Below are 57,671 nucleotides of genomic sequence, written 5' to 3'. Positions count from 1 at the left end.
CGATCGTTGCCGGACAAAGCTATGGGGGATCGGTGTCGCTTGCCTGGGCAGTTACACGTCCCGACAACATTTCGGCTCTGGTCCTGATTGCACCCGCTGCGGTGCCTTGGGAAACACCCCTGGATTCATTCAATACGATCGCGTCCACATCGGCTGGGAACACGCTCGCCCTGCCCCTGATCACGGCGTTCACACCTGATTGGTATGTCTCGCAGGCTTTGGACTCTGTGTTTGCCCCTCAAAAAGCGCCCGAGGGCTACGCGCAGCACTTTGGTCCCAGCCTAACCATGCGTCGTGCGTCGATGCATTCGAATGCTAAGCAACGTGCCAATCTGTTGGATGAGATCACGCAACTACAGCCCCGCTACGGCGACATCTCAGTACCCACTGAAATCGTCCATGGAACTGCCGATACGACAGTGGAGCTGGATCTTCATTCCGAGCGCTTGGTCGAGCAGATACCGGGCGCTGAGTTGATAGAGCTGGAAGGCGTAGGCCACATGCCTCAGGTTGTCGCCGCCGATGAAGTTGCTGCGGCGATAGATCGTGCAGCTCAAAGGGCAGGTTTGCGTTAGAGCCACGCGTAATCCATAGTAAGTTATGGATTTTATGGCGAGGCTCACATGACCCGATCAGAAAAAGGTTCCATCCAAAAGTACTTTAAGAACAGCGCCCCCAAAGAGGTTCGACAGGCCATCGAAAAGTCGAAGAAGAATGACATTCTAAATCCTACTTATCCCTACCCTGAACGAATGAAGGGTAAGGATTATGATGAACAAATGGACGCCCTACAGATTGAGCTGGTCAAGATGCAGTCTTGGGTCAAGGAAACCGGACAGCGGATTGCCATCATATTTGAAGGTCGCGATGCCGCTGGCAAGGGTGGCACAATCAAACGGTTCAGGGAAAATCTGAACCCTCGCGGTGCTAGGAACGTAGCGCTCGGAAAACCCTCGGATTCAGAGCGCAGCCAATGGTACTTTCAACGCTATATCCCGCACCTGCCGTCTGCCGGAGAAATCGTGTTCTTCGACCGCAGCTGGTACAATCGCGGCGTTGTTGAAAACGTGTTCGGTTTCTGCACGAATGAAGAACGCGAGCGTTTTTTTCGCCAGGTCCGACCGCTGGAAACAGGCCTCGTGAATGACGGCATTCAACTTTTCAAATTCTGGCTGAACGTGGGACGTGCAGAACAGCTCAACCGCTTTTTGTCGCGCGAGACTGACCCCCTGAAACAATGGAAACTCAGTCCCATTGATGTTGCTGGCCTGGATAAGTGGGAAGAATACACACAGTCGATTGCGGAAACTCTGACGCGATCACATGCGGAACACTGCCCCTGGACCATCGTTCGATCGGATGACAAGAAACGAGCCCGTCTGGAGGCAATCAAAACCGTTTTGAGCGCGCTGGACTATGACGAGAAGAAACCAAAGGCCATTGGCCCCATAGATTCAAAAATATGCGGCGGACCCGAGGTCTGGGACGCCTAGTGCACCGATTGTTCGCATTTCGTGGAACTGAGAAAACTGCTAAATTCACGGTGCAATAGTTGGACGATTGCACCGGGTTACTCTATGTATCTACTTCTAAAAACACTAAAACCAAGAGGCACCTGAAGCCGGGATGACCAAACGCGGCTATCACCACGGAAATCTCAAGCAAGCCCTGATCGAAGCGGCCTTGTCGTTGATCGAGGAAAAGGGGCCGACGGGCTTTACTCTGTCTGAGGCGGCGAAGACTGCTGGTGTTACCCCTGCGGCTGTGTACCGTCACTACCATGGTCGCGAAGACCTGATCGCCGAGGCTGCACGACAGGGCTTCGAAATGTTTGCGAACCTGATGCAATTTGCCTACGACAAAGGTCAGCCATCAGCCTTGGCCGCTTTCGAGGCAACAGGACGCGCTTATCTGGCGTTTGCCCGTAAACATCCCGGCCACTATATCGCGATGTTCGAAAGCGGTATTTCGGTTAATCGTACGCCCGAACTGGCAATGGCTGCAAACCGGGCCAAAGACGTCCTGGAAAAGGCGGCCTCGGACCTGTCGCAGCATATCCCACCGGAGAAACGACCACCCGCCTCGATGTTCAGTGCCCACATTTGGGCCATGAGCCATGGCGTCGTGGAACTATACGCCCGAAACACTGGCGCAAGTTCTCCATTTTCACCCGAAGATTTGCTCGAGTCCGGGATAGGAATTTATCTCAGAGGGCTCGGTCTGGTGCCACCAGACGAATAGCACTGCTCAGAAATGTCTGCTTGGTTGTGGGACCGAAAGACCAGACGTAACGTTGATTAGGTTCATCTCACCCATGCCCTTGATGTCGACTGGCCCAAGGTCAGACACCTGAAACTCATCAATCAGAGCGTACTTCATCTCTTCTGGTGCAACGATGTTCATTGGGTTGGCAAACACCTGCAGGCGAGACGCGATGTTCACAGCCGGGCCAAAGACATCATAGACATATTTCTGAATGCCCACGACAGACCCTACAGCGGCCCCCATACCTAAGCCGACCCTTGCCTGCCATTTATGTGGATGACTCTCGTTGCGCCGCTCGAGGTAACGCAGGAACCGGACCGCGCAGTGGGCTACGGCGGTCGCATGATCAGGAGTCGCGTCCGGCATACCCGATACCGCGAGGTAGGCGTCACCGATTGTCTTGATCCGCTCGCAACCGAACTGCTCGACGATGCGATCAAATGCGGTGAAGATATCGTTCAATTCACTCAACGTAACGGTTGGATCGGTTTGGGACGCAAAATCGGTGAAGCCGACAAAGTCCAGCATGACCACTGAAACCTGCTCGTACAGCTGCGGTGTGACAACGCCGAATGTTTTGAATTCCTCATAGACTGCACGAGGCATCAGATTCAGCAACAACCGCTCGACCCGCTCCTTTTCCCGCTCCAACTCGCGCGTATTGCGCTCAACCATGGTCGAATAACTGTCGATCATGCTTTCGAGTTCACGGATGCGGGTAATGTTCTGACACTCGACAACCAGAACCTGCTCCTCAAGACCATTGGCGAGAGAGATTGTCGTGGCAAATATCAGCGTTCGGCGTTTGGGCTTGATCTGCAACTCGGCCGAGTAACGCAAACCGGATTGCTTAACATCGTCCAGTTCGCGCTGATCAAGATCGGGCAGTAGATCCAAGAGCGTCTGCCCTTCGGCCGGAGTTCCAAACCATTCTGCAAACGGCCCATTGTGAAAGACAAAGGTCAGGTCCGAAGCACGCAAGACAGCCACGCCGACCCCAATCGCCCGCAGCAGATGCTCATTGATGGCAAGAATGCTCATGCGGCATCCCGGGCGACGATGATCGCGCGCTTTCCCTCGATAGCAGACAAAGCGATCTGAATATCGGCCTCTGACATGCCATGCATGGCCAGAGCTTCGCCAAACAACTCAGCCATCTCATCAAAGTCGTCGTGGCTTATCTTCAGATGACGATGAACGGCTTCGATCCTTTCATCGCTGAACGATGCCGGTCCCCCCACCAGAGACGATACGAATTTTGTCTGATGGTCGATCAATCGAGGCATGTCGATGTCTTCGAAATGCACTCCGATCCCATCCGAATCCAGTGCCATTTCGTAGAATGACATCACGATACGGCTGATGGTTTTGAACCCGCCGTACTTTTCATAGATCGTTTGACTCACAACACTAAACCAAATGCCGTTCAGCAATAACACTACAAGGTTATATCAAATAGATAGTTTTGTTAATGTTTATGATGATCAAGATGTCGAGGTCGAAGTAAATGGTCGATTACAGTCGGCCCGTTCCTCACTAAGGCAAACACTTGCGATCAAACATTTAGCTAAATCTGCATGTACTCAGATTTGTGCACTAACTTTGCGATTTCCAGCAAAATGAGATGCCCGAGAATGATCTCATGAGCGGTGCATTTGTTTAGATACATCGCGACTTTGAAAAGCCTTAGGATGCTATGCCAAATTTTGGTGATATGGCGGAGAGACAGGGATTCGAACCCTGGAGACGGTTTCCCGCCTACACACTTTCCAGGCGTGCGCCTTCGACCACTCGGCCACCTCTCCGTGCCGGCGATATGTGAACCATCGAAACCAGATTTGCAAGGCCCGAAATCAGCGAAATTGCTCTGTTTCTGCGCAAATCTATCTGACGAGTATGAAAGCCCGACGGCACTAGATTTGCGCTGACTGAAAGGTCTTCACCAACATGCCTATCAGACCTCATCTCCGTTATCAGGAGACAGGTCAGTTTCGGTCATTTCGATCGGATCAGAGCTTTCTAAAGTTGCTTTTGGCGACGGATTGTCGGCATCAGGCTTGGTTGATTTAGGCTTATCACTACCCGGTGCCTGCAACGTTTCGGGGTTTCTCAACCACACATCACGCTGAGCGAACGGAATCTCGATACCTTCTTCGACGAAACGGCGATTGATTTCATGGTTCATGTCAGATTTGACTGACAACACCCAATTCACATCCCGCAGGATGGCTCGGATTTCAAAATCCAGTGAATCAGCGCCAAAACCCTGGAACACCACGCTGGGCGCTGGGTTTGCCAAAACCATTGGATGTCCGTTTGCAATATCACCCAGAATAGTCTCGACCTTGCGCGTATCCGTACCATAGGCCACGCCGACGGGGACAATCACCCGCCCAACTGTGTTGCCACGTGTATAGTTCGTTACCACGCCGCTGATCAGATCTGAGTTCGGAACAATCACATCCGTTCGGTCAAACGTCTCAATCCGTGTTGAACGCACCGAGATGTCACGGACATACCCCATCATCCCGTTCACATCGATCCAGTCACCTTTGGAAATCGGGCGTTCGACCAGCAGGATGATGCCCGAGACAAAGTTGGAAACGATAGTCTGCAGACCAAAACCGATGCCGACCGACAGAGCGCCCGCAACAATCGCCAGTGAAGACAGATCGAACCCTGCCACCGTGATGGCAACCAGCGCAGCCAGGAAAATTCCAACATAGCCAGTACCAGCGGCAATCGCGTTCTGCCCTCCCGGATCAATGCTGGTCTTAGGAAGCAGCGAATTTCGAAGGCCACTCTGCAACAGACGCGTCAGCATATAGCCGATTGCGAATATTGCGACGAATGTCAGGAAATTGCTGGGAGAGATTGTAACTCCACCAATATCGAAGCCAAGCAAAAGCCTTGACCAAGCTTCGCTCAGATCAGATTCACGTGCACCCCAGTAAATTGCCAACACCGGCAAGGACAGGATCGCGAGAACGAACCCTACAAGAACCGAAAAGAGTGAATCACGGGCTGCATCACCCTGCCCTGTAATCCATCCGTAAATCAGACTGATAAAACGCTGAACGATCACCAACGCTGCGATCAGAACAAGTGTCTTTACTGCTGGAAAGACGATTGCTTCGGCTGCGTTTGTATACCCAAAGATCGCAAGGATCGGGCTCGCGATGCCGAGAAAGAACAGAGCTTTACGCAGAACATCTATGAGTTGGCTAAAGCCCGCAGCACGCGTTGTGCTGGCTTCTGCCTTTTCCCCATCGGGTTCTATGCGTCGGATCTGGCGAACTCGCAAAAGAAGGAGCGATGTTGCCACAATGACCGGGAAGCTTACCACAGCTTGCGTTGCGTCTGAGATGTTCTCTATCTGCTCGAACAAATTCGCCAGCTCGTGCAGGATCAGCATAACGGCCAGCAGATCAATGTAGACACGCAGTTCTTTGATCTTGTTCGATGAGATACTTGTGAAGTTCTGAGCCGCTCCCATCAGGAAAATCTGACGGCCAATCCAATCATAATAGAAGATAATCGCGGCCCAGTATGGGATCTCCTGAAACAGCAGAGCGCCACGTAACCCCAGCACGCCCGTCAGTACGACTGCCTGAACCAAAAGTGTAACGCCAAGCCAGGGAAGAATGATCCGAAACAGCGAGATTATGAAGGTCCAAACACCGCTGCCACTTCCTCCGAGGCTACGTAGATAGTCTCCGCCCTTCTCGGACCATTGTCTGCCGTAAATCAGCAAGACCAGCGCGATGGCGACCAACACGAAGATGGCTAAGCCGCGATCGCGCAACTCTTCCCGAACAACATCCGATCGCAAATTCTGCAAGGTTTCGTTGGCAAGACTGCGCGCGGCCTCGGTCAAATCGACCCATGCTGGCGCCCAATAGACCGGGTTTATGGGGGAAGGTCCGCGCTCTAGAAACTCTTTCTTCTGACGATCCCGGATAAGCTGATCGATTTCACTAATCAGACCATTTGCCCGGCTATACGCCTCTTGGGAAATGATACGAGGGACCCGTAAACTGTTCAGTTGGGTCTCCAGATGAGCGCGAAGATTAGCGATATCTTCAGGCTCGCTCGATCCTTCTTCGGGCTTTGGACCTAGCGCTTTGATCTGGGCTTCGAGGGTTTGGATCCGCTCGGTATTAGCGCCCCTGGCCTTATTGAAGTCCTCTCTGTAACCATTTATTTCTTCGCGTAAATTTTCCAGAGAAGCGTTCGAAGCACGGTTGGCTTCGATGACTGCTTCGGCGCGGTTCGCCGTGCTTACCCACCCTTTGTAGTATTCGCTTTGACGATCTGTCAGCTGAGCTGATGCGACGCCAGCAAAACCGATCACGAGAACCGCGATCAGGGTAAGGAACAGGCGAACCTGCTGCAGCATCATACGTCCTCGAATACGCCAGGAATGCTGCGCGGCGCTTCGGTCATCCAATCAGGAACCGGCAGCTCTTTTTCGCGCAGGAAATCGGGGTTGAACAGTTTAGACTGATAGCGGGTCCCGAAGTCACACAGAACGGTCACAATCGTGTGGCCTGGCCCCATTTCCTTGGCCAGTCGCACAGCACCAGCCATATTGATCGCCGTAGATCCACCCATAACCAGCCCCTCTTCGCGCAACAGGTTGAAGATGTATGGAAGCGCCTCGTTATCGGTAATCTGATACGAGTGATCGGGCGTGAATCCTTCGAGGTTCTTAGTAATCCGGACTTGGCCGATGCCTTCTGCGATCGAGCCACCCTCCATCGCGATTTCACCGGTGGTGTAGTAGGAAAACAGCCCGGCCCCCATTGGGTCAGCCAGGCCAATCTTCACACCTTTGGGTTGCAGTGCCTCGGCAACACCAGCAAGCGTCCCACCAGAACCGACAGCACAAATGAATCCGTCGACTTTGCCATTGGTCTGTTCCCAAATTTCCGGGCCAGTTGTCTCAACATGTGCCTGACGGTTTGCAACGTTATCGAACTGGTTGGCCCAAATCGCACCGTTGGGTTCGCTCTGTGAAAGCTCCTCGGCCAGACGGCGAGAGTAGTGAACAAAGTTGTTGGGATTACGATAAGGCGCTGCGGGTACCTGAACCAGTTGTGCACCTGCAAGGCGCAGCATGTCCTTCTTTTCTTCGGACTGGGTTTCCGGAATGACGATGACAGTCTTGAAACCCATCGATGCACCAACCAGCGCCAGACCAATGCCTGTGTTGCCCGCTGTGCCCTCAACGATAGTGCCACCAGGCTTTAGATCGCCGCGCGCAATCGCATCACGAATTATGTACAGCGCCGCCCGATCCTTGACCGATTGGCCCGGGTTCATGAACTCGGCCTTGCCAAGAATTTCGCACCCTGTCTCTTCACTGATGCGGCGCAGCCGGATCAACGGTGTTTTACCTACTGCGTCGGCCAGATCTCGTGCAATGCGCATAGCACCCTCATCTCATTGGTATTATCGCAGATGTACAGGCGCTCAGCCCTGACCACAAGCAGGGATAGCTATCCCCGCAGGCGTTCGCGATGCCTTGCAAGCCAATGCGCCAGCGACAAAAGCGGCAAATCCTTGAAGGTGTGGTTATCCACCATCTCCATGAATTCCTCGTAAGGCAGGATTCTGCTGCGGATATCTTCGCCTTCGGATGCAAGCCCACCGTTTTCCGTTGTTTCAATCAGATCGCCAAGCCCAACGTAGAGATAAACATATTCGGTCGAAGACCCACTCGATGAATATGCACCACCCGCGTACTCCAGTGCCGTCAGTTCGATCTGCGCCTCTTCCACTGCTTCGCGCCGGGCTGCCTGCTCGGGTGTCTCACCCGGATCAATCATGCCGGCTACGGGCTCCCACATCCACGGCTCGGGGTCATCTATCAGGTACACCGGGGTCCGGAACTGCTCGACCAGCAGGACACAATCGCGGACGGGATCATAGGGCAATACAATCACAGCGCTTCCTTGCAGAAGCGCACTGCGATTCAGCACCGGCCCCATTGAGCCATCATACTGCCGGTACTGCAGCTCGATCTCTTCCATGCCGAAGTAGTTGATGTAAGCCCGCCGATGGCTTTTGACGATCACGTCTCGGCTCACGTCGTGCTGATCGCCGGTATGGCGCTGCTGCGCGGCCAGTTTAGCCCAAGCCCGTGTGCGGATCGCAGGAAAGCTCCGCTGAATGCGGCTCGCATCAACCCGACCGTAATAGGCCATTACTTCTGACGCCGCCTGCAGGGTCATCGCCCCCCAAGCATCTTCCCACTTCTGCAGTGACCAAAGCGTATCGGGAACCCATGCATCCGGTGCCGGAAAAAACACCTGCGCTTGCGCAGTAGTACCGTCTTGTAACGTCAGCATATGGACATGCAGGTCATAGTCGAACCCGCCTTCGTAAAACGTCAGGCGGTCAAGATCTTGCTCGCTCAAACCGCGCACAATGATGCCTTCGGCGGTACTTCCTGCTTCGTTGACGATCATGGGAAAAGCCTGCCCCTGGACCGCATAAACTGCGTGATCAGACAACACTGCCTGTGTAAACGATATATCCGCGCTGCTGCGTCCCAGAACCAACTCAAGCAGTGGCACGTACCGCAACGTGCCGTAGAAAAACAAATCTGACAAAGATTACGTCTCGCTTTTTAATCGAATGAGCTTAGCGCCAGCGCCGGGCAGCCTGTTCAGTAAACACCCCCGCCACCAGCGCGCCGATAGCCAAAGTGATCAGAATCTCAGGCACCATAAGCTGTTTCCCGAACTCGACTCCAAGCTCAAAGATGGCAAGAACCGCCTCGAACGGACCATCATAGCGGTGCCGCATTGCAAGGCGGAACATTTCGTAGGCTCCCTGCACGAACAACCCCCAGAACACCAAAGAGACCATCCCGGTCAATCCGTTGTTGAGGGCGGAAGTCCAGCCCCGGCCAGCCCGTTTGCCCATGATGCCCCAACCGCAGGCAAATCCTAAGGCCAGGTTCACAAACGTGAAGTAGCCATAGCTTTTGCCTTCTTCTCCGTTGTCGATGATCATGCCGGATACCAGAAAGGCCACCACCATCAGACAAATAGCGGCAACAAGCTTTGGAGCAGTAGGCATTCGTAGTATCCGTTCCTTAACTGGGTTTCGCTATAGTGATCTGTGTCACATCGCAATTACCCGTGTCAAAGGCTGCGCCACATGCGGTTAAATAATAATTCCACATGCGGCGAAAACGCTCATCAAACCCCAAATCGGCAATCTGATCCCACTTTGAGTTGAACGTCTCATACCAGCGGCGCAGCGTCAGATCGTAGCTCTGCCCGAACTCTCGTGAATGCACGATATTCAGGCCAGCGCGAGCTATCTGTTCTTTGAGCACCTTCGGCGCAGGGAGCATACCGCCCGGAAAGATGTATTTCTGAATGAAATCAACGCCGTTCTTGTACACGTCCCACCTGTGATCAGCCACTGTGATGATTTGCAGTGTTGCCTGACCACCCGGCTTCAAACGTTCACGGACCGTATCAAAGTATACAGGCCAATATTTTTGTCCGACGGCTTCGAACATCTCGATTGAGGCGATACCGTCATATTGTCCCTGCTCATCGCGGTAGTCTTGCAGCTTGAACTCGACCTGATCGGAAAGCCCCGCCTTTTCAATTCTTTGCCTGGCAAACTTCAACTGCTCCTGACTGATGGTCAGGCCCGTCACTTTCAATCCACGCTCTTTCGCAGCGTATTCGGCAAATCCACCCCAGCCACAGCCAATTTCCAGAATGTGGTCGCCGGGCTTGGCTCCCATTTCATCTACCATACTGGCGTATTTTGCGGTTTGGGCCTTCTCCAGGCTTTCCTGGCCCGTTTCAAAGATGGCACTGGAATAGGTCATGGTGTCATCGAGCCAGAGACCGTAGAATTCATTCCCAAGATCATAGTGATATGAGATGTTCTTTTTGGCCTGCGCGCGATTATTTCGATGCAACCAGAACCGCAGTCGCTCATATGCACGCACCAGGAACCTACCGGTGAAATCGTCATAGACCGCTTCGGTCCCTCTGTGCACAAGATCCATGAAGGACCGCAGATCTGGTGTACTCCACTCGCCTTCCAGATAAGCGTCAGAAAAGCCTAACTCTCCCTCCCGGATCAGGCGGGCAAATACGTCCGGATCGTGAATGTCAACTTGTGCAACAGGACCGGACTTGGCCCCTTCGGCGCGAAACACGCGACCGTCTGGTAGCGCGATATCCAACCTGCCCGACTCCATTCGGGTCAGCATCTTGAAGACTTGCGAAAAATATCTCGGCAGGTTTTCCTGCCCTTCAGTGGTCGTCAGGATCATCCGCTCTCCCCTCTGCGGTCCTGAGTCAAAGCTAGGACGCGATTCTGTTTCTGGCAAGTTTTCAATTCCTTACTGGCGATTTTCGGGTTTCGTACGCTGTCAGAGCGCGGTTTCGGCCAGCCTGCAATCCGACGATGGGTTGAGGGTAAATATCGCTGGCGTCTAATCCCCACGAGCGCGGCACTGCGTTGAAATACGCCAGAGAGGTCGCCGATGGGTCAGACTGACCTTCGGCGATCCACTGCCTGAGGTAGCTTGAATTAGGGTCAAACTTTTCTTGCTGTGTTTGAGGGTTGAATATCCGGAAAAACGGAGCCGCGTCCGGACCTGAACCAGCCACCCATTGCCAGCCCATCGCATTGGCAGCAGGATCCCAATCAATCAGGCAATCGGCAAACCAATCCATTCCGATCTTCCAATGCGTCATCAGGTGTTTGGTCAAATAACTGGCAACCACCATACGCGCCCTGTTGTGCATGCGACCCGTCACGTACATCTCACGTAGTCCGGCATCGACGACCGGAATTCCGGTTCTTGCCTGCTTCCAGGCGACAACCTCGGGCAGTTCGGGGTCAGTGTTCCATGGGAAGCCATCCCATTCTTCCCGCCAGTTGCGTGTCAGAATATGGGGAAAATGGAACATCAGATGATAAGCAAATTCGCGCCACACCAACTGTCGCAGGAATGCTTCGGTCCCCGATGCGCCGGTTTGCCCGGCATTCTGTAACACGTGCCATATGGTACGCGGACCAATCTCGCCCAATGACAGGTATTCCGACAGGTTCGAGGTTGCGTTTTCTGCCATCTGGTCCCTTTGATCCGGGTAGTTTGCAACTCGATCCAGAAAACTAAAGAAATGGTCATGCGCCGCCTTCTCACCCGGCTGCACAAAGGGACGCACAACTTCCGCTCCGCGGTTCATTGCGGCCCCCAGTTGCCATGAAGTCAGGTCTTCAGATGCGGGCCAAACCGACGGTGGAATCAGCTGATTTGGCGCAGGCTCAGGCGTCGGCACGGCTCTGTTTTGGACAGCACGCCACATGGGTGTAAAAACGCGGAACGGCTGTCCCGATTTTGTTTCTACGGTCCAGGGCTCGAACAAGAGGTGTCCGGAAAATGACTTTGCCTCAACACCGCCAGCTGTAAGCTGCGCTTTGATGTGCTTGTCGCGTTTGATCGCCTCGGGATCATAAGCCCGAGACCAGAAAACCGACCCGGCCCCGGTTTCGGCAACAAGGTTCCGCAGTGTTTCCAGTGCTTGGCCCCTACGGAGAATTAACGAGCTGCCAGTTTGTGACAACGCCTCTGAAAACGCATCAAGTCCCAGTGACAGCCTCCATTTAGGAGCCGCACCAAGCCCTTCAACAAGTTCGTCCAGAATGAAAACCGGGATGATAGGCCTGCCGCTTTGAATGGCAGAACTCAAAGCCGGATGGTCCGACAGGCGCAAATCCCGTCGGAACCACAAAATGATCGGAGACCGCTCGTCTGTCATAATCGCCCTGTGTTTTCTTCCGTATACGGTACAGAGCGAAAACTGGATTACAAAACGCGGTCAAGTGCATCCAGTAATTGATCAATTTCCTGTCGGGACGTGTAATGCGTAAAGCTGAGACGCAGCACACCCTGATCTGGCTTTACTCCCATCGCCTGCAAAGCGCGCACAGCATAGAAATCTCCGCCGCCCGCCATCACACCCATTTCGGCCAATTTCGACGCGACCGGACCTGCCTCTCGATTAAGCGCAAGCGCGACAGTGGGTGCACGACGAGTTGCATCTGAAGGTCCGATCAGACGCAAGGCATTCCGATCTTTCACCGCATCAAGCACTGGCTGCAGCAAAGCAACCTCGTGCGCCCGCATCAGATCATGCACGAATGCGCCGCGCTGAGACGCATCCCCATCAGGGCCACCGTGATGTTCGCACAGTTGATCGACATAGTCGGCCATACCGGCACTCGCAGCGATTTGCGCATGGTCGGGCCCGGCTGGTGTGAACCTTTTATACAGAACATCTGCGTTGAAATAATGTGCCTGATTGGGCAGCAGCTCACCTATAGCGCGACGAATGATCATGCACCCTTGATGCGGACCATAGGTTTTGTAAGCCGAGAACAGATAAATGTCGGGCCCCAGATCACCCACATTCGGGAAACCATGCGGCGCATAGGACACGCCATCCACACAGACGAACGCACCCGCTGCATGCGCAATCGCCGTGATCTCAGTAACAGGATTGATTTCACCAACAACGTTCGAGCAATGCGGAAAACAGACCAGCCGCGTTTTCTCATCCAGCAGGTTTTCCAGATCTTCTGGGTTCAGTGAACCTGTATCCGGGTCAATCTGCCATTCCCGAACTTCTATCCCATCTTCTGCCAGCCGGCGCCACGGGCCGGAGTTTGCCTCGTGATCCTGATTGGTCACAATAATTGCCTCACCCGGCTTCATCCATTTGCGGAAAGCCTGAGCAAGGACATAGGTGTTTTGCGTTGTGGACGGACCAAAGCTCAGCTCATCCGTGTCGACGCCCAGCAATGCGGCCATACGTACGCGCGCTTCATCCATTTCCTCACCAGCCAGACGGCTGGCGTCATACGGCGCATAAGGCTGCACCTTCCGCTGTGTGTAAAACCGGGTCAGCCTGTCGATGACGGGTTTGCAGGTATACGATCCGCCAGCGTTCTCAAAAAATGCCTGTCCCTGCAGGCTGGGTTCGGAAAACGCGGGGAATTGTGCCCGTACAAAATCAATGTCCAGCGTGCTCATCGGACATAGCTCCTCAATCAAGTCCCATACCACGCCAAGGCCCAAACAAGGCTTTCACCTCGGCTTTGTAGCCAACCGCGCGGCATCCTCGACAAAGGATTGAAGCATCACGGAAATTCCTTCAAGCGGAAACATCGATACTGACGCTTATGTAATATCCAGCACAGTCCGCGGCCGAACAACAACCTGATGACGTATCTTGTCATCAGTGCATGAGATCGTTGCCTCATCCACAAATAACGAGGTTTCTCATGGACTACTCTCCCAAGGATTTTCTTGTCTGGGGCGAACTGCCCGTCAGCGACATGGACAAGGCAATGGCGTTCTATTCATCGGTCACAGGTGGTGATCTGCAACTTGACCCGAACTGCCCCAGTCCAATGGCGGTTTTCAAACCCGCCAATCCCGAGACCGGGGTCGCTCTGCACATCTACCCTGGCAAACCCGCAACCAACGGCAATGGCCCTACCCTTCACCTGGCTGCCCAAGGTGTTTTGGAAGATGTCATGAAACGGGTGGAAAGCGCTGGAGGACAGGTTGTGTCTGAACCCATCCAAATCCCAGCAGGGCGTTTTTTCTACGCCAAAGATCCGGACGGAAATTCGGTCGGTTTCTTTGAGAACCAGACCTGATGAAAAGGCCCCGGCAACCCGCCGGGGCCCCTTTTTTACTTAGTGCATCACTTGCGGCGCTTTTCGTTGGCCAGTCCGATGAAGATCGAAACGCACATCAGGACCAGAACGATCGCGAACGGAAAGCCCGTTGCGATTGCCGCAGCCTGCAGCGCACCCAAGCCACCACCCAGCAGCAGCACAACCGCGATCGCACCTTCCAGAATACACCAGAAGACACGTTGGGCTGTGGGGGCATCGGTTTTACCTCCAGCAGTGATGGTGTCGATCACCAACGAGCCCGAGTCCGAGCTGGTCACAAAGAACACCACCACCAGAATGATACCGATGAAGGAGAGCAGACCAGTCATTGGGAAGGCTTCGAACATCTTGAACATTTTCAGTTCAAGCGCAGCATCCGACAGACCCTGACCCGAACCGGACAGAACCTGATCCAGTGCCGCACCACCAAAGACGCTCATCCACAATGCACCAACGACAGTCGGGATCAGGATGACGCAGATTACGAATTCACGAACTGTTCGGCCACGCGAAATACGGGCGATGAACATACCCACAAAAGGTGACCAGGAAATCCACCAGGCCCAGTAGAAGGTGGTCCAGCCCTGCATGAAGTTGGTGTCTTCACGACCAACCCAGTTGGACAGTGCGGGCAATGCAATGACGTATTCGATCATGCTGTCGAAGAAACCCGTCAGGATCGCGAAAGTCGGACCAACGATCAGAACCAGCAACAGCAGTGCCGCAGCAAGGATCATGTTTGCCTCGGACAGACGCTTCACACCCTTGTCCAGACCCGCAATGACCGAAACCAGTGCAAAGGCGGTGATCAGGCCGATCAACAGCACTTTCATCCCATCAGTGATCGGAACATCAAACAGGTAGTTCAGACCAGCCAACGCCTGCGTAGCACCCAGACCCAGCGAAGTGGCCAGACCAAAGATGGTCGCAAACACCGCCAGAACATCGATGATATGTCCAAGCGGACCCCAGGTCGCCTCACCAAACAGAGGATAAAAGACCGAGCGCATGGTCAACGGCAAGCCACGGTTGAAGCTGAAGAAGGCCAGCGCCAACGCAACCACTGCATAAACCGCCCATGGGTGCATGCCCCAGTGGAAGATCGTCGCGGCCATTGCCAGCTTTTTGGAGGCTTCGGGATCTTCGAGACCCGCACCCAATGGCGCCCAATCGGTGCGAACGCCGTCCTCACCTACAGCGACACCACCCAGCGATGAGCCGTAGTGCGAGATTGGTTCCGCGACACCCCAAAAGACCAGGCCGATACCCATGCCTGCGGCAAACAGCATCGAAAACCAGCCAGCATAGCTGTAATCCGGTTTTGCATCGTCGCCGCCAAGGCGGATCGAACCGTATGGTGTCACGATAAGAATCAGCGAAAACACAACAAAGATGTTTGCTGCGATCATGAACACCCAGTCGAAATTGCTGGTCAGTGCCGGACGAAGCCAACCAAAGAATTCGGCCGCCTGCTCGCGAAACACGAGCGAGAAGAACACGAAAGCAATGATGGTTAGACCCGAAACAGCGAAGACCGGATTGTGGACGTCCAGACCCATGATCTGGACATTGTCCTGACCGACCTCATAGTCGGTTTCCGAGTTATCGGACATTATCTCTTCCTCTCTGATTTAGTGCCTTTCTCATCAGGCAAGGAAGAAATATGCGTCACATCTGCAGAGACTGAGTAGGCGTCAAAAACGACATCCAGTTCGCTTTTCGTGCAAAAACGACACGCACTTTATCGACGTGAAATGCCGTTTTCGCTAACAGTTTTTACGCAGTGTGGGTGGTGGGTGTCCGGTTTCGGATGCAGAGAATCACCAATGGCGAAGCAGCCGGAATACCGGTCTTAGCCCTGGACTTTGGTATAGGTGCCCTCACCCGCCAGAATGCCACGGAAGCCGCCGGGTTCATCCAGACCAAAGACGATCAAGGGCAAATTATTGTCCCGTGCCAATGCGATAGCTGATGCATCCATTACCCGCAAACGCTTGGCCAAAACATCATCGTAGGTCACGGTGTCATATCTAACAGCGTCCGCGTGGGCCTTTGGATCTTTGTCATAGATACCATCCACACCGTTTTTGCCCATAAAGATCGCCTCGCAAGCCATTTCATTGGCGCGCAGGGTGGCTGCAGTATCTGTGGTAAAGTAGGGATTGCCGGTCCCGGCCGCAAAAATACAAACCCGCTTCTTCTCAAGGTGACGGACGGCGCGACGACGGATATACGGCTCGCAAACTTCGTCCATACGGATCGCTGAGATCACCCGGGTGAAAACGCCGACGCCTTCAAGCGCGGACTGCATGGCCAGTGCGTTCATAACAGTGGCGAGCATTCCCATATAGTCGGCTGTTGTCCGTTCCATCCCCTGTGCCGAACCTGAAAGACCGCGGAAGATATTGCCGCCGCCAATCACCATGCAGATTTCGACACCCAGATCATGAACCGACTTCACTTCCTGCGCGATGCGTTGAACCGTTGGTGGATGAAGCCCGAATCCCTGATCTCCCATCAGCGCCTCGCCCGAGATCTTTAGCATAACGCGATTGTACTTTGTTTTTGGGGCGTCGGTGGTTTCAGTGGTGGATGACAGGCTCATGTTGCGCTCCGGGCTGGCACGGGTTTATTTTCCGGCGCAAAATGAAGCAAAAGCCACGCAGGTTCAATGCGAATGGTACGGAACAAGGCAACCACAGATGCACGAAGATTCTGCGACCCGTATTTGTGACATGTTGCCATCTATTCCTGATGGCAAACCGGTGCTCATTGCCGGCCCTACCGCATCGGGAAAATCGGCGCTGGCCTTGCAGATTGCCGAGCGGCATGGCGGCGTGATCGTGAATGCGGACGCAAGCCAGGTTTATGATTGCTGGCGAGTAGTCTCTGCCCGACCCTCGCTTGAGGAAGAAGCACAGGCTCCGCATAAGCTATACGGTCACATCACCTATGACCAAACCTACTCCACCGGCCACTGGTTGCGAGAGGTTACTCCGCTCCTCCAATCAAGTCAGCGCCCCATTATTGTAGGTGGTACGGGACTGTACTTTACTGCCCTTACCGAAGGCATGGCAGATATACCCGCAACGCCTGCAGAAGTTCGATCAGAAGCCGACAGTTTGTCGTTGGACGTCCTGTTGCAAGGCGTGGACCGAAAGACGCTTGATGGGATCGATGTGCAAAATCGGGCGCGGGTACAGCGCGCATGGGAGGTCCAGAAAGCGACTGGAAAATCTCTGCGCGATTGGCAGATGGACACCCCACCGCCGATACTGAAGCTGAGCGACGCTGTTCCGATTGTTTTTGACACAGACAAAGACTGGCTGCTGGATCGGATCAACCGCCGGTTTGACCTGATGCTGCAAACCGGTGCGCTGGAAGAAGTCGAGGCCATGCGCGGGTTGTATGATCCCGCGCTTCCTTCGTTTAAGGCAATCGGAGTGCCAGAGTTGATAGCCTATCTGGATGGGCAAGTTTCACTCGATCAGGCCAGAGAAAAGGCGACAATCGCGACGCGGCAGTTCGCCAAGCGCCAAAGGACATGGTTCCGGGCTCGCATGAAATCCTGGAACTGGATTGTCGCCTCAGCTTGATACTTTAATCCAACGACATTACCTGCGACCGGGAAGTTACCGCAAACACACGACAAATTGAATGCCGTGGTATGCAGTATCTTGCGGTCAGAAACATGTCGCGAATCCGGACAGAAACACCGTCTGCGGTTTTATTGATTACCAGTCAACTTTCGCCATCAATGTCGTTTTTGTATCGTGGATGACGATTTCGAACATTGACCTTGTGTAAATTCTGGTGCCGAATGTCGTGCATGGGGATGTTTAGAATCCAAAAAAGAAAACCCAAGGAATTACCGATCGGCTGCATCCGATCAGAGTAGTTCGAACGATCTTCAAGATAAAACTGTGTCACAGGGAGACATTCATGGAAAACACTACAATGACCGGAACACCGATTCATTGGGCAGCCGAGATGCATGCCCAAGAGTATCGGGACGGCAAACTTAATCGCCGTGAGTTCCTGACGCGCGCGACCGGCCTTGGTGTGTCGGCGGTAGCTGCTTACGGAATGATCGGTTTACCAGCCCCTGCAATGGCAGCAGGCGAAGACGTCAAGAAAGAAGGCGGTACTCTGCGCGTTCAGATGAGCGTTCGCGCCCTGAAGGATCCACGCACTTATGACTGGTCCGAAATGGGCAACCAGAGCCGCGGCACCTTGGAATACCTGGTCGAGTACAACTCGGACGGTACATTCCGCGGCATGCTGCTGGAAGGCTGGGAAATCAACGAAGATGCAACCCAGTACACGCTAAAGCTTCGCCCGGGTGTGAAGTGGAACAATGGCGATGATTTCACTGCCGATGACGTGGCGCGCAATATTGCCCGCTGGTGCGATAAATCATCGGAAACAAACTCCATGGCGGGCCGCTTTGCAACGCTCGTGGATGAAGGCACCGGTCAAGCCATCGACGGCGCAATCCAGGTTGTCGATCCGCAGACCGTTCAGCTCAACCTGCCAAAATCGGACATCTCTCTGATTGCGGGTATGTCGGACTATCCGGCAGCTATCGTGCACAGTTCGTTTAATGAGAACGACCTGACTAACAACGTAGGCACTGGTCCTTATGTGATCGAAGAGCTGGAAGTTGGTGTTAAATGCTCACTGGCCCGTAATGAAAACCACACCTGGTGGGGTGAAGAGGTATTCGGCCGTCCGGCTCTGGATCGGATCGAGTACACAGACTACGGCACCGACCCGTCTGCATGGCTGGCGGCGTTGGAATCCGACGAAGTCGACATGCTGCATGAATCCGTGGGTGAATTCATCGACGTGCTGGATGGTCTCGGATACGAAAAATCCGAAGTGATCACCATGGCAACCCTCGTGATCCGTCCGAACCAGCTGGCCGAAGTGGATGGCAAACAGCCTTATGCTGACAAACGCGTTCGCAAAGCGCTTCAGATGGCAGTCGACAACGAAGTCTGTCTGGAACTGGGCTATGGTAATCGCGGCTCGTCCGCTGAAAACCACCACATGGGACCGGTTCACCCGGAATATCCCGAACTGCCCAAGCAGCCTGTAGATGCCGCTGGCGCGAAAAAGCTGATGGAAGAAGCAGGCATGGCCGATTATGAGCATGAATTGCTCTCGATCGACGATGACTGGCGCCGCAATACAACCGATGCCGTCGCTGCGCAGCTGCGCGACGCAGGTATCAATGTTAAGCGGACGGTTCTGCCGGGTAACACCTTCTGGAACGACTGGGCGAAATATCCCTACAGCTCGACCAACTGGAACCACCGTCCTCTGGGCGTCCAAATTTGGGCACTGGCTTACAAATCGGGCGAAGCCTGGAACGAGTTTGGTTGGGCGAACCCTGAGTTCGACGCAATTCTCGACGAAGCTCTGGCCATCGCGGACGCGGACAAGCGTCGTGAGGTAGCAGCCCGTGGTGCCGCGTTGATCCAGGAAGAGGGTGTAACCGTTCAGCCTTATTGGCGCGCTCTGTACCGTCACATGAAAGACGGCCTGGTCGGAACGGATATGCACATTTCGTTCGAACACCACCAGTATAAGTGGGGTTGGGCCGCCTAAGCCCGATCAGTAATACAAGCTGGGGTGCCCTGAACGGGCACCCTTTCAAGCCGCAGACGCCCGGCAACCCTCCGGAAGTCCGAGGCCAGCGAATGGTCCAATGATCTGCGGAAACACCTGAACAACAGGGGCCATCATGGGACTCTTTATCCTCAGACGGTTCGGGGTGATGCTTTTAACAGCATTGTGCCTGACCTTTGTGGTCTTCTTTCTGACCAATCTCTATCCGAACCTCGAGAAGCTTGCCAAAACTCAAGGCAACCAACGTATGTCCGATGAGCAGGTGGAAACCTGGCTTGCGAACCGGGGATACCGAGAGCCCATGCTGCTCAAATACGGTCAATGGCTTGGCGTCGTACCGGGTTTCACCAATACCCTCGACGACGGTCAATTCGTTGGCACCTGTGTCCGCCCTGGCTCAACACCCGAAGACACCCCGCGTTATTGCGGCGTTCTTCAAGGTGAATGGGGATATTCGACTGTCTTCAAAGATGATGTTGGCACCATCGTGTCCAAGCGATTGGGGAACACAGGATACCTGATGTTCTGGGTTTTGGTACTGATGGTACCGTCGGCGTTGTTGGTCGGCGTACTGGCTGGTATGCGCGAAGGATCGGCACTTGACCGCTCACTATCTACATTCTCGATCATCACGACGGCGACGCCGGAATATGTATCGGGCGTGATCTTCATCGCTATCTTCACCTCGTCCACCGTTGGCCTGAAGTGGTTCAAAGGAACCGCGACACAGGCAATGGAGAACCCGACTTTCGAGAACTTCTTCCTGCCGGTTCTGACCATTGCCCTTTACGGGATGGGATATATCGCGCGGATGACACGTGCTTCGATGACCGAAGTTATGACCGCGCAGTACATCCGAACCGCCCGCCTCAAGGGCGTCTCGTTCTCAAACATCGTCATGAAGCACGCGCTGCGCAATGCGCTGATCGCGCCCTTCACAGTCATCATGCTGCAGTTCCCATGGCTGCTGAATGGCGTGGTGATCGTCGAGACCTTGTTTAACTACAAGGGCTTTGGCTGGGCGCTGGTTCAGGCTGCAGGGAATAACGATATCCAGCTCTTGCTAGCCATTTCGGTTGTCTCCGTATTCGTGGTTCTGGTCACGCAGCTGATTTCAGATATCGGCTACGTCTACCTCAACCCGCGCATTCGCATTTCGTAAGGGAGGATAGATCATGGAACCTCTTAGCTGGACCGGCTCTATCGCCTTTCTCAACCCAATCCTCATGATCGCGCTCGTGCTTCTGGCGCTCTCGATCGTGCTATGGATTTTGGCAAGTATCTTTCAGGCGGAAGCACCCGTATCAGTCAATGCCGATGGAACCCTGAGTTCCGGAGGTGGCTTCCGCGGACTTGCACAAATGGCGCTACGCTATTCCTTCATGGCTGCTGTCGCAGCCGCTGTCGCTTATCTGGTACTGGGAGTATTGCTGGGTACAAGCGCAGGCATCGTGGGCGCCATTTCCCAACAATTTTTGCCCGTTTGGGTGTCGCTGATCATCCTGTTTGCCATGTCCGTAGCCTTCAAACGCCGTCTTGGACTGTATGGTAAGCTGTTTGACAGCCCGATTGGCATGATCGGCTTCGGGTTGGTGATGTTCTGGGTTTTCACCGGAATCTTCGGTGCGCTCGACCTCATCGTGACCCACGATCCTCTGGATCAGGTTTCAGGCATGAAAAACAAAGTGCCCGGCACACCTCTGCCAAATGCGGAAGAGGGTGAGTTTGCCTGGTACCTTTTGGGCGGCGACAACCTTGCTCGTGACGTATTCAGCCGGATGGTCAAGGGCGCATGGATTGTTGTGCAGATTGCACCGCTTGCGACGCTGTTTGCATTTATGGTCGGTATCACCCTGGGCCTGCCCGCAGGTTACTATGGCGGGCGTCTGGATACTTTCCTGTCCTTCCTCGCCAACCTGATCCTCGCCTTCCCGGTCATCCTGTTGTTCTACCTGCTGGTGACACCAGAGATCGTTGCAACAGGCGTGCCGAATTATATGGCTGCGGTGCTGTTCATCTTCCCGATCCTGTTCATCGGGGTTTTGCTGAACTCGCGCTACTACACGCGTCCCAAATTCCGAACACCGCTTCTGATCGGAGTTCTCGGTATCGCGATCTGGCTCTATCTGTCGCTGATCTCGACCGGTGGATACATCGTCAACACCGAAACCTATCGCATCTGGGGGCTGCCCACCTATCTCGACCTGTTCGACATTCCCGGTGGTATTCTCGTTGTGTTCGTTTCGGTGGTCTTTGTGAACTCGCCTACGGTGTTCCGTATCGTTCGTGGTCTCGCACTGGACATCAAAACACGCGACTACGTGGCAGCGGCACAAACCCGTGGCGAAGGCCCATGGTATATCATGCTGTGGGAAATCCTGCCAAACGCACGTGGTCCGCTGATCGTCGATTTCTGCCTGCGTATCGGCTACACCACCATCCTGCTGGGAACCTTGGGTTTCTTCGGGCTGGGTCTTCCGCCGGAAAGCCCGGACTGGGGTTCAACGATCAATGAAGGGCGTAAACTGCTCTCGATCTACCTGCACCCTGCCCTTCCTCCTGCCCTCGCATTGCTGTCGCTGGTTCTGGGTCTGAACCTGCTGGCGGATGGCCTGCGTGAGGAAAGCTTGAAGGACTGATGTGATCAAGGCCGGGGGCTTTGCTCCCGGCCTCCAATGACATTTTAGCCAGATGACGGGATTTCCCTGACTCTCGCGAGGAGATGCAAAGATGAACAAACTGGCGGATTATGACGGCCCGATCCTTGAGATCGACAAGCTGTCCATCTCATTCTTCACCCGCCTTCGGGAAATTCCGGCCGTGATGGATTTCTCGGTTAGCGTACAACCCGGCGAGGCCGTTGGGCTGGTGGGTGAATCCGGTTGCGGGAAATCTACCGTGGCGCTGGGCGTTATGCAGGATTTGGGCAAAAACGGTCGTATTGTCGGCGGAAGCATCAAGTTCAAGGGCCGCGATCTGAGTGAGATGACGACCGAAGAACTGCGCGATATTCGTGGCAACGAGATCGCTATGATCTATCAGGAACCGATGGCATCGCTGAACCCGGCGATGAAAATCGGCAAGCAACTGATGGAAGTGCCGATGATCCATGAGGGCGTCGGCAAAGAAGAGGCTTACGCCCGAGCACTGGAGGTGGTCACCGACGTGCGCCTGCCTGACCCCGAGCGGATGCTGAACTCGTTCCCTCACCAACTGTCGGGCGGCCAACAGCAGCGGATCGTGATCGCGATGGCGTTGATGTCGAAACCGGCGCTGCTGATTTTGGACGAACCGACAACAGCGCTGGACGTGACCGTTGAAGCCGCTGTGGTGGAACTGGTCAAGGATCTGGGTAAAAAATACGGCACCTCGATGCTGTTCATCAGTCACAACCTTGGTCTGGTGCTGGAAACCTGTGACCGGCTTTGCGTGATGTATTCGGGTGAAGCGGTCGAGCGCGGTTCGATCCATGATGTATTCGATGAAATGCAGCACCCTTATACACAGGCGCTGTTCCGTTCGATTCCACTGCCCGGAGCAGACAAGAACTCGCGCCCGCTGGTGGCGATCCCGGGTAACTTTCCCCTGCCCCACGAACGGCCGCCGGGTTGCAACTTTGGCCCGCGCTGTGACTATTTCGAAGAAGGCCGCTGTGACGCTCAGGATATCGTCATGGAGGCTGTTCCAGGAAATGACCGACATCACACGCGCTGCCTGAAGTTCCAGGAGATCGACTGGAATGCGCCGATCACCGTTGGCGAGCAAAAGGAAAAAGGCGAAATTGGCCGCACCGTCCTGAAGATGGACAATCTCAAGAAGTACTATGAGGTTGCGGCAAACGCGCTATTCGGCGGCGGTGAGAAGAAGGTCGTCAAGGCGAATGAAACCCTGAGTTTCGAGGCACACGAGTCCGAGACGCTGGCCATTGTGGGCGAATCCGGTTGCGGTAAGTCTACCTTTGCCAAGGTTCTGATGGGGCTTGAAACAGCGACCGATGGCCAAATCCTGTTGGACAACCGCAACATCGAAGACGTGCCGATTGAAGAGCGTGACGCCAAGACAGTTGGCGAAGTTCAAATGGTGTTCCAGAACCCGTTCGATACGCTGAACCCGTCCATGACAGTGGGTCGCCAGATCATTCGCGCGCTCGAGATCTTTGGCGTCGGCAATTCCGAGGCAGAGCGCAAGCAGCGTATGCTTGAACTTCTTGACCTCGTGAAACTGCCAAGGGCTTTTGCCGAACGCATGCCGCGCCAACTTTCAGGTGGCCAGAAACAACGCGTTGGCATCGCCCGAGCGTTTGCCGGGGACGCCCGCATCGTTGTCGCGGATGAACCTGTTTCGGCGCTTGACGTGTCGGTTCAGGCAGCAGTGACCGATCTGTTGATGGAGATTCAGCGCGAACAGAAAACCACGCTGCTGTTCATCAGCCACGACCTTTCCATTGTTCGCTATCTCAGCGACCGGGTCATGGTCATGTATCTGGGCCATGTGGTTGAGTTGGGAACAACCGATCAGGTCTTTGCACCGCCCTATCACCCCTATACCGAAGCCCTGCTAAGTGCTGTACCAATCGCGGATACGTCGGTTGAAAAAGAGCATATCGTTTTGGAAGGCGACATTCCGTCGGCGATGAACCCACCTCCAGGATGTCCATTCCAAACACGTTGCCGCTGGAAATCGGAAGTGCCCGGTGGTTTGTGTGAAAAGGAAGTGCCCCCGGTACAAACTCTTGCAGGTGGCCATCAGGTCAAATGCCATCTGGCAGAAGACATCCTTGCCCGCATGGAACCGGTCATCAAGATCGCTGCGGAGTAATTTTCTCCGTCAGATCAGAAGGGGCCGGTCTGCACCGGCCCCTTTTTTGTGCTGAGTTCTTCCAATTGGGGGGAGGCTAAACTCATCCGCACAAACTGATCGTGAGTGGCGTTTGTGTGGGTCTGTTTAACCGGTCAGCACGTTGTTACCGAAATACATGTACTCTTCAGACATTCCTGAAATTTCCTCAGCATTCAAGCTCAGACTGGCGCTATCAAGCATCTTGTAGCTCGACTGCCCCTTCACCCATTCATCAGCAGATTGCAAAGTCGTCAGCGTGTAAGAAGTCACGTCATTCAGATAATGCGTTGGGATGATTATCTTCGGCTTCAATTTCGAAACGATATCATTACCTTGCTGATAGCTCAGGATGTGTTGCGAGCCATCTACAGGCAGTGTCAGAACATCCACCTGGCCAATCGCATCCCAGAATTCTTGTGGCGGGTTATGTCGATTGTCACCCCAGATCAGGGTTCGGATGCCACCTGTCTCCACCAGGTAAACAACCATATCCATATGACCGACGTTGTTCGGCGGGCAGGCCTCAACTCCAAATTCGGCCAGCGCATTGGTCCAGTCATACCAGCCCGGTGCGACACAGGCGTGTTTGTCTGCAAATCCAGTGATTTTCAGATCCGCGAACTCAAAATTCCCTGCCATTCTATCCAGCACCATCGTCGAGCTGGGACGCTCGATAGCATCGTGATCAAAGTGAGCGTGAGTGGACATCGTGATATCGACAGGGATCTGAGGGAACTCATTTCTGAACCACAGCCCCCAAGCCCCCGACGGATCATCCCTCCAGGGATCAAACAGAACCGTGGCACCATTGGGTGACGTGATCTTGATAGCGCAGTGGCCGTAATAGTCGATCCCGACCGTTCCACTGCTTGCCTGTCCGGTTGAGCCCTGCAGATCGATCACATGGTTGTTGTTACCGGGTTGCAGCCACGCTTGTGATTGCGCTTCTGCGGGCTTGCTGCCAAGCAAAGACGCCCCTGCCCCGACACCTGCTGCACCAGCTGCCATAAAGAATGAGCGTCGCGAAAGACCCGGGGCCAGAGAGTCGCGATTGCCGTTAAGAATTGTGGGCTTCAGATCGTTTCGATCCATTATTGTACCTCCGTATTGGACAGGCACGGGTTTGTTCCGTACCACCAATTTCAAGGTAGCAATCGTCAGTCGCCTGGCTCAGGCCAGAAAAATCAGGGGGAAATATGGGGGAAAACCCCATATTCCGTGTTCACGAAATCGAGAGCAGATGGCTGCGCAGATTCTGATCACGCCCTTCCAGCCCCAGTTTTCGCCGTATGTTGTTGCGGTGAAAATCGATGGTCGAAGTTTCCCGTGACATCGCCCGCGCGATGTCTTTCGTTGTTTTGCCAGACATAACCAACTGTGCAATCTCGATCTCGGTCGGGGTCATTATCGAGAACGCATCAGACAGTTTGTCCGACATCATCGAGGTGATGTCCCTTAGATTGCTCTCGGCCAGATCCAGATAGGCATGAGATGCCTCTCCCTCGACCAACTGCCCGCGCAGTTTATCGAGATAAGGCAACACCATCGAGCGCACGCGCTCTACGATATCCTGATCCCGGTCCTTCCGATCATCATCGAGACTGGTTAGCAACACGCGAAGAGCCGTATTGGTTTCTTGCAACTCCCGCGTTCTGGCCTGAACACGATTTTCCAGATGCGTAAGCGTTTCGTTGAGTTTCTCTTCGAGCGCTCTGCGCAAGTAAACCTCTTGTATCAAAGCCAAATCTGACTCGACCATGCGTGCGAACTGGGCAAGCCCCTCTCGGAACAAAAGAGCGCGTCGGTTGCGGTGTCGATCCAGAACACAGATGGTTCCGAATACCGTGCCATCGGGCCATTTCAGAGGAAACCCGATGTAGAACGACATGCCATGCTCCAGATCCTCATTATCACTCCACACCGGATCGCATTGTGCATCTTCAACCACCAACTCGCCATTGCGCTCCAGCACACCCTGACAATAAAGCTTGGGGTTCAAACGAAAGTTCATACCCACCGGGTACGGGTTTTCCGGATGATCGGACGTAATCAGAACCGCATGATCAGGCGCGTCCGTTTTCATGATCAGACTGGCTGGCACATCAGCAAGCTGTGAGACCAGGTCAACCAGCTTTTGCCAATTGGCCATAGTATCCGGTGGAATGTCCGGTCGGTCGCGTGTCATCGGCAAAGTCACCGTCATCTGGGATTACCAAATCAGGTTAATGCGCCGAATGGTGGCCAATCAAGAAACAGGCTCTCTGCAATGCAGCGCTGGAAACTTAGCCGCCCCAGATCACTTTCACATAGTTCTGGGTTTCCGCGTATGGCGGGACGCCGCCATGCTTTTCTACGGCCTTTGGCCCTGCGTTATAGGCAGCCAGCGCAAGACGCCAGGATTTGAACTTGCGATACTGCCAGGACAAATACCGCGCGCCCCCTTCCAGATTCTGCTTCGGGTCATGTGGGTTCACACCCAACAGCTGCGCGGTCTGAGGCATAAGCTGCGCGAGACCCAGCGCGCCTTTGTGCGACTTGGCGTGAGGATTCCAGCCACTTTCCTGTTGAACCAGTCTGAGGAACAGTTCCTCAGGCACGCTGTGCAAACGGGCAGCTTGCCGGGCCATGGCCAGATATTCGCCACGGTACTTTCCGGTATAACGCTTGCTGAATTTGCCTTGCGCGGTTTTCGGCTTAAGCCTGTCGGAATCGCGGTACTGGGTGGCCGCGCGTGTATCCAGAATCTTGGCTTGTTTGAGGAAGATGTCTTTCCGATTCTTTGTGGACAGCACATCAGCCTGCACTGGTGCAGATGCCAAAGCGAGGCAAAAAATCGAGAAACCACCAACCAGAAAACGCATTAAAGCCAATCCCGCTCGTTCAGCAATCAGACGGATTATAGGTATTCCAGTCAGAAATGAAAGCTTGGTTAAAAGAACCACAAGAATTCCTGTCAAACCGCTGCATGATCAACTCTGTTTTAACCAAGACGCAGGCCGTATAGGGTCACGAATGAACACCGCCCAGATTCGGGCGCAACCAAATTGCTAAAGCACGGGGAAACATATGGCAGGTTCAGTCAACAAGGTCATTCTGGTCGGCAATCTCGGCCGTGATCCCGAGGTGAGGACGTTTCAGAACGGCGGCAAGGTCTGCAACCTGCGTATTGCCACCTCGGAAACATGGAAAGACCGCAACACGGGTGAACGCCGTGAGCGTACCGAATGGCACTCGGTCGCCATTTTCAATGAGGGTCTCGTTCGCGTAGCTGAACAGTATCTGCGCAAAGGTTCCAAGGTTTATCTTGAAGGGCAGCTGCAGACCCGAAAGTGGCAGGATCAGTCTGGGCAGGATCGCTATTCGACTGAGGTTGTTTTGCAAGGGTTTGGCTCTACCCTCGTAATGCTGGATGCCCGCGGTGAAGGCGGCGGCGGAGGCTACGGTGGCGGCCAGGCAGGCGGCTACGGCGGTGGTCAGGCCGGCGGCGGATATGGAGATCCGTACGGCGCACCTTCCGGTTCACCGGCACCAGCATCAGGCGGGATCGACGACGACGAGATTCCGTTCTAAGCAAAACGGAGAACAAAGATGACATGGTCCTTCCCGGTTGGCCGCTTGCTCGGCTCAGAGCTGAGGGTCCATGTCACGTTCTTCCTACTATTGGCTTGGGTCGGATTCGCGGCCTATTCCAATGGAGGATGGCCTGCAGCCATCGACAACCTACTGTTTGTTCTGGCGCTTTTTGCCTGCGTCGTTGCGCATGAATTCGGTCATGCGCTCATGGCGCGGCGGTATGGCATTCGAACACCCGATATCACGCTGCTGCCAATTGGCGGTCTTGCCCGGCTGGAACGTATGCCGGAAAAACCGATGCAAGAGGTTCTGGTGGCGCTTGCCGGACCTGCTGTAAACGTCGTGATCTGGGTGGTGCTTTTGATCCTCGGCGCCAGAATGCAGATCGAAACACTGACACAAATCGACTCGGCACAGTCCGATCTTCTCAGCCGATTGGCCTACGTCAATTTGTTCCTTGCCGTGTTTAACATGATCCCCGCATTTCCGATGGATGGGGGTCGCGTTTTTCGCGCTTTGCTGTGCCTGAAAATGGATCGAGTCAAAGCCACTCGCGTAGCGGCGCTGGGTGGCCAGATGGTTGCGGTTGGATTGGGCTTTCTGGGGCTGACCTCGGGCAATCCGCTCCTTGTTCTGATTGCCGTATTTGTCTTCATCGCGGCCAATGCAGAAAGTCAGGATGTCGCCATGCGTTCGATTGCGCGGCGTGTATTGGCCCGCGATGCGATGATTACTGAATTTCAGTCACTGTCGCCAAACGATACACTCAACACCACGGCTCAAGCCGTAATCCACACGACGCAGCACGAGTTTCCAGTTCTGGAGACCGATGGCAGCTTGCTGGGTTTTGTAACGCGTGAGCGCCTGTTTGCTGCGCTGGCAAGCGATCACCCCCGATCTGATCCCGCAACTTCTGTCATGGATACAGACATCCCCCGCGTTTTGCTGACTAGCGGATTGGAAACAGTACTGGACAAGCTACACCACGGGGCACCTGCCATAGCTGTATGTACCGAAGGCGGTCGAATGATCGGTTATATCACCCGCGAGAACATCGGCGAGTTGATGGTTATCAGAGGGCGCTGATTTCCCTATTTATCAGCAGGTTGCCAACGCATCCTCAAGCACAGACAAGACGGCATCGTGCGGGACATCAGAGGTTACAAAAGCGTTGCCAATTCCACGCGCCAGAATAAAGCGCAACTGACCGTCCACGACCTTTTTGTCCTGACCCATCAATTCAACCAAAGCCTCCGCCCCAGGTAGGTCACCCGGAATGTCCGCCAGATCGGTTTTCATACCCATCGCGCGTAGATGCGCACGCACACGGCTGGGATCTTCTTGCGAGCACAGGCCCAAACGAGCTGAGAGCTCAAAAGCCAGCGCGCAGCCAATCGCGACCCCTTCTCCATGAAGCAGTCGATCCGAATAACCCGTCGCAGCCTCGAGTGCATGACAGAACGTATGTCCCAGATTTAGCAGGGCCCGATCACCCTGCTCGGTCTCATCACGGGATACGATATCCGCTTTCATCTGTACTGAACGCGTTACGGCCTGGACGCGCGCCGCCATATCTCCGGATGACAATGCCGGTCCATTCTCTTCCAACCATTCAAAGAAGGATGCGTCACCCAGCAGACCATATTTGACGACCTCGCCGTAGCCCGCCAAAAAGTCCCGCGCCGTCAGCGTACCCAATACAGAGGTGTCTGCCAGAACCAGTGAAGGTTGATGAAAGGCACCGATCAGGTTCTTGCCCTGAGGTGCGTTGATGCCTGTTTTTCCGCCAACTGAACTGTCCACCTGCGCCAGCAACGAGGTCGGGATCTGAACAAACCTCACTCCGCGCCGCAGAACGGCTGCGGCGAAACCCGCCAGATCACCGATGACGCCGCCGCCAAAGGCCACCACTACATCACGGCGTTCGATCTTTTCCGCCAACAACCACTCGACGGCGCGTTCAAAATGCGGCCAGCTTTTGGTTGCCTCCCCCGCAGGCAGGGCAAGCGCTGTCATTTCGATGCCAGATGCAGCCAAACCAGACCGCAATCCCTCAAGATGAATGGACGCAACAGTTTCATCTGTCAGAACCGCAACCCTTGGGCGCGGCAGCAGCGGTGCGATCCGTGCGCCCGCCTGAGCCAGAAGATCAGGACCAATCTCAACATTGTAGGATCGATCACCCAGGTCTACGAAAACAGTCTGATGCATTTACTTCTGTTCCAAAACATCGGGACGCGTTGCCAGTTCGGCCAATACACGATCCACCATATCCTCAATCGCTGTCTCAGCGTCCGAGTCCGCCACAAGATCAGCCTGCGCATAAATCGGAACACGCGCCTCGTACAACGCGCGCAAGGTCGCATGGGGGTCTGAGGTACGCAGCAGCGGCCGTGTATCCTTGTGCCTCACCCGGCCCCAAAGCACTTCCAGATCCGCCCGCAACCAGACGGAAACACCTCGGTCTGAAATCATCTGGCGGTTTTCGCCGGATAAAAAGGCGCCACCTCCGGTGGACAGGATACCTTTTTCTTCGTCCAACAACCTGCCGATGACCTGACTTTCCTTCGAGCGAAAAAACGGCTCGCCGTCGCGTTCAAATATCTCCGGGATCGTCATGTTGGCCGCCGATTCGATCTCGGCGTCGCTGTCCAGAAACGGAACCGACAGCCGCGCAGCCAAAGCACGCCCCACCGCTGTCTTACCAGCGCCCATCATACCAACCAAAACAACGGTTTTGTGCAGATCAAAGCTCTGCGCGTTGCCCGGATTTGACGTGTTATGCTTAATTTCGCTCATTTCACCGTGAATGACGTGATCTTGGGAAAAATGCCAGTTATAACTTGGGCAAAAGCGAAAATTGAGGCAGCGTTAAACCATGGGCCGTCTGATCAAGTTCCTGATATACCTTATTTGCCTCGGCTTCATCGGGCTGGTGGCGTATGCCTATGTCGGGCCATTCTTTGGCGCAGATTTCTCTGCGCCTCAAAGTGAAATCCGAGAACCGGTTATCCTGAATGTTGACTAGAACCGCGCTGCTTGCGCTTGTTCTGGCAGGAACAGCTCAGGCCCAGACGCAGGAACCACTTTCCGTCATCGACTGGCTGGACAACCCACCCGAGAACCTTCCGGGTACCGTCCTGCTGGAACCACCGGTGACCCAGACCGGGTTGCAGCCGGATGTTCAGGTCACGCCTCTCGAGGCTCTTTCACCGCCGCTTGGCCTTGTGTCTTCATCGGTAACCGGCCTTCCTGTCGATCTGTGGCAAGGCAGTGATCCGGAACGCCTCGCCGAGTTGATCAAGCGTGTTCCGGTAAAAGCCAATCCAGCTATGCAAAAGCTGTTGTTCACGCTGCTGCTTTCTGAGGCGCGCGCGCCCACCGGCACGGGCATGCAAGACGTGCTTCTGATGGCGAGGCTCGATCGGCTCATGCAACTTGGGGCTTCGGATCCGGTTCAATCGCTTGTTCAATTGGCCGGACCAACCGACACGCCAGAACGCTTCAAACGCTGGTTCGATGCGACGCTGCTTACAGGTGACGAGGATCGCAGCTGTACGGCATTGATCGCCCAACCTCATCTGTCGCGCGACTACTCGGCACAGATTTTCTGCAAGGCTCGTAGAGGTGACTGGTCCTCGGCTGCACTGACGCTCGAAGCTGCGCACGCATTGCAGGTGATGTCCCCGGAACAACTCGATCTTATGGATCGCTTTCTCAGCCCCGAGATGTTTGAAGGGGCCGCGTATCTTCCCCAACCTGATAACCCGGATCCCCTGACCTTTCGCCTTTTCGAAGCGATTGGTGAACGGTTGCCGAGCGCCCCGTTGCCTCGGGCCTTCGCAAACGCCGATCTGCGCGATGTCGCGGGCTGGAAAGCCCAGATCGAAGCTGCAGAGCGTTTGACGCGCATTGGGGCACTGACCCCTAATCAATTGCTGGGCCTCTACACCGAGCGGTCTCCGGCAGCGTCGGGGGCAGTGTGGGATCGGGTCGCAGCAGTTCAGCGATTTGAAACTGCGCTGGAAACACGCAATTCCGAAGCCATCGCCAAAACACTTCCGGTCGTCTGGGAACAAATGCGAAGCGTCGGCCTTGAGGTGCCTTTCGCCGAACTGTTTGCAGCGCGACTGGTCAACATAAAGCTACCAACAGCCTCAGCTGAAAATCTTCGTTGGAGAATTCTGCTGTTATCCGAGCTTTATGAGAATGCAGCGCTAAAGGTTCCGGACAATTCACAGGAAAATCAGTATCTGGCCGCACTGGCACAAGGTGATCCGGGACGCGCGCCCTCCCCATCCCCACTCGCAGATGCCATTTCTGAAGGGTTTGTCTGGGCCGCACCCGTTCCATCAGATATCAATGCAATGCTGGACAATGGTCAGCTTGGCGAAGCCATTCTGGAGGCGATGCACCTGTTTGCGCATGGCGCGCGTGGCAATTTGGTAGACCTGACAGCTGCCATCGCAGCATTCCGTCGCGTTGGGCTCGAGGATACAGCAAGACGGGCAGCGCTTCAGCTTATGATCCTGCAGGGTACATGAGTATGACTGCGCCAGCGACGCAAGACCTTTGGATTTCAACGTTTCTGGAGGCGCAGGCGGCAGAGCTTGGGGCTGCGACCAATACCCTGCTGGCCTATGGTCGCGACCTCAAGGATTTCTCATCTTGGCTGGAACGTCATAAATCAGGCTTTGCTGAGGCTGACCGCGATCAGATCGAAGGTTATCTGATCGATTGTGATGCGCAGGGGCTGTCACGGTCTACGCGTGCGCGGCGTCTTTCGGCCATCAAACAACTCTATCGCTTTGCCTTTGAAGAAGGTTGGCGCGACACCAATCCCGCAATCCAGATAAAAGGTCCAGGTCGCCAAAAGCGGCTACCCAAAACTCTGGATGTTGTTGAAGTGGATCGTTTGCTGGACGCTGCACGACAGACAGGCCGAAGCACGGCAGACAAGATACGCAACACGTGCCTGATGGAAGTCCTTTACGCGACCGGTATGCGCGTCACTGAACTGGTGTCGCTACCTGTTTCATCCGCGCGTGGTGACCCACGGATGTTGCTAGTGTTGGGCAAAGGCGGAAAAGAGCGGATGGTGCCGCTGTCCCCACCCGCTCGCGATGCGTTGGCGGCGTGGCTAACAGTTCGGGATGAGGCTGAGGAAGAAACTGTGTCCAAAGGCGGACAAAGGTCCCGTTTTCTGTTTCCTTCGCGCGGCAAATCAGGTCATCTCACGCGGCACAGGTTCTTTCTTCTTGTGAAAGAGCTGGCGGTTCACGGCGGTGTTTCACCCGAAAAGGTCACCCCGCATACGCTGCGCCACGCTTTTGCGACGCATCTGTTGGCAAATGGCGCTGATCTGCGCTCGATCCAGACGCTGCTTGGCCATGCCGACGTGGCAACAACCGAAATATATACGCATGTTCTGGATGAACGTCTGTCCGAACTGGTCCTTCAGCATCATCCGTTGGCTAAGGACGATGACAAGAACAAGGGCTAACCCCTTGATTGGGCGGGGCCGCGGCCCCATAACGGATGCAACAACACTAATATTCAAGGAACGATGGAACCCAACCCTTCTCTGATTGATGGTGCCTTCTGGATTACGACCGGCTCTATCTTGCTATTGCTCGTGCTGTCGGGCTTCTTCTCAGGCTCAGAAACTGCGCTTACCGCGTCTTCTCGCGGCAAGCTTCGGGCACAGGCAGACAAGGGATCGCGGGGGGCGCAAAAAGCGCTCGACATCACCGACGACAACGAGCGCCTCATTGGGTCTGTCCTTCTGGGCAACAACCTCGTCAACATCCTGGCGGCGTCGCTGGCGACCGCGTTGTTCACGCGCCTGTTCGGCGAAAGCGGTGTGGCGCTTGCGACTTTGGTGATGACACTGCTGGTTCTGATCTTCGCTGAAGTCCTGCCCAAGACATATGCCATTACGAACGCGGAAAAGGCTGCTGCGGCTGTTGCCCCGGTCATAAGCGTTGTCGTAACAGTGTTTTCCCCGGTCGTTGCGGCTGTACGACTGTTGGTGCGTGGCGTACTGCGCCTGTTCGGGGTGAAAATCGACCCAGACAGCAATATCCTTGCGGTGCGTGAAGAAATCGCTGGCGCCCTGCAACTGGGCCATTCCGAAGGTGTCGTTGAAAAAGAGGACCGTGACCGTATCCTTGGTGCACTGGACCTTGGTGACCGCGCGGTCGAGGAAATCATGCTTCACCGCTCAAACATCGAAATGATCGACGCCGATGCCGAGCCAGAAGCGATCCTGAAACAATGCCTGGAAAGCCCGCATACGCGCCTGCCCGTCTTTCGAGATGAGCCCGAGAACATTGTCGGAGTGGTCCATGCCAAGGATTTGTTCCGCGCAATGTACGCTCAGGTCGGTGGTGCCGATGGCGATACAGAGAAGCTGCGCTCTTTCGACATCTCCAAAGTTGCGAATGACCCTTATTTTGTGCCTGAAACCACGACCCTCGACGATCAGATGCGAGAGTTCCTGCGCATGCACAGCCACTTCGCCCTCGTGGTCGATGAGTACGGCTCTCTGCGCGGCTTGATTACGCTCGAGGACATTCTGGAAGAGATCGTGGGTGAGATTGCTGACGAATTCGACATCGACGAAGAGGTCCCGGTGACCCGCACCGAGGATGGTCAGTTTCTTGTTGAAGGCGCCATGACGATCCGGGACGCGAACCGCGCGCTGGACTGGTCACTGCCGGATGAAGAGGCAAATACGCTTGCTGGTCTCGTTATTCACGAAGCGCAGATGATCCCGATTGTTGGACAGGTGTTTTCGTTCCACGGCTTTCGTTTTGAGGTCACTGCCCGCGAAGGAAACCGTATCACGGGTTTGAAGGTCAGACCCCTCTGACTCAACGCCGAATGTTGAAAACGACACAGTCGGTCGTTTTTTCGACAGATAGATATCGCACTGCCACGCACCTTCACTTCAAACAAGGAGGTGTGAATGAAAAGCTCGTGTCAGGTTGTTGTCATTGGCGGCGGTGTAGTCGGTTGTTCTGTACTATACCATCTGACCAAGCTGGGCTGGTCGGATGTGATGCTGCTCGAGCGTTCGGAGCTGACCAGTGGTTCAACCTGGCATGCTGCCGGTGGCTTTCACACGCTGAACGGCGACACCAACATGGCTGCGCTGCAAGGCTACACGATCCGTCTCTACAAAGAGCTGGAAGAAATCACCGGCATGTCGTGCGGGCTGCATCACGTGGGTGGCGTCACGCTGGCCGACAATCAGGATCGGTTCGACATGTTATTGGCGGAACGCGCCAAGCATCGCTTCATGGGGCTCGAGACCGAGATTGTTGGTCCGGAAGAAATCAAGAAGATCGCCCCAATCACCAACACCGACGGTATCATTGGGGCGCTGTACGACCCGCTAGACGGGCATCTGGACCCCTCGGGTACAACGCATGCTTATGCCAAAGCAGCGCGGATGGGCGGCGCAACGATCGAAACCCACTGCATGGTGCGCGAAACCAATCAGCGGCCAGATGGCACCTGGGATGTGGTTACCGACAAAGGTACGATCCACGCCGAGCATATCGTGAACGCAGGGGGCCTGTGGGCGCGTGAGGTCGGCGCAATGGCCGGTATCTATTTCCCACTGCACCCAATGGAGCACCAATACCTCGTCACGGATTCGATCCCTCAAATCGAGGCAATCATCGATGCCGGTGGTGAGCATCCGCACGTGATGGACCCGGCTGGCGAAAGCTATCTGCGTCAGGAGGGTCGCGGTCTGTGTATCGGGTTCTATGAACAACCCTGTAAACCTTGGGCAGTCGACGGCACGCCATGGGATTTCGGGCACGAGCTGTTGCCAGATGACTATGACAAGATCACTGACAGTATCGAGTTTGCATATAAACGGTTCCCCGTTCTGGCCGAGGCTGGCGTCAAATCGGTTATCCACGGACCCTTTACCTTTGCACCTGATGGAAACCCGCTGGTTGGCCCCGTACCCGGCGTTCGGAACTACTGGTCTGCATGCGGTGTGATGGCAGGGTTCAGTCAAGGCGGTGGCGTTGGTCTGACGCTGGCACAGTGGATGATCGAAGGTGAACCCGAACGAGACGTCTTTGCCATGGACGTGGCTCGCTTTGGCGACTGGATCAACCCCGGTTACACACGCCCCAAAGTGATCGAGAATTATCAGAAACGTTTCAGCGTGGCTTATCCGAACGAGGAACTGCCCGCCGCGCGGCCCAACCGCACAACGCCGATGTATGATATTTTCTCGGACCTTGGTGCTGTCTGGGGACAGCAATATGGGCTTGAGGTTCCGAATTACTTCGCAAAAGGCGATGAGCCCACATATGAAACACCCTCATTCCGTCGCTCGGACGCCTTTGACGCCACAGGGCGTGAGGTGCGCGCCGTGCGCGAGGGTGTTGGTATCAACGAAGTCCACAACTTTGGAAAATACCTCGTAACTGGCGCAGGCGCGCGCGCTTGGCTGGATCAGGTCATGGCAGGTCGCATCCCCAAACCCGGTCGCCTGACCCTGACACCCATGCTGTCACCCAAAGGAAAGCTCATCGGAGACTTCACCGTCTCATGCCTGAGCGAGACCGAGTTCCAACTGACCGCATCGTATGGCAGCCAAGCCTTCCACATGCGCTGGTTCCTGCAGCACCAGGAAGCCGGCGTGTCAGTCGAAAACATCAGCGACAGAAGGAACGGTTTCCAGATTGCAGGCCCGCTTGCCGCGAAAGTTCTGGCGGCATGTACGCGGGATGATGTCTCGAGCCTCAAGTTTCTGGATGTACGCCGCATGACTGTCGGTATGAACGAGTGCATTGTCCAAAGGGTCAGCTACACCGGTGATCTGGGGTATGAAATCTACTGCGATCCGATGGCGCAGCGACAACTCTGGCATACGCTTTGGCAAGCCGGTGAACCGCATGGCATGGTTCCCTTCGGCATGCGCGCGATGATGAGCCTGCGGCTCGACAGGTTCTTTGGTTCGTGGATGAGGGAGTTCTCTCCTGACTACACGGCCGCGGAAACCGGGCTGGACAGGTTCATTTCATTCTCCAAAAACACTGACTTTGTAGGCCGTTCAGCAGCCGAAGCAGAACGCGCCGAAGGCACCCAGCGCAAGCTGGTGGCATTTGAGGTCGACGCAGATGATGCCGATGTGAATGCCTATGAGCCGATCTGGCTGGACGGCGCCGTTGTCGGTTTCTGTACCTCTGGCGGGTATTCACACTTTGCAGAGAAATCCATCGCAATGGGATTCTTGCCATCTGACCGGATTACGGACGGGTTGGAAGTAGAAATCGAAATACTGGGCCAAATGCGAAAGGCACATGTGATCTCCACCCCTTTGTTTGACCCGGACGGTGAACGTATGCGGGGGTGACACTGCTTGCCGGTGGCGGCAAGGTGGCGGGATGAAGAAGATACCCATCATTTTGTTGGCTGCCGGTCAATCCAGCCGTATGGGCGATACGGACAAGCTGATGCAGCTTGTTGAAGACATCCCGCTATTGCGCCGCTCAGCAATGACGGCGCTGGCAGCTGCCCCAGTGTATGCAGCCCTGCCCCCGGCCCCACACCCGCGCTACAGGGCTCTTGATGGTTTAGATGTACAAAAGGTTGAAATCCCTGACGCGGCTGAAGGGATGAATGCCAGCCTCCGAGGGGCATTGAAACACATTCCCGCAGATACACGCGCGGTGATGGTTTTACTAGCCGATTTGCCTGAACTAACGACCAGCGACCTTCAATGCGTCTCGGCCTCGGTTGCGGCCAACCCGGACAATCTGGTCTGGCGTGGGGCCACCGAAACCGGAAAGCCTGGCCATCCAGTCATTTTCGACCGTTCCCTGTTCGACCAGCTATCGAACCTGAAGGGAGACACCGGCGCACAATCTGTGGTTCGCCAGCACGCAGACAAGGTGCATTTGCAACGGCTTCCCGCCGATAGAGCTTTGCTGGATCTTGATACGCCCGAAGACTGGGCAAGCTGGATTACGCAAAGAAAGTCCCAAACGTAACGCGGCCCGGTCGTTGTCGACCGGGCCGGTTGCCCAAATTATAGGACTACCACTTTCACCAACACCGAAAGCGCAGTCTGGTCGTCATAAGACGCCGACTATTCCGCTGCCGAACCGAAACAAGACCCCCTCGTTAACATGCCGCTCAGCGCTTCCGGTGACTGAGATAAACCCTTCAGCACCCCCTTGTGCCTTTGGGTTCCCCCTCACTTGGGCAAGATCATCGTCACCGATCAGGTCGTTCCAAACAATGTAAAATTGGAAGAAACGGTTAATTTTGTGACATTTGGAATGGTTTTTGCGCAACAACGCAGAACGCGAATTTCAACCCTTGGTTGATCTTCACGTAACGGCAACTTGCACAGAAACAGAGGTTACAGCAGACATATTCTCAAATATGACAATTCAACAGAGACCTAAGGGCCATTTGACGGCCAATTTGTCACTCTGCCCGCAACCCAAGGAAGATCGAATTATCAAGCGAAAAGGCGCCGGATTTTTTGTTAACAAAAATGATTCAATTCAACCCTTTTCACCCTTTGACCGCGATTCCGGCAACAATCCACCGATTCGTGGACGTCTTTCGCCAGCCGATTCCTTCGTTTCGACGGACGGTTCGGCGGCATACAACATCGGGAATAAGGCAAAATTAAGATTTATTAATTGATCAGTCAGAAAACGCACAGGCTGATGCGCCATCTCTTGTTTCAACGCGCGTACGCAAGCGTGCCGTATACAGGAGACATAATCAGAATGAGCATTCGCAAATCCTCTCGCCTTTATCCTCGTACAACAAACTGGATCGGTGCCAGTGCACTGGGCGCAGCTTTGCTTGCCGGGACAGCAATACCTTCATTGGCAGACGAAGCTCTGGCCGATCTGGTCGATACCGTATCGCCTTCGGTCGTGACCATCGTCGCAGTACAGGACGCTGCCCCCGTCCCGGCTCAGGGACAGGAATTCGATTTCGAAGGCCACCCGTTCGGTGAGTTCTTCAAACGCTTTGGTGGGCCAGAAGGCTTCAAGATGCCTGACCGTGGCCCAAGCCAAGGTCTGGGCTCGGGCTTTGTTCTTGATGAAGACGGTTATATCGTCACCAACCATCACGTCGTAGATAACGCCAGCACCATCACGGTTCGTCTCAGCGACGATCGTTCGTTCGAGGCAGAAATCGTGGGCACCGACCCGCTGACTGATATCGCCGTGCTCAAGATTGATGCCGGCGAAGCACTGCAGCCGGTGAAACTGGGTGACAGCGACGTTATTCGCGTGGGCGAAGATGTTGTTGCAATCGGTAACCCCTTTGGCCTGAACGCTACAGTCACGACCGGCATTGTATCGGCCAAGGGTCGCAACATTTCCGAAGGCCCCTATGCCGAGTTTATCCAAACCGATGCTGCCATCAACAAAGGCAACTCGGGTGGCCCGCTTTTCAACATGGAAGGTGAGGTTGTTGGCGTAAACTCAGCGATCTACTCGCCAAGCGGCGGATCCGTTGGTCTTGGTTTTGCCGTAACCTCAAATATCGTTGATCACATCACTGCCGATTTGCGCGATGATGGTCAGGTCAGCCGAGGCTGGCTGGGTGTATCGATCCAGAACGTCAGCCCCGAACTGGCTGCGGCTATGGGTATCGATACTGCAACCGGCGCGCTCGTGTCAGACATTGTCAGCGGCAGCCCAGCGGACGGTGTTCTGCAGCAAGGTGACGTGATCCTGACATTCAACGACGAAGCCGTTGATTCCAGTAGCGATCTGCCAATCTTGGTCGGCACGACCAAAGTGGGCACCGATAGCGTGATCACCGTCCTGCGCAACGGCCAGGAAGAGCAGCTTGAACTGACCATCGGTCAGCATCAGGCGGCCTCAACCGAGGCAGATGTCACTGTAGATGACAAGGTCGCCGGTACTTCGCTGGGCGTAACTGTCGCACCGTTGACTGAGACCGCGCGTGCCGAAATGGGCGTTGGTGAGAACGTTGATGGCGTCGTCGTGACTGGATTGAAACCGGATAGCCCTGCCGCCAAAGCAGGCCTGCAGCGTGGCGATGTAATCGTCAAACTGGGGGAACTGGAGACCGTGACACCGGATGATCTGAAAGCTGCGCTGGAAAGCGAGAAAACGGATCCGGCTCTGGTGCTGATCAATCGTGGCGGAAATCAGATTTTCGTCGCGGTCGAGATCGCCTGATCTGAAACCCTGCGCGAGCCACATGATGGGGATATCTGGCACGCGCTATTCCTGGCTGACACGATTTGTCCACGTGCTGTCGGGGCGGCCGGGTGCGTAAACCGCACCCGGCATGTTTTTTTAAATCTATATCCGTGCTTATATCGTGATTGAAAGGAAACCCTACAATGAGCAGACGCCTCCTGATCGTCGAAGATGATACCGACACACGCGACTTCATTGCCAAAGGGTTTGGCGAAGAAGGTTACGTTGTCGAAACCGCAGCCGATGGCCGCGAAGGTCTGTACCATGCGACGGATGGCGGTTTCGATGCAGTCGTGCTGGACCGGATGCTGCCCGGACTGGACGGCCTGTCGATGATCAAGTCCATGCGGGCCGCGGGTCTGAATACTCCTGTGCTGATGCTGACCGCGATGAGCGCGGTTGACGAACGGGTCAAAGGCCTGCGCGGGGGCGCAGATGACTATCTGGTCAAGCCCTTCTCGTTTCAGGAGTTGCACGCGCGGATCGAGGCGCTGTTAAGACGACCACAGGAATCGGAGGAGACCCCCACCCTGACCTGCAAAGACCTCGAAATGGACCTGCTGACCCGCAAAGTAACACGTGGCGGTCGCGACATTACGCTGACACCGCGCGAGTTTCAGATCCTTGAGTTTTTCCTGCGTCGCAAAAACCGGGTAATCTCACGCACCATGTTGCTTGAAGGCGTCTGGGACTACCATTTCGATCCCAATACCAATGTTGTCGATGTCCATATTTCCAAGCTGCGCAGGCAGCTTGATGAAGGGGGTGCAGAACCCTTGATCGAAACCGTACGTGGTGCCGGATACATGGTATCTGATGGCTAACCTGCGACTGTCGTTCAATAATTCTCGAACGCGGTTGGTTCTGGCAAGCATGGTGCTCAGCACCATGCTGACTGCCGCTGTGCTGGCATTGGTTTATGTCACGGCCAACCGGACCATCGAAGGTGAAACGCGCTCAGTTGTGTCCGCTGAACTCACCGGCCTTGCAGATGAATACGAAAGACGCGGATTGCTTGGGCTTATGAATGCCATTGAGCGGCGCATTCCATCTGCGTCCGAACGTGATGCGCTTTATCTGCTGACGGATCGTTTCGGAACCAAACTGGCGGGCAATCTGCGGCAGTGGCCGGAAGGGATCGCTGCAGGTAGCGGCTGGGTCGATCTTGAGCTTCGAAAGGCCGAAGACGAACAATATGTCCCGATATCTGCCGCATCGATCAGATTGCCAGGTGGTGAGCGGCTGTTGGTTGGTCGCGATGCCCTCGCCCGTCAACAATTCGACCGGGTTCTATTCCACTCGGTCGCCTTGGCGCTGGCCATTGCATTAGCCTTAAGCATGTTGACCGGCTGGCTGCTGACACGGCTGGTTTTCTCGCGCCTCAAGGACATAGCGGATACTGCGGATCATATCGTGTCGGGCGATCTCACTCAGCGGATGCAACAACGCGGATCAGGCGACGAGTTCGATCAGGTCGCAGGCACTCTTAACAACATGCTTGATCGGATAGAGGAGTTGGTTAGCAACCTTCGTACAACCTCAAATTCGATCGCACATGACTTGCGCTCACCCCTGTCCAGATTGCGGCAACGAGTGGAAACACTGTGCGATCCCGAAAAATCCGATCTGGACCGAGAGATCGACGTTGCGCGGGCAACCGGAGAAATCGACCACGTATTGAAAGTACTCAGCCAGTTGACTGATATTTCACGTGCCGAAGCAGGCCTCGGGCGTGAGCAGTTCGAACAGGTTGATCTGCAGCAGCTCGTGGGAGATGTTGTTGAACTCTACGAGCCGGTCGCTGCTGATCAGGGTATTGATCTTGAAGTCACAGGCACAGCGAAACCTATCCAGGGGCATCGGCCTTTGCTGTCACAGGCGCTTTCAAACCTGTTGGAAAACGCCATGCGTTATGCCCCGCAAGGCACTGCGATTACAATTGAAATTGGTCAGGAAGGCCCATTTGCACTGCTTAGCGTACGTGATCGTGGCCCTGGCGTGCCAGAGGCTGATCTGGCCCGACTGCAGTTGCCCTTTGTCACGCTTGACCCGGCGCGAACCGAGCGCAATTCAGGCCTTGGTCTGGCACTGGTCGCTGCTATTTCCCACATGCATGGAGGAACATTCCTTGCACGCAACCGGGATCCGGGCTTGGAAACAACTTTGAAGCTGGCACGGCGATCCTAGGAAGGGATACCATTGATCGCCATGTTTTTGTTCTTATAGCGTTTGTCTTCGGTGACATCCGCCCCGAACCACTCGGGCGGAACAAATTCATGCGCCTCAGTTTCCGAGGCAAACTCGACTTCAACCAAGCGCAGCGGTGACAGATCTCCCTGAAACACATCTAGTTCAAAGCTTAGACCACCGGGCAGTCTGCCTGTGAAACGCTCCTTCTCGACCCGACGCCCCTCAGTCTCGGGCCAAAACGTCTCAAATTGCTGTTCCGAGATTTCGGCTTCACGCTCGACACGAACCAAGCCACCACTGCCTTTGAGGGTTAGAAAAAAGCTGTCGTTCTTTTGGCGCAGGCGCAGCTCTGTCGAATCCTCGGGCGCAGTCAGGTAACCTTGCTTCACAACTGCCTTCTTGGCCTCGTTCAAATCCGGCAATTCAGAAACGAGGAATTTGCGTTCGATTTCCTTGCTCATTTGGCAGACACCAATCCATTCTCGAGTTCGTTGAACAGCGATCTGTAGGCCTTCGCTGCAGGGCTGCGCCCGGCAAATGTGCACACCGGAGCCCGGTACTGCCCCATCCGCTCGATATCTGCAGCAAACGGCACGCCGGTTTTTAGGAATCTCTTTCGATAGAGTTTTCGCATAGCCTTCATCGTGTCCAGATGCATGGTTTTGCGTCGTTGGACCATTGAGAAAAACGCGCGTAACTTCTTTTTCGGCAACCGGTTTTCATCAAAGAATCCAACCAACTGTTCGAATGTACGCTCTGAAAGAGTACTGGGGATAACCGGCACAACGATCATATCCGCAGCCTTGAAAATGTTCTCAGACAGTGTCGAGAAGTTTGGAGGACAATCCAGAACGATCACATCATAATCGCCACCAACTGATTGCAGAGCCTTCTTCAACCGTGATCGTTTGTTCCGCATTCGGGACAGAAACACGTCGAAATCACGAAACGTTAGATTGGCTGGAAGTACGTCCAAACCTTCAAAATCACTTGCCCGGATCGCTTTGGTAAAGCGTTTCACATCCTCGAAGAACCGCGCCTCAGTCAGCTTTTTCGATGGCTTGATCCGTAAGTAGAACCCCGAGGCCCCCTGCGGGTCCAAATCGCATAGCAATACGCGTTGCCCGGCTTGCGCAAACTCGTAGGCCAAATTGACCGAAGTGGCGGTTTTGCCGACGCCACCCTTGTTGCTGTAGCAGGCAATGATTTTCATTCCTCAATCCCCCGACGCATGAAACAAGCTGCGGAAAAGGTCCCGAATTTGCGGTCCGTCAAAGTGTTCGAAATTCGAAATCACGCGGTCACGTTCAGCTTTTTGCCTTTGGTCCAACACTGCAATCAGCCCGCCAACAGCCATCCCCAATTCGGTATCTATCCGTGCGTTTGCGTTGTTTCTTTGATCGGCGAATTCCAACAAAGCTTCTTGCTGCACAGAATAGTCATTGAAGAGCCCGAGATTATCCTGAAGCTTTTTCAATGGCTTGATGATCGTTTTGAAAGCTCTCGCATCAAACAACGGCGCAAAAAACTCCATCAGATAACGTAGCTTCTTACAATCGATGCGCAGTTCATGAACTGCTTCGTCCGGGGTATCGGCGGTAATGCTGCGGGCAAGTTTGCAAACCTTGCGATACCGTTTCCAGATCAGAGCACACGCATATTCGTAGGCACCACGATTTGCATTCGGACCAGCCTGCAGATTAGAAAGACCCTGAAACTGCTCAGCCAGCAAATCCATAGTTTCGACATAAGATTTGCTTCGAAACCTGCGGGACAAGCGTGACAATTCCTGGGTTCGCTCTCGCTCAAACTGATCCATCATCTTCTGCACACCAACGTGAAGAGAGGTCGGCAACATGCTGAAATAAATATCTTTATCCAGAAGGTATACATCCAAATCACGCAAGCGACCGGTAGGTGCCATCAGATCAGAAAACGTGCGTTTCAACTCTGCGGTCTGCTCTTCTGAGAATACACCTTTGAACAAGCTTAGTACTGACCGAATTCGTCGTAGTGAGACGCGGTAATCATGCAGAAATTCAGTGTCGATATCCGCGATAACCCCTTCTTCGTTCTGCCGGGCAACGTGCAGGAAGGTCCGAATGATATCGCCAGCCGCTTCAATTGCGTGTTCTTCGTGGCCCAGCGGGATATGCGGTTTGGCCTGATATCGCTCAAGATCAGGGAAAAGTGTCTGAAACAGTGGTTCAATACCGCCATCAGCGTGGCCAAGCTCTGACATCGCTGAACAGGTTTTGCTGTATGCCCGATCGTATCCGCGCAGATGGTGCAACCAAACGATAGTAGCGGCACCTTGTGCGCTGGTGAGCGCAATAACGGTTCCACGCACCTGCGTTTTTTGGAGTTCATCCAATACCGAGAGCGAGCGGGTTTCTACCCGACCATCGCCCAGAACTGTTAACGCTCGCAATTTGGGGAATTTAGCCAATGCAATGCGCACAGGACCTTCGGGTAATTCCTGAGTAAACTTACCATTCCCTTTGGCCTTTTGCGAAATAACGCCGACATCTCGTAGAACCAGATGCAGCAAGCCACTGGTTTCGATCAGAAGCCTTCCAGAGGTACGCAGCGACTGATCATGGCAATCCAGAAGTTTGAAAGGCCTCTCTGTGGCTTTCGCCTCAAGTTTGACGGATAGTTTTTCAAGGTTCCCCAGTTGACCAGCATCAAACGTCCCGGGAATAACAAAAACACTGTCCGACATGTTCGTCATGACCTGCCCTTCCCCCGAGTACTCAGATGCTCATCCATCAATGGGTCTCTGCTCCTTTGAAAACCGGGCCCGTCTTCGATGGCGCGTCTCTAGATTGTCTTCAGAGTTTTCCATCCAGCACAAACGAGATTCCATTCTTGTCTGAGTTGGCTTCAGCTTCCTTGTCATGGTCATCCGACCCTCACAAAATCATGGAACCGCTTTTCTCAAAACCCATCAAGGAAAACCCCGATTTACCCAGCGTCATCACCATGGTGCCCGCAAGCCCGCACAACCAACTCACACGATTGCTGGCAGCGCTGAATAGCCTCGAAACCGGATCCGTCCTCCTCCTACGCGCTCATCCAGCAACCTGTAATCCGGATATCTCTGGAGGAACCGCCCCAGAGCAACGCGCCCTTCGAGCCGCGCCAAGGTCAGTCCAACACAGACATGTGGTCCCCCAGCAAAAGCCAGATGGCGATTGGGCTTGCGTGATATGTCAAATTTCTTCGGATCATCAAAGACTGCAGGATCCCGGTTTGCTGCGCCGATACAGAGATGCAGATTGGTTCCTTTCGGTATGTTCAAACCATCCAACTCGATATCGGCCGTAGTTTCCCGATTGCCGAATTGATTTGGCGAACGAAAGCGAAGGATCTCTTCAACCGCTGGGTTGATCAGATCGGGATCATCCAACAACCGCCGACGCTGCTCCGGATAATCGTTAAGCAATGCTAAACCGTTACCAATCAGGTTTGTAGTCGTTTCGTGTCCGGCGTTCAGGATGAAGATACAGTTCTGTAGCAACTCGATTTCACTCAGTTGCCCATCTTCCCCTTCCCCTCGGATCAGACGGGTCAGAACATCTGTCTCCGGGTCACCAGGTTTCGTTCGCCTGCGGGTAACCAGATCACTGAGATATTCTTTAAACTCAGTAACAGCCGCATGGCCGGTGGCCATTTGCTGCTCGGTCAACGAAGGTTCCAGAGCGCCCAGAATTGCAAGTGACCAGTCGCGCAACGGGTCGCGCTCATCCATTGGAACATCAAGCAGATTACCAATGATCTGAATGGGAATGGTTGAGGCAAAATCTTCGATCAAATCCACCTGCCCTTTGCCCGCCATCCGATCCAGCAGTATATCGACGGTGTCGATCAGGCCGGGCTCCATCTTGGCTATCGCGCGCGGTGTAAGCGCAGATGTCATGATCTTTCGAACCCGGGTGTGTAAAGGCGGATCGGAGAAAACCAAAGAAGTGGTGTGATGCTCGAACAGAGGCGAACCGATACCGTATTTCGGACCAAACGCCGCCTTCTTGTCCGAAGAATACAGGGTGGTATCGCGATATATCCGGTCCAGATCCGAATGACGTGACAACAGGACCGATCCATCTGGTTGCCGTAACACCGGGGCATCGGACAGCAGAGCATCATAAAATGGGAATGGATCGTCCACAAATCCATTAGGAGGATTCATCAAATCCAAATGTCGAACAGATAGTGTGGCGCTGAAATCATCCATAGCTGTCTCCCTGACCCCAAGGCGTAGCGTAATGAAATTGTGCAAACAACTATTAGAATGAGACCATGGTGACATGTCACAGCGGCCAAGCTAAGACGGGTTCATGTCTGATCCGGTTTCCTCAATCCGCAACCTTGGCCCAGCCTTTGAACAGGCTTGCACTCGTGCGGGCATTCACTCTGCCCAGCAATTGCGGGAACTGGGTGCGGACGAAGCCTATTCCCGGCTGTTGGAAGCAGGGACGAAAGCCCATTTCATTGGTTATTATGTGCTGGTCATGGGATTACAGGGTCGCCCTTGGAATGACTGCAAAGGCGAAGAGAAAAAAGCCCTGCGTCAACGGTTCGACCAGATCAAAGCCGGAATAACCAAGGCACCGCAATCACAACTGGTCTCTGAACTGGATGCGATTGGCGTACGCGTGGCACCCAAGGATTTGAAACCTGTATAGAGCACAAAAAACAGCCGCGCCTTGTTCAGGCACGGCCTCTGGAATTCAACTGATGGCGAATTAGCCGACCAGTTCGATACCCGAGAAGAAATATGCGATTTCAACCGCTGCAGTTTCAGGTGCGTCCGAACCGTGGACCGAGTTTTCGCCAACTGATTCAGCGAACTCGGCGCGGATGGTGCCAGCTGCTGCGTCTGCAGGATTGGTTGCACCCATGACTTCACGGTTCTTGGCAATGGCGCCTTCGCCTTCCAGAACCTGAACAACAACAGGTGCCGACGACATGAATTCGCACAGTTCGTCATAGAACGGACGCTCGGCGTGTACTTCGTAGAACTTGCCAGCTTGTTCTTTGGTCATGTGGATGCGCTTTTGCGCAACGATGCGCAGGCCGGCTTCTTCGAACTTGGCATTGATCTTGCCAGTCAGGTTGCGGCGGGTTGCATCGGGTTTGATGATCGAGAATGTGCGTTCCAGTGCCATGTCGGCCTCTCCTTACTATATGGCGCGCGGTCCGCGCCGAAATCCATCGCGCGCCGCCTAACACGGTATGTGCCTCATGAAAAGTGGAATGATTGCGACCATGGAATTTGGCGATCAGATTGTGTCCGGCAAGGGCTCCAACGCGTCAACCCGACGAACGTAAAGAACAGCGAGCAGGCCGATAAAGCTGCTGGCAAACATCATCCCAAGAACCAGGAACGGCCCGTTTTCGGGCGTGACGAAAGCGCCTGTCATTGATGTCAGCACAGCCCCCAATGCCACGATCATTGCCCCGGATAGACCTGCCGCGCTGCCGGCCAACTTTGGGCGCACCGACATCACCCCAGCCGCGGCATTGGCGTTCGTCAAACCGTTGCCAAAGCCCACAAAAATAGCAGAGCCAAAGAACACCCAGACTGACCCTTGATCCGCCAGGAAAAGAAGCAGGCCACAAAGCGGACCAATCGAGGCAAATACCCGGCCGATCAGGATCATGGTCGTCAATTGCGTTCTTGCCGCGATCCGCCCGGTGATGAAGTTACCGACCATGAAGCCGCCGGTGATGATACCAATCCCAAGACCCAGCATCGCCGGGCTTAGATCGAACCAAACGGCCGCCACCAAAGGGGCACCTGTAATAAAGCTGTAAAAGCCCCCAATCGAGAACGCTGCGCATAGCGCATAGCCCCAGAACCGGCGTGCGCGAAACAGATGCGGGTATTCCCTCAATTGGGCAGAGAACGTTGCGGATCGGTTCGTGTTGGTTTCGCCCATATCCGCCCACAACAACAGCAGCATTCCGGCACCAAGAGCGGAGTACAATACGAACCCTGCCCTCCAGCCAAACAGCATATCCAACGCACCGCCCAGCATCGGCCCCAGCATCGGAGCGAGAGCCATCGCCATAGCGACATAGCCGAGTTTGCTGGCCGCCTCGTTGGGGGTGTACAGGTCGCGGATCGACGCGCTGGACAGCACAGGACCGGCCACGACCGCCGCCTGCAAAAGGCGAAAACCAAGGAACACCCAGATCGACTCTGCCAGGACGCAGCCCAGCGAAGCGCAGGCGAAAACACTCATGCAAATCAGCAATACGGGCCTGCGGCCAAACCTGTCCGACAAAGGCCCCATGATCAATTGCAGCACTGCCGACACGGCCAGATAGCCCGCAACCGACAGGTTGATCAGGGCGTAATCAACCTGAAAGTCCTCTCCCATCCGCGCCAGCGACGGCAGGAACATGTTCAGCGACAACACCGAAAGCGCCGTGGCGAAAACCAATGTGATCAAAGAAGGGGGCGTCTGGGCCGCTCGCATGATGAAAACCGTCGAGAAAAATCAATCGGAACAGCGCTAACACATCGTCTGTGCTTTGAACATGTCAAGCTGCTGGCGGCGGCATCACCGCTCTGCTAAGAGCGCGTCATGCTACGGATCGAAGACATAACCTATGCGGTTGAAGGCCGCCCCCTGTTCGATGGGGCCAGCGCAACTATTCCAGATGGACACAAGGTCGGTCTTGTGGGTCGGAACGGCACGGGAAAAACCACCCTCTTCCGGCTGATCCGGGGTGAGTTGGCCTTAGAATCAGGCAATATCGTGCTGCCAAAACGCGCCCGGATTGGTGGGGTGGCACAGGAGGTCCCTTCTTCTGATGTCTCGCTGATCAACACGGTGCTGGCCGCGGATATCGAACGCAGCGCATTGATGGCTGAGTCCGACAGCGCCACTGACCCTGCCCGCATCGCCGAGATTCAAACTCGCCTTGCCGATATCGACGCTTGGTCGGCCGAGGCCCGTGCTGCCTCGATCCTCAAAGGTCTGGGGTTCGATGACGAAGACCAGTTGCGTCCTTGTTCCGATTTCTCGGGCGGCTGGCGGATGCGTGTCGCACTGGCAGCGGTGCTGTTTTCGCAACCCGATCTGCTGTTGCTGGACGAACCGACCAACTATCTGGACCTTGAGGGCGCGTTGTGGCTGGAAAGCTATCTGGCAAAGTACCCGCACACTGTCATCATCATCAGCCACGACCGAGGACTTCTAAACCGGGCTGTTGGATCGATTCTGCATCTGGAAGACCGCAAGCTGACCTATTACGCCGTGCCTTACGACAAGTTTGCTGCACGGCGTGCTGAACGACTGGCACAGGCGGAATCGGAAAACGCCAAGGCCAAGGCCCGCATCGCGCATCTGCAGAGTTTCGTGGATCGCTTCCGCTACAAGGCGTCGAAGGCCGTGCAAGCCCAGTCTCGCCTGAAGATGATCGAGCGCATCCAATTGGTCTCGACCCCGCAAGAAGCCGCGCTGCGCGCATTCTCATTTCCTGAGCCTGAGGAACTGTCCCCTCCGATCATCCAGATCGAAGGCGGTGTGACCGGCTATGGTGAAACCGAAGTGCTGCGCCGCCTGAACCTGCGTATCGATCAGGATGACCGCATCGCCCTGCTGGGGAAGAACGGTCAGGGCAAGTCGACCTTGTCCAAGCTGTTATCCGACCGCCTGCCCCTGATGGCCGGCAAAATGACCCGCAGCAACAGGCTGCGCATCGGATATTTTGCACAGCATCAGGTGGACGAACTGCATATTGACGAGACGCCGCTGGACCACCTACGGCGCCTGCGGCCGGATGAGGCTCCGGGTAAGTGGCGGTCGCGCCTTGCTGGTTTCGGTTTGAATGCTGATCAGGCGGAAACGCTGGTCGGCCGCCTTTCGGGCGGTCAGAAAGCACGGCTGTCGCTGCTGATCGCTACCATCGACGCGCCGCATATGCTGATCCTCGACGAACCAACCAACCACCTGGACATCGAAAGCCGCGAGGCGCTTGTCGAGGCATTGACCGCCTATTCCGGCGCAGTGGTTCTGGTCAGCCATGACATGCATTTGCTGTCACTGGTTGCTGATCGTCTGTGGCTGGTCTCGGACGGAACTGTCAAACCTTTCGACGGCGATCTTGAAACCTATCGCACCATGCTGCTGGCCCGCGACAAACCGGTCAAAGAGAAACCGCAAACCGCAAAACCAAAGCGTCCATCGCGCGAGGCGATGCTGGCGCTGCGCGCGGACCTGCGAAAATGCGAAGACCGGCTCGAGAAGCTGACTGACATGCATGATAAACTGTCAGCCAAATTGGCGGACCCTGCGCTGTATGAGGTCGACCGGATCAGCGATCTGGAGACCTGGAATCGCAAATTCTCAGAAGTGGTCGAGGCAATGCAACGCGCCGAAGCCTTGTGGGTCGCTGCCGCCGAGAAACTGGAACAGGCGGAGGGTGTCGCATGATCGATATGGCATTCTTCATCACGGCGTTCACTACCTTATTCGTGGTGATTGACCCCTTCGGCACCGCTCCGATCTTTGTTGCATTGACGCAGGATATGGATGCTGCGACCCGGCGCCGTGTCGCGCTGCGTACTTGCCTGACAGCATCCGGCATCCTGATCGCCTTTGCCGCCTTTGGCGAAGCCGTATTGGGGTTTGTGGGAATTTCGATGGAGGCCTTCAAAGTGGCAGGCGGTGCATTGCTGTTCCTGACTGCTTTGGACATGCTGTTTGAACGCCGCACGAAACGACGTGAAGACCGGGTCGAAGAGGAAGAGCACCCTGACCCTTCGGTGTTTCCCCTTGCCATACCACTGGTCGCCGGTCCCGGCTCTATCGCGACTATCATCCTGCTTGCTGGTGAACATCCCGGCATTCAGGGCATCGCCGCCGCAAGCGCTGTCATGCTTGCAGTGATGGCTGTTGTTCTGTTGTTCTTCCTGTCCGGTGGTCTCATCGCGCGTTTTCTGGGCAAGACCGGCCTGAATGTTCTGACACGTTTGCTCGGCATGCTGCTGGCAGCACTGTCCGTTCAGTTCATCCTTGATGGTCTCAAAGCCTTTGGTTTTGCGTCATGAATCACCATATAGTGGCCAGGTTCGTAATTTCCGGGTGACGGTATGGATGGCTACGATTTCGGGCGTTTGACTTATCTGGTTCTGCTGGGTGCAGCCCTGCTGTTCTGGTTCATTACGCAAAATCGTCAGTCTTTGGGCAAGACGATGCAGCAGGTCATGGCCTGGGTCTTCATCTTCGTTGGTGTCATTGCCCTCGTTGGCCTGTGGGAGGATATTCGTTCCACCGTCAGCCCTGCTCCGCAAATGGCAGTGACAGGCAACACGATCGAGGTTCCGCGCTCCTTTGACGGACATTACTATCTTCCGATGCTGGTGAACGGTGAGCCCATTACTTTTCTTGTCGATACTGGCGCCAGCCAGATCGTGCTTAGCCCTCAGGACGCCAAGCGCATTGGTATCGATCTGGATCAGTTGAACTATTTCGGTCGCGCAGCAACTGCGAATGGTGTCGTTCGCACCGCTCCTGTGCGCCTGGACAGTCTGACGCTGGGTCCGATCACGGATAGCAACGTTTCTGCCTGGATTAACGAAGGTGACCTGAATCAGTCACTGCTGGGCATGGATTACCTGCACCGATTTTCCAACATTCAGTTTGCTGACGGCCGATTGGTTCTGTCTCGATAAGCAACTGACCTGTGCTTTCAGGCTCGATTTCCAATTGAGAACAAAAAGTGAACGATGTATCCTAACCACATGTCTGCACACCTTCTTGGCCGCAAACCCGCGCGTGAGGCGCCGGGGGTTAAACTGCATAATGAGATCACATTGCAACTGGGCCGCGTGCATGAGGCCTGCGGACCTGCAAGGCGCAGCTTTGCCATGTGGCTGGCCAGCCAGACGCAGAGAGAAGTTTTGTGGATTTCGCCAGCATGGGAGGTGGAGAAGCTGAATCCCGAAGGCATGGTCCCCTTTGCTGATCCGGCACGCTTCCTGTTTGCACGCGCTCAAAACGCTAAGGATTTATTGTGGTGTATGGAGGAGGCGCTGCGCAGCGGTGCAGTGCCTCTGATCATTTGCGATCTGCCAGAAGCCCCGGCCCTGACACCTGTTCGGCGGATGCATCTGGCGGCGGAACAGGGCGGAACGATGGGGCAAGCGCCGCTGGGCCTGTTGCTGACCCCCGGCGATGGTGGTGCGCAAGGGATCGAGACGCGCTGGCACATGGCCCCCACCTATCGAAACGAGGCCACCAGCTGGACTCTGACCCGTCGCCGCGCGCGTGCCCTGCCCCCCGCCACGTGGCTGGCCACCCAGACGGAACCTCGTGCCAGCCTGCAGGTCAAACAGATCACCACTGAAGATACGCCTGTATGACCGCATAAAGATCACAAAGATGAAGGAACTTGTGAATGGCCAAGACCTGCGCTGCGCCCTAGCGTTCAGGCATGGGCCAAACGATATCCACTCACCGCTTTCCTAAGTCTCGCTCAACTGCCCAGCGAGGCCAAATACCCGAAAAAGAAGGCAGTAAAATAGCACTGTCCCGCCGAAGCGTGATCGCGGGCATAGCCTTGTTGCCCGTTGCGCAAGTCGCGCAGGCTGCTCTCAGCCCTTACGCTCTGGTTCCTTCCGGCACGACTGTTTCATTTTCATTCAATCTTTCCGGGGTCGCGCAGACCGGCACCATGCCAATTCAATCAGCAAACATTCGGATCGACACAAACCGCCTGCAAAACAGCCGGGTAGACGTCGTCATGAATGTTGCAAAGGCACGGACCAAATTACCCTTCGCACAGATGCCCATGCTGAGCCCGAGCGTTTTAGACGCGGCACGTTTCCCAACAATCCGTTTTGTCTCGACCAAGATACAGCTGGGACCAGGAGGGCGTATCTCGAACGGGGCGAGCATCACCGGCAATGTCACCGTCCGCGGTGTCACCCGCCCCATTACCCTGCAGGCCAATCTGTACAGACAATCAGGTTCAGACGTGAAAGACCTTGATCGACTCTTCATTCACCTCAAAGGGGCGCTAAACCGGCATGATTTCGGCGCATCGGGCTATCCCGATCTGGTTCAAGATACCGTGGGTCTGAATATCCGTGCCGAGATCTTGCGCCAGACTTGACCCGTGATAGACAAAAAACGACGCGATAAAGTCGATTAGGTGCGCGCAACCCTGTGCGATACCGCCAAGCTGGGACCGTTATGCGCACGATCATTTCCTTTGCCGCCCTTTTTCTTTCTGTCATTTTGCTGCAGCTCTCGACGGGCGGCGTTGGACCACTGGATGCAATCTCGGGACTGACACTTGAGTTTTCGACCGAACAGATCGGTCTGCTGGGGTCGGCACATTTTCTTGGCTTTTTCATCGGATGCTGGTGGGCACCGCGCCTGATGGGCAATGTCGGTCACTCGCGGGCGTTTGCTGTTTGCACGGCATTGGGTGCGATGGGGTTGATCGGACACACTCTGACCGACAACCCGTATATCTGGGCAGCGCTGCGTATCGCCTCAGGCACATGTGTGGCTGGCAGCTACACGGTGATTGAGGCGTGGCTGAACGCCAAAGTCACAAATGAAACACGCGGGCGAGCGATGGGCACCTATCGCATCGTCGATATGGGCGCATCTCTAGGGGCGCAGCTGATCATCGCCGTTCTGCCGCCTGCATCCTACGTTTCGTACAATCTGCTCGCCATATTGTGCTGCGCGTCACTCCTGCCTTTGACACTGACCCGCGCCAGCCAGCCTGAGACACCTGATGCGCCACGTCTGCGTCCGAAACTGGCATGGCACAGCTCCCCACTGGCAGTTGCCGGAGTAATCGTCGCCGCGCTGAGTTCGGCCTCTTTCCGGATGGTTGGTCCGGTTTACGGACAAGAGGTCGGTCTGGGCGTGGATCAAATTGCCTTCTTCCTGGCATCCTTCGTTCTGGGCGGAGCCTTGGCCCAATATCCGATGGGCTGGCTTGCTGATAAATACGACCGTCGCTGGGTATTGATCTGGCTTTCAATTGCCGCAGTCCTGAGTTGCGGGATTACCATGGCCGCCAGCGGAACCGGTACACTGGGTGTTATGCTCGCAGCAGGTCTGTTCGGCTTTACAACATTCCCAATCTTCTCGGTGTCCTCGGCGCACGCAAACGACTTTGCAACGACAGAACAACGGGTCGAGTTATCAGCCGCCCTGATGTTCTGGTACGCTTTGGGTGCTATCGCATCCCCCTACATCTCCTCGACACTGATCCAGCAATTCGGCCCGGGCGCCTTGTTCGCTTTCGTAGCGCTGGGACATGTTTTCCTGATCATCTTTGGACTTGCGCGGATGCGATCACGTCCAACTCCGGAAGAGCGCACGAACTATGTCTACGCGCCCCGCACATCCTTCACGATCGGTCGATTGTTGAAACGCTCTCGTGAGGGCAGATAAAAAAGGGCCGAGATAATCCCGGCCCTTTCATCTTAGTGTTCAGTCCGTGGCTTCTCTTCAACCACCACGGCCTCTTCCGCTTGTTCTACCGATGGTTCAAGTGCGCCGTTGACGATACCGCCGACGCCCTGCTCCATCGACAGACCCAGCTCTTCGCCCAATTTCTTGAGCGCTGGCATCTGAACCGCCATTCCCATGATCGAGTCCAATGCCTGGTTGACCACTGGCTTGTCACCGTTCGACGCAGCACCACCGCCATTTGCCCCACCGATGCCACCAACCTGATGGATCTTGATCGAGTCGATCTTTTCGGCCGGCTTGACCATTTCCGCGATGATCGAAGGCATGGTTTCGATACGTGCCATATCGACCTTCATCCGGATCTGATCCACTGACAGCGCATTATCTGCTTCAACGATCGCACGCTTACCTTCCGCTTCGGCCAGCATGTCGTTCTTCTTCGCCTCGGCACGGATGTTAAGCGCGTCCGCTTCGGCTTGCGCTTCCTCACGACGGGCTTCGGCACGGTCAGCAGCGGCCTCTTTCTCGGCCTGCGCGGACAGACGGATCGCTGTCGCCTGACGCTCGGCCTCACGAGTCGCTTCGATCAGAACGATCTGCTTCTGACGCTCGGCCTCAGCCACCTGACGCGCTGTTGCCACAGCTTCGGTCGCCTTTGTCGCCTCAGCACGGGCCAGATCAGCAGACGCACGCGCGCGGCTTTCCTCTTCGGATTTCTGCGCGATGATGATCTGACGCTCCTGCTCGGCGACTTCGATTTCGCGTTCTTTGGCGATCTCCGCATCGCGGATTTTACGCTCACGCTCGATTTCGGCCGCGCGAATGGCTTCTTCACGGGCGATCCGGGCACGCTCAGTCTCCCGCACCGAGTCTTCGGTCCGTGCAGCAATCTCAGCCTCTTGCGCCACGCGCAGGGTTTCGACCTTCTGCGTCTGTTCGATACGTGCCTGTGCCTCATCCTGCTCAATCAGCAGCTTCTGGCGTTCTGCTTCCATCGCGGCACGACGCACTTCGACCTCGGCTTCGGCATCAATCTGCGCACGCTCTTTCTTGGACACGGCGATCACTTCGGCCAGCTTACGCATACCCACGGCGTTAAAGGCGTTATTCTCGTCCAGAGCTTCAAACGGTGTCTGGTCCAGTGCGGTCAGTGAGACGGATTCCAGTGACAGACCGTTCTTCAGCAAGTCCTCGGATACCGCATTCTGCACTTCTTGAACAAAGTCAGCACGGTTTTCATGCAGACCGTCCATGGTCATCTGAGCAGCCACGGCGCGCAAACCGTCGATCAGCTTGCCTTCGATCATCTCGCGCAGCTGCTCGACGTCGAATGTTCGGTCGCCGAGCGTTTGGGCCGCGCGGGCGATGCCCTCTTCTGTGGCCATGACCGAGACGTAGAACTCAACGCCTACATCGACACGCATACGGTCTTTGGTGATCAGAGCGGCCTCGCCACTGCGCTGAACCTCAAGACGCAGCGTCTTCATGTTGACTGGGCTGACTTCATGCAGCAGCGGTACGATGATTACGCCGCCATCCATGATGACTTTCTTTCCGCCTGCACCGGTTTTCACGAGACTGATTTCTCGGGTCGCGCGTTTATAAAGACGGCCAAGCACAAGGCCAATAAACAAGAGTACCGCTAAAATGGTCACAACTGTGACGGCAAGGAATGGAAGTTCCATGCAATATCCTCCGTGATGGGGTTAGAAATTTTGGTTATTCAGACAAGCCGACCAGAACGAACCGGTCGCGCCGTCGGTCGCGCAGCACAAGCACTTCGGTGCCCTGAGCCAGCGCATCCTTGTCCTGCAACGGCTCGGCGCGCAGGTAGTGCGAATTGCCAAATCGGTCAGTCACGCGAACTTCAGCCGGACGGCCCCTTGCGGCGGTGCCTTGGGTTACGACACCACGGCGGCGGGCCAGCATCCGTTCGGACGTAGCCTCGGTTTCAGTTTTGGGCAGCAGGCGAGCGAATACTCCGCCGAACCCTCGCGCAAACCAAAGGCCAAATGCACCTGCAGGAATTGCCGCTAGCCAGGATGGCAGGTCAAAGCCCACCAAATCGCGCAGCGCCAGTTGCAGACCCATACCGCTCAGGCCGAATCCGGCCAATAGAACGACTAGCCAGATCATGAAGGGCATCTTTCCGATGCCCAACCAACCAAACGGACCTACCGAAGCGGTTTCGGGCGCTTCGACCTCAACCTCGGCCAATTCGAAATCGCCCAGATCGACATCAGCATCGATATCCAGGTCGAAATCACCGACATCCAAATCAGGGGCGTCGACCATGTCCAGATCGGCTTCCGCCTCGCCTGCCAGCAGACTTCCACCCAGCAGTAATGCGATCAGTTCCAACGCAAGAAGGCCGAACAGAAGCGCAAGCGCCATTGTAAAGGGCACAAAAGCACCCTCTAGTAGAAAGTCGAACATCAGCAGGTTGTTCCTATTTTGGTATACATCGGTATACAGTTTAGATGGGAAGTCATGACGAAAATTCAAGAGGTTGTGATTCTAAACTTCAACCTATGGGTTGTGTGGGGGTCATTCAGGTTGCAATCTGTAATCCCGTATCCAGTGAATTTTTCACTGTGTCGCTGCTTAAAGTAACATCTGTGCCAAAGCCGGGCTTTTGCTGGCCGGTCACATAAGGTAGACGGGCGCGCAGACAGTTACGCGGATACGGAACATGGCTCGGATTCTCATCACCTCGGCGATCCCCTATATCAACGGG

At 55.0% G+C, this 57,671-nt stretch carries 53 protein-coding genes and 1 tRNA gene (2 of these 54 running past the window's edge); 29 read left to right on the top strand and 25 right to left on the bottom strand.

All coding sequences use genetic code 11. The annotated features are described in order from the left end of the window. From ACR0CW_RS03965 to ACR0CW_RS03955, 3 genes are all read left to right on the top strand, one after another. Positions 1-575 carry the 3' portion of an alpha/beta fold hydrolase gene (locus tag ACR0CW_RS03965; protein ID WP_480786885.1) on the top strand. The gene continues 379 nt to the left of window position 1, outside the view, so the window shows 575 of its 954 coding nt (coding positions 380-954); its start codon lies beyond the left edge, outside the window; its stop codon occupies positions 573-575. 48 nt (positions 576-623) lie between these two features. Then, the gene (gene ppk2 / locus ACR0CW_RS03960) at positions 624-1,493 is read left to right on the top strand and encodes a polyphosphate kinase 2 (RefSeq protein WP_480786884.1); all 870 of its coding nucleotides are present in this window, start codon (positions 624-626) and stop codon (positions 1,491-1,493) included. 133 nt (positions 1,494-1,626) lie between these two features. Beyond that, positions 1,627-2,241 carry a TetR/AcrR family transcriptional regulator gene (locus ACR0CW_RS03955; RefSeq protein ID WP_480786883.1) on the top strand — a complete coding sequence of 205 codons (615 nt, stop codon included), beginning with the start codon at positions 1,627-1,629 and terminating at the stop codon, positions 2,239-2,241. A gap of 6 nt (positions 2,242-2,247) precedes the next feature. Here the strand turns inward: ACR0CW_RS03955 and ACR0CW_RS03950 are convergent, their stop codons facing one another. The 10 genes from ACR0CW_RS03950 to ACR0CW_RS03905 form a co-directional block, all read right to left on the bottom strand. Further along, entirely contained in the window at positions 2,248-3,306 is a 1,059-nt protein-coding gene (locus ACR0CW_RS03950) for an adenylate/guanylate cyclase domain-containing protein (RefSeq protein ID WP_155143726.1), read from the bottom strand. Continuing rightward, positions 3,303-3,671, bottom strand: a complete 369-nt coding sequence (locus ACR0CW_RS03945) for a group I truncated hemoglobin (RefSeq protein WP_170333008.1) — start codon at positions 3,669-3,671, stop codon at positions 3,303-3,305. Before ACR0CW_RS03945 ends, ACR0CW_RS03950 begins: the two co-directional genes overlap by 4 nt. 309 nt (positions 3,672-3,980) lie before the next feature. Continuing rightward, positions 3,981-4,070, bottom strand: a tRNA-Ser gene (locus ACR0CW_RS03940). Between the two features lie 149 nt (positions 4,071-4,219). Then, complete coding sequence (locus ACR0CW_RS03935; protein ID WP_480786882.1) at positions 4,220-6,664, bottom strand: DUF3772 domain-containing protein; 2,445 nt, start codon at positions 6,662-6,664, stop codon at positions 4,220-4,222. Then, positions 6,664-7,698, bottom strand: a complete 1,035-nt coding sequence (locus ACR0CW_RS03930; RefSeq protein WP_480786881.1) for a cysteine synthase A — start codon at positions 7,696-7,698, stop codon at positions 6,664-6,666. Before ACR0CW_RS03930 ends, ACR0CW_RS03935 begins: the two co-directional genes overlap by 1 nt. A gap of 68 nt (positions 7,699-7,766) precedes the next feature. Next, positions 7,767-8,882: an NUDIX domain-containing protein gene (locus tag ACR0CW_RS03925; RefSeq protein ID WP_480786880.1), complete on the bottom strand. Its 1,116-nt coding sequence runs from the start codon at positions 8,880-8,882 to the stop codon at positions 7,767-7,769. 31 nt (positions 8,883-8,913) lie between these two features. After that, positions 8,914-9,354, bottom strand: a complete 441-nt coding sequence (locus tag ACR0CW_RS03920; protein WP_155143730.1) for a TrgA family protein — start codon at positions 9,352-9,354, stop codon at positions 8,914-8,916. A 16-nt stretch (positions 9,355-9,370) separates the two neighbouring features. After that, complete coding sequence (locus tag ACR0CW_RS03915) at positions 9,371-10,579, bottom strand: class I SAM-dependent methyltransferase (RefSeq protein ID WP_480786879.1); 1,209 nt, start codon at positions 10,577-10,579, stop codon at positions 9,371-9,373. A gap of 61 nt (positions 10,580-10,640) precedes the next feature. Continuing rightward, entirely contained in the window at positions 10,641-12,074 is a 1,434-nt protein-coding gene (locus ACR0CW_RS03910) for a cryptochrome/photolyase family protein (protein ID WP_480786878.1), read from the bottom strand. Positions 12,075-12,121: 47 nt separating this feature from the next. Beyond that, positions 12,122-13,348 carry an aminotransferase class V-fold PLP-dependent enzyme gene (locus tag ACR0CW_RS03905; RefSeq protein WP_480786877.1) on the bottom strand — a complete coding sequence of 409 codons (1,227 nt, stop codon included), beginning with the start codon at positions 13,346-13,348 and terminating at the stop codon, positions 12,122-12,124. 251 nt (positions 13,349-13,599) lie between these two features. On the opposite strand from ACR0CW_RS03905, the gene ACR0CW_RS03900 reads away from it, so the two are divergent. Further along, positions 13,600-13,980: a VOC family protein gene (locus ACR0CW_RS03900; protein WP_170332994.1), complete on the top strand. Its 381-nt coding sequence runs from the start codon at positions 13,600-13,602 to the stop codon at positions 13,978-13,980. A 47-nt stretch (positions 13,981-14,027) separates the two neighbouring features. On the opposite strand, the gene ACR0CW_RS03895 is transcribed toward ACR0CW_RS03900, so the two are convergent. Further along, a complete protein-coding gene (locus ACR0CW_RS03895; RefSeq protein ID WP_480786876.1) occupies positions 14,028-15,614 on the bottom strand; it encodes a BCCT family transporter in 1,587 nt (528 codons plus the stop codon). Between the two features lie 239 nt (positions 15,615-15,853). After that, positions 15,854-16,606 (bottom strand): UMP kinase, encoded by a 753-nt coding sequence (gene pyrH / locus ACR0CW_RS03890; protein ID WP_155143741.1) that lies wholly within the window; start codon positions 16,604-16,606, stop codon positions 15,854-15,856. Between the two features lie 97 nt (positions 16,607-16,703). Here pyrH and miaA point away from each other — a divergent pair, with 97 nt between their 5' ends. The 5 genes from miaA to ACR0CW_RS03865 all read left to right on the top strand — a co-directional run bounded on the left by miaA (position 16,704) and on the right by ACR0CW_RS03865 (position 24,453). Beyond that, a complete protein-coding gene (gene miaA / locus ACR0CW_RS03885) occupies positions 16,704-17,597 on the top strand; it encodes a tRNA (adenosine(37)-N6)-dimethylallyltransferase MiaA (protein ID WP_480786875.1) in 894 nt (297 codons plus the stop codon). A 346-nt stretch (positions 17,598-17,943) separates the two neighbouring features. Continuing rightward, positions 17,944-19,614, top strand: a complete 1,671-nt coding sequence (locus tag ACR0CW_RS03880; protein ID WP_155143744.1) for an ABC transporter substrate-binding protein — start codon at positions 17,944-17,946, stop codon at positions 19,612-19,614. A 136-nt stretch (positions 19,615-19,750) separates the two neighbouring features. Next, positions 19,751-20,797 (top strand): ABC transporter permease, encoded by a 1,047-nt coding sequence (locus ACR0CW_RS03875; RefSeq protein WP_155143745.1) that lies wholly within the window; start codon positions 19,751-19,753, stop codon positions 20,795-20,797. Positions 20,798-20,810: 13 nt separating this feature from the next. Then, positions 20,811-22,274 (top strand): ABC transporter permease, encoded by a 1,464-nt coding sequence (locus ACR0CW_RS03870; protein WP_480786874.1) that lies wholly within the window; start codon positions 20,811-20,813, stop codon positions 22,272-22,274. A 91-nt stretch (positions 22,275-22,365) separates the two neighbouring features. Beyond that, on the top strand, positions 22,366-24,453 hold the full coding sequence (locus tag ACR0CW_RS03865) for a dipeptide ABC transporter ATP-binding protein (RefSeq protein ID WP_155143749.1): 2,088 nt from the start codon (positions 22,366-22,368) through the stop codon (positions 24,451-24,453). Positions 24,454-24,579: 126 nt separating this feature from the next. On the opposite strand, the gene ACR0CW_RS03860 is transcribed toward ACR0CW_RS03865, so the two are convergent. The 3 genes from ACR0CW_RS03860 to ACR0CW_RS03850 form a co-directional block, all read right to left on the bottom strand. Beyond that, on the bottom strand, positions 24,580-25,566 hold the full coding sequence (locus tag ACR0CW_RS03860) for an MBL fold metallo-hydrolase (protein WP_480786873.1): 987 nt from the start codon (positions 25,564-25,566) through the stop codon (positions 24,580-24,582). A 130-nt stretch (positions 25,567-25,696) separates the two neighbouring features. Further along, positions 25,697-26,659, bottom strand: coding sequence for a LuxR C-terminal-related transcriptional regulator (locus ACR0CW_RS03855; RefSeq protein ID WP_480786872.1), 963 nt, complete (start codon positions 26,657-26,659; stop codon positions 25,697-25,699). A gap of 97 nt (positions 26,660-26,756) precedes the next feature. After that, entirely contained in the window at positions 26,757-27,335 is a 579-nt protein-coding gene (locus ACR0CW_RS03850) for a lytic transglycosylase domain-containing protein (protein ID WP_155143754.1), read from the bottom strand. 205 nt (positions 27,336-27,540) lie between these two features. Here ACR0CW_RS03850 and ssb point away from each other — a divergent pair, with 205 nt between their 5' ends. Together ssb and ACR0CW_RS03840 are read left to right on the top strand one after the other, a co-directional pair. Beyond that, positions 27,541-28,044: a single-stranded DNA-binding protein gene (gene ssb / locus ACR0CW_RS03845; RefSeq protein ID WP_155143756.1), complete on the top strand. Its 504-nt coding sequence runs from the start codon at positions 27,541-27,543 to the stop codon at positions 28,042-28,044. Positions 28,045-28,062: 18 nt separating this feature from the next. Next, positions 28,063-29,133 (top strand): site-2 protease family protein, encoded by a 1,071-nt coding sequence (locus ACR0CW_RS03840; protein WP_480786871.1) that lies wholly within the window; start codon positions 28,063-28,065, stop codon positions 29,131-29,133. 12 nt (positions 29,134-29,145) lie between these two features. On the opposite strand, the gene aroB is transcribed toward ACR0CW_RS03840, so the two are convergent. Next, the gene (gene aroB / locus ACR0CW_RS03835; protein WP_155143759.1) at positions 29,146-30,258 is read right to left on the bottom strand and encodes a 3-dehydroquinate synthase; all 1,113 of its coding nucleotides are present in this window, start codon (positions 30,256-30,258) and stop codon (positions 29,146-29,148) included. After that, on the bottom strand, positions 30,259-30,846 hold the full coding sequence (locus ACR0CW_RS03830; protein ID WP_155143760.1) for a shikimate kinase: 588 nt from the start codon (positions 30,844-30,846) through the stop codon (positions 30,259-30,261). It lies immediately after the preceding gene. A gap of 79 nt (positions 30,847-30,925) precedes the next feature. On the opposite strand from ACR0CW_RS03830, the gene ACR0CW_RS03825 reads away from it, so the two are divergent. From ACR0CW_RS03825 to ACR0CW_RS03780, 10 genes are all read left to right on the top strand, one after another. Next, positions 30,926-31,075 (top strand): hypothetical protein, encoded by a 150-nt coding sequence (locus ACR0CW_RS03825; RefSeq protein WP_170332981.1) that lies wholly within the window; start codon positions 30,926-30,928, stop codon positions 31,073-31,075. Continuing rightward, positions 31,065-32,591 carry a hypothetical protein gene (locus ACR0CW_RS03820; RefSeq protein WP_480786870.1) on the top strand — a complete coding sequence of 509 codons (1,527 nt, stop codon included), beginning with the start codon at positions 31,065-31,067 and terminating at the stop codon, positions 32,589-32,591. Before ACR0CW_RS03825 ends, ACR0CW_RS03820 begins: the two co-directional genes overlap by 11 nt. A gap of 2 nt (positions 32,592-32,593) precedes the next feature. After that, positions 32,594-33,550 carry a site-specific tyrosine recombinase XerD gene (locus ACR0CW_RS03815; RefSeq protein ID WP_480786869.1) on the top strand — a complete coding sequence of 319 codons (957 nt, stop codon included), beginning with the start codon at positions 32,594-32,596 and terminating at the stop codon, positions 33,548-33,550. 63 nt (positions 33,551-33,613) lie between these two features. Then, positions 33,614-34,921: an HlyC/CorC family transporter gene (locus ACR0CW_RS03810; protein WP_155143763.1), complete on the top strand. Its 1,308-nt coding sequence runs from the start codon at positions 33,614-33,616 to the stop codon at positions 34,919-34,921. 96 nt (positions 34,922-35,017) lie between these two features. After that, positions 35,018-37,435: a GcvT family protein gene (locus tag ACR0CW_RS03805; protein WP_480786868.1), complete on the top strand. Its 2,418-nt coding sequence runs from the start codon at positions 35,018-35,020 to the stop codon at positions 37,433-37,435. A 31-nt stretch (positions 37,436-37,466) separates the two neighbouring features. After that, positions 37,467-38,072 carry a nucleotidyltransferase family protein gene (locus ACR0CW_RS03800; RefSeq protein WP_480786867.1) on the top strand — a complete coding sequence of 202 codons (606 nt, stop codon included), beginning with the start codon at positions 37,467-37,469 and terminating at the stop codon, positions 38,070-38,072. 286 nt (positions 38,073-38,358) lie between these two features. Beyond that, positions 38,359-38,739, top strand: a complete 381-nt coding sequence (locus tag ACR0CW_RS03795) for a hypothetical protein (protein ID WP_170332971.1) — start codon at positions 38,359-38,361, stop codon at positions 38,737-38,739. An 86-nt stretch (positions 38,740-38,825) separates the two neighbouring features. Then, complete coding sequence (locus ACR0CW_RS03790) at positions 38,826-40,262, top strand: Do family serine endopeptidase (protein WP_480786866.1); 1,437 nt, start codon at positions 38,826-38,828, stop codon at positions 40,260-40,262. Between the two features lie 167 nt (positions 40,263-40,429). Beyond that, positions 40,430-41,110: a response regulator transcription factor gene (locus tag ACR0CW_RS03785; RefSeq protein ID WP_155143768.1), complete on the top strand. Its 681-nt coding sequence runs from the start codon at positions 40,430-40,432 to the stop codon at positions 41,108-41,110. After that, positions 41,103-42,473, top strand: a complete 1,371-nt coding sequence (locus ACR0CW_RS03780; protein ID WP_480786865.1) for a sensor histidine kinase — start codon at positions 41,103-41,105, stop codon at positions 42,471-42,473. The genes ACR0CW_RS03785 and ACR0CW_RS03780 overlap by 8 nt, the downstream gene beginning before the upstream one ends. Here ACR0CW_RS03780 and ACR0CW_RS03775 read toward each other — a convergent pair. From ACR0CW_RS03775 to ACR0CW_RS03760, 4 genes are all read right to left on the bottom strand, one after another. Next, on the bottom strand, positions 42,470-42,937 hold the full coding sequence (locus ACR0CW_RS03775) for a CYTH domain-containing protein (RefSeq protein WP_480786864.1): 468 nt from the start codon (positions 42,935-42,937) through the stop codon (positions 42,470-42,472). The genes ACR0CW_RS03780 and ACR0CW_RS03775 overlap by 4 nt on opposite strands. Beyond that, positions 42,934-43,689, bottom strand: coding sequence for a ParA family protein (locus ACR0CW_RS03770; RefSeq protein WP_480786863.1), 756 nt, complete (start codon positions 43,687-43,689; stop codon positions 42,934-42,936). Before ACR0CW_RS03770 ends, ACR0CW_RS03775 begins: the two co-directional genes overlap by 4 nt. A 3-nt stretch (positions 43,690-43,692) precedes the next feature. Beyond that, on the bottom strand, positions 43,693-45,210 hold the full coding sequence (locus ACR0CW_RS03765) for a CHAD domain-containing protein (protein WP_480786862.1): 1,518 nt from the start codon (positions 45,208-45,210) through the stop codon (positions 43,693-43,695). Between the two features lie 279 nt (positions 45,211-45,489). Next, entirely contained in the window at positions 45,490-46,713 is a 1,224-nt protein-coding gene (locus ACR0CW_RS03760; RefSeq protein WP_480786861.1) for a cytochrome P450, read from the bottom strand. 103 nt (positions 46,714-46,816) lie between these two features. On the opposite strand from ACR0CW_RS03760, the gene ACR0CW_RS03755 reads away from it, so the two are divergent. Beyond that, positions 46,817-47,164, top strand: coding sequence for a TfoX/Sxy family protein (locus tag ACR0CW_RS03755; RefSeq protein WP_480738646.1), 348 nt, complete (start codon positions 46,817-46,819; stop codon positions 47,162-47,164). A 60-nt stretch (positions 47,165-47,224) separates the two neighbouring features. On the opposite strand, the gene ndk is transcribed toward ACR0CW_RS03755, so the two are convergent. Continuing rightward, the gene (ndk, locus tag ACR0CW_RS03750) at positions 47,225-47,647 is read right to left on the bottom strand and encodes a nucleoside-diphosphate kinase (protein ID WP_155143779.1); all 423 of its coding nucleotides are present in this window, start codon (positions 47,645-47,647) and stop codon (positions 47,225-47,227) included. Between the two features lie 114 nt (positions 47,648-47,761). Continuing rightward, positions 47,762-48,964 carry a multidrug effflux MFS transporter gene (locus tag ACR0CW_RS03745; RefSeq protein ID WP_480786860.1) on the bottom strand — a complete coding sequence of 401 codons (1,203 nt, stop codon included), beginning with the start codon at positions 48,962-48,964 and terminating at the stop codon, positions 47,762-47,764. 108 nt (positions 48,965-49,072) lie between these two features. Here ACR0CW_RS03745 and ACR0CW_RS03740 point away from each other — a divergent pair, with 108 nt between their 5' ends. The 6 genes from ACR0CW_RS03740 (at position 49,073) to ACR0CW_RS03715 (ending at position 54,913) form a co-directional block, all read left to right on the top strand. Then, positions 49,073-50,926 carry an ABC-F family ATP-binding cassette domain-containing protein gene (locus ACR0CW_RS03740; protein WP_480786859.1) on the top strand — a complete coding sequence of 618 codons (1,854 nt, stop codon included), beginning with the start codon at positions 49,073-49,075 and terminating at the stop codon, positions 50,924-50,926. Further along, positions 50,923-51,543 carry a MarC family protein gene (locus ACR0CW_RS03735; RefSeq protein WP_155143782.1) on the top strand — a complete coding sequence of 207 codons (621 nt, stop codon included), beginning with the start codon at positions 50,923-50,925 and terminating at the stop codon, positions 51,541-51,543. Before ACR0CW_RS03740 ends, ACR0CW_RS03735 begins: the two co-directional genes overlap by 4 nt. A gap of 42 nt (positions 51,544-51,585) precedes the next feature. Then, positions 51,586-52,167, top strand: a complete 582-nt coding sequence (locus tag ACR0CW_RS03730; protein WP_170332949.1) for a retropepsin-like aspartic protease family protein — start codon at positions 51,586-51,588, stop codon at positions 52,165-52,167. Positions 52,168-52,236: 69 nt separating this feature from the next. Next, the gene (locus ACR0CW_RS03725) at positions 52,237-52,857 is read left to right on the top strand and encodes an ImuA family protein (protein WP_480786858.1); all 621 of its coding nucleotides are present in this window, start codon (positions 52,237-52,239) and stop codon (positions 52,855-52,857) included. Positions 52,858-53,036: 179 nt separating this feature from the next. Continuing rightward, positions 53,037-53,609: a YceI family protein gene (locus tag ACR0CW_RS03720; RefSeq protein ID WP_480786857.1), complete on the top strand. Its 573-nt coding sequence runs from the start codon at positions 53,037-53,039 to the stop codon at positions 53,607-53,609. Positions 53,610-53,689: 80 nt separating this feature from the next. Then, a complete protein-coding gene (locus ACR0CW_RS03715) occupies positions 53,690-54,913 on the top strand; it encodes an MFS transporter (protein ID WP_155143787.1) in 1,224 nt (407 codons plus the stop codon). A gap of 32 nt (positions 54,914-54,945) precedes the next feature. Here the strand turns inward: ACR0CW_RS03715 and ACR0CW_RS03710 are convergent, their stop codons facing one another. Next, positions 54,946-56,619 (bottom strand): flotillin family protein, encoded by a 1,674-nt coding sequence (locus tag ACR0CW_RS03710; protein WP_480786856.1) that lies wholly within the window; start codon positions 56,617-56,619, stop codon positions 54,946-54,948. 34 nt (positions 56,620-56,653) lie between these two features. Then, entirely contained in the window at positions 56,654-57,370 is a 717-nt protein-coding gene (locus tag ACR0CW_RS03705) for an OB-fold-containig protein (protein WP_480786855.1), read from the bottom strand. 256 nt (positions 57,371-57,626) lie between these two features. Here ACR0CW_RS03705 and metG point away from each other — a divergent pair, with 256 nt between their 5' ends. Continuing rightward, positions 57,627-57,671: the 5' end (the start) of a methionine--tRNA ligase gene (gene metG, locus ACR0CW_RS03700; RefSeq protein WP_480786854.1), read on the top strand. 1,674 nt of this gene lie beyond the right edge of the window; only the first 45 of its 1,719 coding nucleotides appear in the window; the start codon lies at positions 57,627-57,629; the stop codon falls past the right edge of the window.

This window comes from Ruegeria sp. CH6 (assembly GCF_056537005.1).
This window is presented reverse-complemented; position numbering and strand designations above follow the sequence as displayed.

Excerpts from the sequence above, each read along its gene's own strand:
- ppk2 (WP_480786884.1), top strand. The coding sequence starts at position 624 with ATGACCCGATCAGAAAAAGGTTCCATCCAAAAGTACTTTAAGAACAGC.
- ACR0CW_RS03955 (WP_480786883.1), top strand. The coding sequence starts at position 1,627 with ATGACCAAACGCGGCTATCACCACGGAAATCTCAAGCAAGCCCTGATC.
- ACR0CW_RS03950 (WP_155143726.1), bottom strand. The coding sequence starts at position 3,306 with ATGAGCATTCTTGCCATCAATGAGCATCTGCTGCGGGCGATTGGGGTC.
- ACR0CW_RS03935 (WP_480786882.1), bottom strand. The coding sequence starts at position 6,664 with ATGCTGCAGCAGGTTCGCCTGTTCCTTACCCTGATCGCGGTTCTCGTG.
- ACR0CW_RS03930 (WP_480786881.1), bottom strand. The coding sequence starts at position 7,698 with ATGCGCATTGCACGAGATCTGGCCGACGCAGTAGGTAAAACACCGTTG.
- ACR0CW_RS03920 (WP_155143730.1), bottom strand. The coding sequence starts at position 9,354 with ATGCCTACTGCTCCAAAGCTTGTTGCCGCTATTTGTCTGATGGTGGTG.
- ACR0CW_RS03915 (WP_480786879.1), bottom strand. The coding sequence starts at position 10,579 with ATGATCCTGACGACCACTGAAGGGCAGGAAAACCTGCCGAGATATTTT.
- ACR0CW_RS03910 (WP_480786878.1), bottom strand. The coding sequence starts at position 12,074 with ATGACAGACGAGCGGTCTCCGATCATTTTGTGGTTCCGACGGGATTTG.
- ACR0CW_RS03905 (WP_480786877.1), bottom strand. The coding sequence starts at position 13,348 with ATGAGCACGCTGGACATTGATTTTGTACGGGCACAATTCCCCGCGTTT.
- ACR0CW_RS03900 (WP_170332994.1), top strand. The coding sequence starts at position 13,600 with ATGGACTACTCTCCCAAGGATTTTCTTGTCTGGGGCGAACTGCCCGTC.
- ACR0CW_RS03895 (WP_480786876.1), bottom strand. The coding sequence starts at position 15,614 with ATGTCCGATAACTCGGAAACCGACTATGAGGTCGGTCAGGACAATGTC.
- pyrH (WP_155143741.1), bottom strand. The coding sequence starts at position 16,606 with ATGAGCCTGTCATCCACCACTGAAACCACCGACGCCCCAAAAACAAAG.
- miaA (WP_480786875.1), top strand. The coding sequence starts at position 16,704 with ATGCACGAAGATTCTGCGACCCGTATTTGTGACATGTTGCCATCTATT.
- ACR0CW_RS03880 (WP_155143744.1), top strand. The coding sequence starts at position 17,944 with ATGGAAAACACTACAATGACCGGAACACCGATTCATTGGGCAGCCGAG.
- ACR0CW_RS03875 (WP_155143745.1), top strand. The coding sequence starts at position 19,751 with ATGGGACTCTTTATCCTCAGACGGTTCGGGGTGATGCTTTTAACAGCA.
- ACR0CW_RS03870 (WP_480786874.1), top strand. The coding sequence starts at position 20,811 with ATGGAACCTCTTAGCTGGACCGGCTCTATCGCCTTTCTCAACCCAATC.
- ACR0CW_RS03865 (WP_155143749.1), top strand. The coding sequence starts at position 22,366 with ATGAACAAACTGGCGGATTATGACGGCCCGATCCTTGAGATCGACAAG.
- ACR0CW_RS03860 (WP_480786873.1), bottom strand. The coding sequence starts at position 25,566 with ATGGATCGAAACGATCTGAAGCCCACAATTCTTAACGGCAATCGCGAC.
- ACR0CW_RS03855 (WP_480786872.1), bottom strand. The coding sequence starts at position 26,659 with ATGACACGCGACCGACCGGACATTCCACCGGATACTATGGCCAATTGG.
- ACR0CW_RS03850 (WP_155143754.1), bottom strand. The coding sequence starts at position 27,335 with ATGCGTTTTCTGGTTGGTGGTTTCTCGATTTTTTGCCTCGCTTTGGCA.
- ssb (WP_155143756.1), top strand. The coding sequence starts at position 27,541 with ATGGCAGGTTCAGTCAACAAGGTCATTCTGGTCGGCAATCTCGGCCGT.
- ACR0CW_RS03840 (WP_480786871.1), top strand. The coding sequence starts at position 28,063 with ATGACATGGTCCTTCCCGGTTGGCCGCTTGCTCGGCTCAGAGCTGAGG.
- aroB (WP_155143759.1), bottom strand. The coding sequence starts at position 30,258 with ATGCATCAGACTGTTTTCGTAGACCTGGGTGATCGATCCTACAATGTT.
- ACR0CW_RS03830 (WP_155143760.1), bottom strand. The coding sequence starts at position 30,846 with ATGAGCGAAATTAAGCATAACACGTCAAATCCGGGCAACGCGCAGAGC.
- ACR0CW_RS03825 (WP_170332981.1), top strand. The coding sequence starts at position 30,926 with ATGGGCCGTCTGATCAAGTTCCTGATATACCTTATTTGCCTCGGCTTC.
- ACR0CW_RS03820 (WP_480786870.1), top strand. The coding sequence starts at position 31,065 with ATGTTGACTAGAACCGCGCTGCTTGCGCTTGTTCTGGCAGGAACAGCT.
- ACR0CW_RS03815 (WP_480786869.1), top strand. The coding sequence starts at position 32,594 with ATGACTGCGCCAGCGACGCAAGACCTTTGGATTTCAACGTTTCTGGAG.
- ACR0CW_RS03810 (WP_155143763.1), top strand. The coding sequence starts at position 33,614 with ATGGAACCCAACCCTTCTCTGATTGATGGTGCCTTCTGGATTACGACC.
- ACR0CW_RS03805 (WP_480786868.1), top strand. The coding sequence starts at position 35,018 with ATGAAAAGCTCGTGTCAGGTTGTTGTCATTGGCGGCGGTGTAGTCGGT.
- ACR0CW_RS03800 (WP_480786867.1), top strand. The coding sequence starts at position 37,467 with ATGAAGAAGATACCCATCATTTTGTTGGCTGCCGGTCAATCCAGCCGT.
- ACR0CW_RS03790 (WP_480786866.1), top strand. The coding sequence starts at position 38,826 with ATGAGCATTCGCAAATCCTCTCGCCTTTATCCTCGTACAACAAACTGG.
- ACR0CW_RS03785 (WP_155143768.1), top strand. The coding sequence starts at position 40,430 with ATGAGCAGACGCCTCCTGATCGTCGAAGATGATACCGACACACGCGAC.
- ACR0CW_RS03780 (WP_480786865.1), top strand. The coding sequence starts at position 41,103 with ATGGCTAACCTGCGACTGTCGTTCAATAATTCTCGAACGCGGTTGGTT.
- ACR0CW_RS03775 (WP_480786864.1), bottom strand. The coding sequence starts at position 42,937 with ATGAGCAAGGAAATCGAACGCAAATTCCTCGTTTCTGAATTGCCGGAT.
- ACR0CW_RS03770 (WP_480786863.1), bottom strand. The coding sequence starts at position 43,689 with ATGAAAATCATTGCCTGCTACAGCAACAAGGGTGGCGTCGGCAAAACC.
- ACR0CW_RS03765 (WP_480786862.1), bottom strand. The coding sequence starts at position 45,210 with ATGACGAACATGTCGGACAGTGTTTTTGTTATTCCCGGGACGTTTGAT.
- ACR0CW_RS03760 (WP_480786861.1), bottom strand. The coding sequence starts at position 46,713 with ATGGATGATTTCAGCGCCACACTATCTGTTCGACATTTGGATTTGATG.
- ACR0CW_RS03755 (WP_480738646.1), top strand. The coding sequence starts at position 46,817 with ATGTCTGATCCGGTTTCCTCAATCCGCAACCTTGGCCCAGCCTTTGAA.
- ndk (WP_155143779.1), bottom strand. The coding sequence starts at position 47,647 with ATGGCACTGGAACGCACATTCTCGATCATCAAACCCGATGCAACCCGC.
- ACR0CW_RS03745 (WP_480786860.1), bottom strand. The coding sequence starts at position 48,964 with ATGCGAGCGGCCCAGACGCCCCCTTCTTTGATCACATTGGTTTTCGCC.
- ACR0CW_RS03740 (WP_480786859.1), top strand. The coding sequence starts at position 49,073 with ATGCTACGGATCGAAGACATAACCTATGCGGTTGAAGGCCGCCCCCTG.
- ACR0CW_RS03735 (WP_155143782.1), top strand. The coding sequence starts at position 50,923 with ATGATCGATATGGCATTCTTCATCACGGCGTTCACTACCTTATTCGTG.
- ACR0CW_RS03730 (WP_170332949.1), top strand. The coding sequence starts at position 51,586 with ATGGATGGCTACGATTTCGGGCGTTTGACTTATCTGGTTCTGCTGGGT.
- ACR0CW_RS03725 (WP_480786858.1), top strand. The coding sequence starts at position 52,237 with ATGTCTGCACACCTTCTTGGCCGCAAACCCGCGCGTGAGGCGCCGGGG.
- ACR0CW_RS03715 (WP_155143787.1), top strand. The coding sequence starts at position 53,690 with ATGCGCACGATCATTTCCTTTGCCGCCCTTTTTCTTTCTGTCATTTTG.
- ACR0CW_RS03710 (WP_480786856.1), bottom strand. The coding sequence starts at position 56,619 with ATGGAACTTCCATTCCTTGCCGTCACAGTTGTGACCATTTTAGCGGTA.
- ACR0CW_RS03705 (WP_480786855.1), bottom strand. The coding sequence starts at position 57,370 with ATGTTCGACTTTCTACTAGAGGGTGCTTTTGTGCCCTTTACAATGGCG.